47 protein-coding genes and 1 riboswitch (1 of these 48 only partly in view) are annotated in these 57,249 nt (G+C 70.6%); of the genes, 27 read left to right on the top strand and 20 right to left on the bottom strand.

The features are described 5' to 3' along the window. Positions 1-140: 140 nt before the first annotated feature. The 4 genes from ABZ721_RS15275 to ABZ721_RS15290 all read right to left on the bottom strand — a co-directional run bounded on the left by ABZ721_RS15275 (position 141) and on the right by ABZ721_RS15290 (position 3,848). Positions 141-668 carry a hypothetical protein gene (locus ABZ721_RS15275; protein ID WP_358789093.1) on the bottom strand — a complete coding sequence of 176 codons (528 nt, stop codon included), beginning with the start codon at positions 666-668 and terminating at the stop codon, positions 141-143. 48 nt (positions 669-716) lie between these two features. Continuing rightward, the gene (locus ABZ721_RS15280) at positions 717-2,006 is read right to left on the bottom strand and encodes an MFS transporter (protein ID WP_358789094.1); all 1,290 of its coding nucleotides are present in this window, start codon (positions 2,004-2,006) and stop codon (positions 717-719) included. A 91-nt stretch (positions 2,007-2,097) separates the two neighbouring features. Then, positions 2,098-3,177 carry an inositol-3-phosphate synthase gene (locus ABZ721_RS15285; RefSeq protein WP_358789095.1) on the bottom strand — a complete coding sequence of 360 codons (1,080 nt, stop codon included), beginning with the start codon at positions 3,175-3,177 and terminating at the stop codon, positions 2,098-2,100. Positions 3,178-3,197: 20 nt separating this feature from the next. Beyond that, positions 3,198-3,848: a PadR family transcriptional regulator gene (locus tag ABZ721_RS15290; protein ID WP_358789096.1), complete on the bottom strand. Its 651-nt coding sequence runs from the start codon at positions 3,846-3,848 to the stop codon at positions 3,198-3,200. A gap of 381 nt (positions 3,849-4,229) precedes the next feature. Here ABZ721_RS15290 and ABZ721_RS15295 point away from each other — a divergent pair, with 381 nt between their 5' ends. Both ABZ721_RS15295 and ABZ721_RS15300 read left to right on the top strand, forming a co-directional pair. Beyond that, positions 4,230-6,986 carry a transglycosylase domain-containing protein gene (locus tag ABZ721_RS15295; RefSeq protein ID WP_358789097.1) on the top strand — a complete coding sequence of 919 codons (2,757 nt, stop codon included), beginning with the start codon at positions 4,230-4,232 and terminating at the stop codon, positions 6,984-6,986. Positions 6,987-7,079: 93 nt separating this feature from the next. Then, a complete protein-coding gene (locus ABZ721_RS15300; protein ID WP_358789098.1) occupies positions 7,080-8,609 on the top strand; it encodes a glycosyltransferase 87 family protein in 1,530 nt (509 codons plus the stop codon). Positions 8,610-8,627: 18 nt separating this feature from the next. Here the strand turns inward: ABZ721_RS15300 and ABZ721_RS15305 are convergent, their stop codons facing one another. The 3 genes from ABZ721_RS15305 to ABZ721_RS15315 form a co-directional block, all read right to left on the bottom strand. Beyond that, the gene (locus tag ABZ721_RS15305; RefSeq protein ID WP_358789099.1) at positions 8,628-9,659 is read right to left on the bottom strand and encodes an alanine racemase; all 1,032 of its coding nucleotides are present in this window, start codon (positions 9,657-9,659) and stop codon (positions 8,628-8,630) included. A gap of 36 nt (positions 9,660-9,695) precedes the next feature. Further along, entirely contained in the window at positions 9,696-10,817 is a 1,122-nt protein-coding gene (locus ABZ721_RS15310) for a peptidoglycan bridge formation glycyltransferase FemA/FemB family protein (RefSeq protein ID WP_358789100.1), read from the bottom strand. Positions 10,818-10,914: 97 nt separating this feature from the next. Further along, on the bottom strand, positions 10,915-11,217 hold the full coding sequence (locus tag ABZ721_RS15315) for a hypothetical protein (RefSeq protein ID WP_358789101.1): 303 nt from the start codon (positions 11,215-11,217) through the stop codon (positions 10,915-10,917). A gap of 256 nt (positions 11,218-11,473) precedes the next feature. Between ABZ721_RS15315 and rpsF the strand changes: the two genes are divergently transcribed. From rpsF to ABZ721_RS15355, 8 genes are all read left to right on the top strand, one after another. After that, positions 11,474-11,764, top strand: a complete 291-nt coding sequence (gene rpsF, locus ABZ721_RS15320; RefSeq protein ID WP_138351152.1) for a 30S ribosomal protein S6 — start codon at positions 11,474-11,476, stop codon at positions 11,762-11,764. Positions 11,765-11,829: 65 nt separating this feature from the next. After that, the gene (locus ABZ721_RS15325) at positions 11,830-12,444 is read left to right on the top strand and encodes a single-stranded DNA-binding protein (protein WP_358789102.1); all 615 of its coding nucleotides are present in this window, start codon (positions 11,830-11,832) and stop codon (positions 12,442-12,444) included. Positions 12,445-12,487: 43 nt separating this feature from the next. Next, the gene (gene rpsR, locus ABZ721_RS15330; RefSeq protein ID WP_031512678.1) at positions 12,488-12,724 is read left to right on the top strand and encodes a 30S ribosomal protein S18; all 237 of its coding nucleotides are present in this window, start codon (positions 12,488-12,490) and stop codon (positions 12,722-12,724) included. Between the two features lie 17 nt (positions 12,725-12,741). Then, positions 12,742-13,188 carry a 50S ribosomal protein L9 gene (gene rplI, locus ABZ721_RS15335; RefSeq protein ID WP_138351150.1) on the top strand — a complete coding sequence of 149 codons (447 nt, stop codon included), beginning with the start codon at positions 12,742-12,744 and terminating at the stop codon, positions 13,186-13,188. A gap of 210 nt (positions 13,189-13,398) precedes the next feature. After that, complete coding sequence (locus ABZ721_RS15340) at positions 13,399-15,006, top strand: phenylacetate--CoA ligase family protein (RefSeq protein WP_358789103.1); 1,608 nt, start codon at positions 13,399-13,401, stop codon at positions 15,004-15,006. 3 nt (positions 15,007-15,009) lie between these two features. Further along, positions 15,010-15,489, top strand: coding sequence for a DUF4188 domain-containing protein (locus ABZ721_RS15345; RefSeq protein ID WP_358789104.1), 480 nt, complete (start codon positions 15,010-15,012; stop codon positions 15,487-15,489). Next, on the top strand, positions 15,486-16,601 hold the full coding sequence (locus tag ABZ721_RS15350) for a hypothetical protein (protein WP_358789105.1): 1,116 nt from the start codon (positions 15,486-15,488) through the stop codon (positions 16,599-16,601). Before ABZ721_RS15345 ends, ABZ721_RS15350 begins: the two co-directional genes overlap by 4 nt. Next, complete coding sequence (locus tag ABZ721_RS15355) at positions 16,598-17,695, top strand: hypothetical protein (RefSeq protein WP_358789106.1); 1,098 nt, start codon at positions 16,598-16,600, stop codon at positions 17,693-17,695. The genes ABZ721_RS15350 and ABZ721_RS15355 overlap by 4 nt, the downstream gene beginning before the upstream one ends. Here ABZ721_RS15355 and ABZ721_RS15360 read toward each other — a convergent pair. Next, positions 17,673-19,040 carry an MATE family efflux transporter gene (locus ABZ721_RS15360; RefSeq protein ID WP_358789107.1) on the bottom strand — a complete coding sequence of 456 codons (1,368 nt, stop codon included), beginning with the start codon at positions 19,038-19,040 and terminating at the stop codon, positions 17,673-17,675. The genes ABZ721_RS15355 and ABZ721_RS15360 overlap by 23 nt on opposite strands. Positions 19,041-19,462: 422 nt before the next feature. Between ABZ721_RS15360 and dnaB the strand changes: the two genes are divergently transcribed. Further along, positions 19,463-20,965 (top strand): replicative DNA helicase, encoded by a 1,503-nt coding sequence (dnaB, locus tag ABZ721_RS15365; protein WP_358789108.1) that lies wholly within the window; start codon positions 19,463-19,465, stop codon positions 20,963-20,965. A gap of 99 nt (positions 20,966-21,064) precedes the next feature. On the opposite strand, the gene ABZ721_RS15370 is transcribed toward dnaB, so the two are convergent. Next, positions 21,065-21,889 carry a MerR family transcriptional regulator gene (locus ABZ721_RS15370; RefSeq protein WP_358789109.1) on the bottom strand — a complete coding sequence of 275 codons (825 nt, stop codon included), beginning with the start codon at positions 21,887-21,889 and terminating at the stop codon, positions 21,065-21,067. 97 nt (positions 21,890-21,986) lie between these two features. Here ABZ721_RS15370 and ABZ721_RS15375 point away from each other — a divergent pair, with 97 nt between their 5' ends. The 5 genes from ABZ721_RS15375 to ABZ721_RS15395 all read left to right on the top strand — a co-directional run bounded on the left by ABZ721_RS15375 (position 21,987) and on the right by ABZ721_RS15395 (position 27,860). Continuing rightward, complete coding sequence (locus ABZ721_RS15375; RefSeq protein ID WP_358789110.1) at positions 21,987-23,426, top strand: serine hydrolase domain-containing protein; 1,440 nt, start codon at positions 21,987-21,989, stop codon at positions 23,424-23,426. 110 nt (positions 23,427-23,536) lie between these two features. Continuing rightward, positions 23,537-24,286, top strand: coding sequence for a DUF4097 family beta strand repeat-containing protein (locus ABZ721_RS15380; RefSeq protein ID WP_358789111.1), 750 nt, complete (start codon positions 23,537-23,539; stop codon positions 24,284-24,286). A 225-nt stretch (positions 24,287-24,511) separates the two neighbouring features. Then, the gene (locus tag ABZ721_RS15385) at positions 24,512-25,156 is read left to right on the top strand and encodes a haloacid dehalogenase-like hydrolase (RefSeq protein WP_358789112.1); all 645 of its coding nucleotides are present in this window, start codon (positions 24,512-24,514) and stop codon (positions 25,154-25,156) included. Positions 25,157-25,480: 324 nt separating this feature from the next. Beyond that, a complete protein-coding gene (locus ABZ721_RS15390; protein WP_358789113.1) occupies positions 25,481-26,941 on the top strand; it encodes a globin domain-containing protein in 1,461 nt (486 codons plus the stop codon). Positions 26,942-26,978: 37 nt separating this feature from the next. Next, positions 26,979-27,860: a pyridoxamine 5'-phosphate oxidase family protein gene (locus ABZ721_RS15395; RefSeq protein ID WP_358789114.1), complete on the top strand. Its 882-nt coding sequence runs from the start codon at positions 26,979-26,981 to the stop codon at positions 27,858-27,860. Positions 27,861-27,894: 34 nt separating this feature from the next. On the opposite strand, the gene ABZ721_RS15400 is transcribed toward ABZ721_RS15395, so the two are convergent. The 4 genes from ABZ721_RS15400 to ABZ721_RS15415 all read right to left on the bottom strand — a co-directional run bounded on the left by ABZ721_RS15400 (position 27,895) and on the right by ABZ721_RS15415 (position 31,461). Further along, the gene (locus ABZ721_RS15400) at positions 27,895-28,404 is read right to left on the bottom strand and encodes an NUDIX hydrolase (protein ID WP_358789115.1); all 510 of its coding nucleotides are present in this window, start codon (positions 28,402-28,404) and stop codon (positions 27,895-27,897) included. Positions 28,405-28,575: 171 nt separating this feature from the next. Beyond that, the gene (locus tag ABZ721_RS15405) at positions 28,576-29,475 is read right to left on the bottom strand and encodes a LysR family transcriptional regulator (protein WP_358789116.1); all 900 of its coding nucleotides are present in this window, start codon (positions 29,473-29,475) and stop codon (positions 28,576-28,578) included. 211 nt (positions 29,476-29,686) lie between these two features. Continuing rightward, positions 29,687-30,913 (bottom strand): cystathionine gamma-lyase, encoded by a 1,227-nt coding sequence (locus ABZ721_RS15410; protein WP_358789117.1) that lies wholly within the window; start codon positions 30,911-30,913, stop codon positions 29,687-29,689. A gap of 170 nt (positions 30,914-31,083) precedes the next feature. After that, the gene (locus tag ABZ721_RS15415; RefSeq protein WP_277439089.1) at positions 31,084-31,461 is read right to left on the bottom strand and encodes a phage holin family protein; all 378 of its coding nucleotides are present in this window, start codon (positions 31,459-31,461) and stop codon (positions 31,084-31,086) included. A 58-nt stretch (positions 31,462-31,519) separates the two neighbouring features. Here ABZ721_RS15415 and ABZ721_RS15420 point away from each other — a divergent pair, with 58 nt between their 5' ends. Both ABZ721_RS15420 and ABZ721_RS15425 read left to right on the top strand, forming a co-directional pair. Further along, positions 31,520-31,837 (top strand): cupin domain-containing protein, encoded by a 318-nt coding sequence (locus ABZ721_RS15420; RefSeq protein ID WP_358789118.1) that lies wholly within the window; start codon positions 31,520-31,522, stop codon positions 31,835-31,837. 255 nt (positions 31,838-32,092) lie between these two features. Beyond that, complete coding sequence (locus ABZ721_RS15425; RefSeq protein ID WP_358789119.1) at positions 32,093-32,311, top strand: DUF5326 family protein; 219 nt, start codon at positions 32,093-32,095, stop codon at positions 32,309-32,311. Between the two features lie 88 nt (positions 32,312-32,399). Here the strand turns inward: ABZ721_RS15425 and ABZ721_RS15430 are convergent, their stop codons facing one another. Continuing rightward, positions 32,400-33,794 carry a YibE/F family protein gene (locus ABZ721_RS15430; protein ID WP_358789120.1) on the bottom strand — a complete coding sequence of 465 codons (1,395 nt, stop codon included), beginning with the start codon at positions 33,792-33,794 and terminating at the stop codon, positions 32,400-32,402. Between the two features lie 190 nt (positions 33,795-33,984). Continuing rightward, a riboswitch (TPP riboswitch) is annotated at positions 33,985-34,097 on the top strand. On the opposite strand from ABZ721_RS15430, the gene thiC reads away from it, so the two are divergent. The 4 genes from thiC (at position 34,091) to ABZ721_RS15450 (ending at position 39,838) form a co-directional block, all read left to right on the top strand. Next, complete coding sequence (gene thiC, locus ABZ721_RS15435; protein ID WP_358789121.1) at positions 34,091-35,908, top strand: phosphomethylpyrimidine synthase ThiC; 1,818 nt, start codon at positions 34,091-34,093, stop codon at positions 35,906-35,908. (Overlaps the previous riboswitch by 7 nt.) 121 nt (positions 35,909-36,029) lie before the next feature. Beyond that, positions 36,030-37,298, top strand: coding sequence for a DUF4241 domain-containing protein (locus ABZ721_RS15440; protein ID WP_358789122.1), 1,269 nt, complete (start codon positions 36,030-36,032; stop codon positions 37,296-37,298). Between the two features lie 189 nt (positions 37,299-37,487). After that, positions 37,488-38,789 (top strand): hypothetical protein, encoded by a 1,302-nt coding sequence (locus ABZ721_RS15445; protein WP_358789123.1) that lies wholly within the window; start codon positions 37,488-37,490, stop codon positions 38,787-38,789. A gap of 74 nt (positions 38,790-38,863) precedes the next feature. Further along, positions 38,864-39,838, top strand: a complete 975-nt coding sequence (locus ABZ721_RS15450) for a WD40 repeat domain-containing protein (protein ID WP_358789221.1) — start codon at positions 38,864-38,866, stop codon at positions 39,836-39,838. A 91-nt stretch (positions 39,839-39,929) separates the two neighbouring features. Here the strand turns inward: ABZ721_RS15450 and ABZ721_RS15455 are convergent, their stop codons facing one another. The 5 genes from ABZ721_RS15455 to ABZ721_RS15475 form a co-directional block, all read right to left on the bottom strand. Continuing rightward, positions 39,930-41,384 carry an amino acid permease gene (locus ABZ721_RS15455; protein ID WP_358789124.1) on the bottom strand — a complete coding sequence of 485 codons (1,455 nt, stop codon included), beginning with the start codon at positions 41,382-41,384 and terminating at the stop codon, positions 39,930-39,932. Positions 41,385-41,542: 158 nt separating this feature from the next. Then, entirely contained in the window at positions 41,543-42,499 is a 957-nt protein-coding gene (locus ABZ721_RS15460) for a hypothetical protein (RefSeq protein WP_358789125.1), read from the bottom strand. A gap of 711 nt (positions 42,500-43,210) precedes the next feature. Beyond that, on the bottom strand, positions 43,211-44,110 hold the full coding sequence (locus ABZ721_RS15465; protein WP_358789126.1) for a hypothetical protein: 900 nt from the start codon (positions 44,108-44,110) through the stop codon (positions 43,211-43,213). 148 nt (positions 44,111-44,258) lie between these two features. Further along, positions 44,259-45,215 carry a metallophosphoesterase gene (locus tag ABZ721_RS15470; RefSeq protein WP_358789222.1) on the bottom strand — a complete coding sequence of 319 codons (957 nt, stop codon included), beginning with the start codon at positions 45,213-45,215 and terminating at the stop codon, positions 44,259-44,261. Between the two features lie 846 nt (positions 45,216-46,061). Next, the gene (locus ABZ721_RS15475) at positions 46,062-47,162 is read right to left on the bottom strand and encodes a LacI family DNA-binding transcriptional regulator (protein WP_358789127.1); all 1,101 of its coding nucleotides are present in this window, start codon (positions 47,160-47,162) and stop codon (positions 46,062-46,064) included. Between the two features lie 293 nt (positions 47,163-47,455). Here ABZ721_RS15475 and hisC point away from each other — a divergent pair, with 293 nt between their 5' ends. The 5 genes from hisC (at position 47,456) to ABZ721_RS15500 (ending at position 56,610) form a co-directional block, all read left to right on the top strand. Continuing rightward, a complete protein-coding gene (gene hisC, locus ABZ721_RS15480) occupies positions 47,456-48,529 on the top strand; it encodes a histidinol-phosphate transaminase (RefSeq protein WP_358789128.1) in 1,074 nt (357 codons plus the stop codon). Between the two features lie 194 nt (positions 48,530-48,723). Further along, positions 48,724-50,232 carry a cytochrome ubiquinol oxidase subunit I gene (locus ABZ721_RS15485; protein WP_358789129.1) on the top strand — a complete coding sequence of 503 codons (1,509 nt, stop codon included), beginning with the start codon at positions 48,724-48,726 and terminating at the stop codon, positions 50,230-50,232. Positions 50,233-50,248: 16 nt separating this feature from the next. After that, positions 50,249-51,250, top strand: a complete 1,002-nt coding sequence (gene cydB / locus ABZ721_RS15490) for a cytochrome d ubiquinol oxidase subunit II (protein WP_358789130.1) — start codon at positions 50,249-50,251, stop codon at positions 51,248-51,250. A gap of 128 nt (positions 51,251-51,378) precedes the next feature. Further along, a complete protein-coding gene (cydD, locus tag ABZ721_RS15495; protein ID WP_358789131.1) occupies positions 51,379-54,849 on the top strand; it encodes a thiol reductant ABC exporter subunit CydD in 3,471 nt (1,156 codons plus the stop codon). A 63-nt stretch (positions 54,850-54,912) separates the two neighbouring features. After that, on the top strand, positions 54,913-56,610 hold the full coding sequence (locus tag ABZ721_RS15500) for a GAF domain-containing protein (protein WP_358789132.1): 1,698 nt from the start codon (positions 54,913-54,915) through the stop codon (positions 56,608-56,610). A gap of 29 nt (positions 56,611-56,639) precedes the next feature. Here the strand turns inward: ABZ721_RS15500 and ABZ721_RS15505 are convergent, their stop codons facing one another. Continuing rightward, positions 56,640-57,249, bottom strand: partial view of a Cof-type HAD-IIB family hydrolase gene (locus ABZ721_RS15505; RefSeq protein WP_358789133.1) — the 3' portion only. The gene runs 257 nt beyond the window's last position; 610 of the gene's 867 nt are visible here — the last part of the coding sequence; its start codon lies off the right edge, out of view; its stop codon occupies positions 56,640-56,642.

The following is a 57,249-nucleotide window of genomic DNA, read 5'->3' on the forward strand; positions in this document are numbered from 1 at the left end:
ATAACTCCCCACACATTTCAACACTCTTTCCCTCCACGCCGCTCTTCCGATCTGTGGAACATCGCAGCGCCCGGAACGACAGCGGGGGCGATGTTCCACGTGGAACATCGCCCCCGCTGTCGTCACTGGGACTGCCCGGACTACTTGTCCTTCAGGCAGAGCAGGAAGTTGCTGCCGCTACCGGACTCGGTGTAGGCGTACTGGAAGTCCTTCGCCGCGGCCAGGCACTTCTCGCTGGCCTCCGTCTCGCCGAACTTGCCGCTGATCTTGGCCAGGACCTTGTACTGAGCCTTGGAGCTGCCGCAGTCGACGACCTCGAGGTCGGGGTTGCTGTCGCTGGAGCTCCCGCGGTGCATGCAGTCGCCCACGGCTGCCGTGTCGGCGTCGTCCTGGCTGGATATGTAGCCGCCGATCACCACGGCGAGGGCGATGCCGACGCCCACGACGATCTTGATCACCTTGAACTTCGAGCGGCGCGGCGGGGCCGGCGGCGGGAAGGAGCCCGCCGGGGGGAACGCGCCGGGCGGCGGGTAGGCGCCGCCCTGCTGCGGGCCGTACGGGTTACCGCCCTGCGGGGGCTGCTGGCCGTACGGGTTTCCCCCCTGCGGCTGCTGCTGGGCGAAGGGGTTGCCGCCCTGCTGGGGCTGCGGTGGCGGTGGAGTGGTCATGGATGTCCCCCGATTGGGATGTATGCGCGAGATAAGAACGGGCGAACACTACTGGAGAGCCCTGACACGCAGCATCGCCAGGGCCACCCCCGCGTACAGCAGGGCCAGCAGGACGACCAGGAGCGCCGACCGGCCGTCCGGCGGAAGCATCACCGCGGCGGTCGCCGCCGCGCCCACGAACGCGACGTTGAAGGCCACGTCGTACAGCGAGAAGACCCGCCCCCGGTACGCGTCGTCGATGGACGACTGGACGACCGTGTCGGTGGCGATCTTGGCGCCCTGGGTGCAGACGCCCAGGACGAACGCGGCGACCAGCATGGGCGCGGGGCTGAACGGCAGGGCCAGCGGCGGGAGCAGCACGGCGGCGGACCCGGCGCAGACCGTGATCCAGCCCGCCGTGCCGAAGCGGGTGGAGGCCCAGGGTGTGACGACGGCCGCGGCGAAGAAGCCGGCGCCCGAGACGCCCACCGCCAGCCCGAGCAGGGCCAGCCCGCCGCTGCCGTCGTCGCCCGGGCGGTCCGACCCGGTGTTCCAGGCGTAGCGGCACAGCATCAGCAGGACGACGGTGAGGGCGCCGTAGCAGAAGCGCAGGGCGGTCATGGCGGCCATGGCGCGTAGCGCCGCCGGGCGGCCCCGCAGATGGCGCAGCCCCTCCGCGAGGCCGTGCACGGTGCCGCGCAGCGCCGTGGACAGCCGCGGCTGCACGAGGCCGGGGTCGGGGCCGAGCAGGTCCCGGCCCAGGGAGAGGGCGGCCAGCCCCGCGCAGAGGTAGACGAACGCGGCGAGCAGCACCACGGTCGCGTCCGCCCCGGCGCCCTTCGTGAGGCCGAGATGGACGAGGAAGGCGAGACCGCCGCCTGCCGTCGCCGCCAGCGTTCCCGCCGTCGGTGAGAGGGAGTTGGCCATCACGAGGCGCTCCTCGTCCACGACGCGCGGCAGCGCGGCCGACAGGCCGGCCAGGACGAAGCGGTTGACGGCGGTGACGGACAGCGCCGAGAGATAGAAGAGCCAGTCCGGGACATGGGCCAGGATCAGCGCGGCCGTGCCGCAGGACAGCGCCGCGCGCAGCAGGTTGCAGTGCAGCAGCACCTGGCGCCGCCGCCAGCGGTCCAGCAGCACCCCGGTGAACGGACCCAGCAGGGAGTACGGCAGCAGCAGCACCGCCATCGCGGAGGCGATGGCGGCGGGGGACGCCTGCTTCTCGGGGGAGAAGACGACATACGTGGCGAGCGCGACCTGGAAGACGCCGTCGGAGAGTTGGGACAGCAGGCGCACCGCGAGCAGCCGGCGGAAGTCGCGCAGCCGCAGCAGCACGCGGAGATCGCGCACAACAGCCATGGGCACAGCCTCACATGACGCGTCGGGCCCCGGGTGCACCACCCGGGGCCCGACGGTTACGCGTCGTACGTGATCAGCGGTCGGACCGCGATCAGCGCTCGACCTCGCCCTTGATGAACTTCTCGACGTTGTCGCGGGCCTCGTCGTCGAAGTACTGCACCGGCGGGGACTTCATGAAGTACGAGGACGCCGAGAGGATCGGGCCACCGATGCCGCGGTCCAGAGCGATCTTCGCGGCACGAACGGCGTCGATGATGACACCGGCCGAGTTCGGGGAGTCCCAGACCTCGAGCTTGTACTCCAGGCTCAGCGGGACGTCACCGAAGGCGCGGCCCTCGAGGCGCACGAACGCCCACTTGCGGTCGTCGAGCCACGCCACGTAGTCCGACGGGCCGATGTGCACGTTGTCGGCACCCAGGTCGCGGTCGATCTGCGAGGTGACGGCCTGCGTCTTCGAGATCTTCTTCGACTCGAGGCGGTCACGCTCGAGCATGTTCTTGAAGTCCATGTTGCCGCCGACGTTCAGCTGCATGGTGCGCTCGAGGAGGACACCGCGGTCCTCGAAGAGCTTCGCCATCACGCGGTGCGTGATCGTGGCGCCGACCTGGGACTTGATGTCGTCGCCGACGATCGGCACGCCCGCCTCGGTGAACTTGTCCGCCCACTCCTTGGTGCCGGCGATGAAGACCGGAAGGGCGTTGACGAACGCGACCTTGGCGTCGATGGCGCACTGCGCGTAGAACTTCGCGGCGACCTCGGAACCGACGGGCAGGTAGCAGACGAGAACGTCGACCTGGCGGTCCTTGAGGATCTGGACGATGTCGACCGGGGCCGCGTCGGACTCCTCGATCGTCTCGCGGTAGTACTTGCCGAGACCGTCGTGGGTGTGGCCGCGCTCGACGGTGACACCGGTCTGCGGAACGTCGCAGATCTTGATCGTGTTGTTCTCGCTGGCGCCGATGGCGTCCGCGAGGTCGAGGCCGACCTTCTTCGCGTCGACATCGAAGGCGGCCACGAACTCGACGTCACGTACGTGGTAGTCGCCGAACTGCACGTGCATGAGGCCAGGCACGCGGCCGTTCGGGTCGGCGTCCTTGTAGTACTCGACACCCTGCACCAGCGACGCGGCGCAGTTGCCCACGCCAACAATGGCTACGCGAACCGAACCCACGGTTGCTCCCTGTGTAATCGTCACGCGGTTCCCCGGTCTCCGGGTTGGCCGCCATGTTCTTGAGTGTTGCGGTCTTGTGTGTTGTCGTCCTGCTCGGCGGACGGGCGCGCGGTGCGCCCGTTGCGCTCGGTCTCGATCAGCTCGTTGAGCCAGCGGACCTCGCGCTCCACCGATTCCATGCCGTGCCGCTGCAGCTCGAGCGTGTAGTCGTCGAGCCGTTCGCGGGTGCGCACCAATGACGCGCGCATCTTGTCCAGGCGTTCCTCGAGGCGGCTGCGCCGCCCCTCGAGGACGCGCATCCGGACGTCCCGCGACGTCTGGCCGAAGAAGGCGAAACGAGCCGCGAAGTGCTCGTCCTCCCACGCGTCCGGCCCGGAGTGGGCGAGGAGCTCCTCGAAGTGCTCCTTGCCCGCCGTGGTCAGCCGGTAGACGATCTTCGCCCGGCGGCCGACGAGGGGAGCGGCCAGCGGATCCACGTCCGGGACCGTCTCCTCGATCAACCACCCCTGGGCGACCAGCGTCTTCAGGCAGGGGTACAGGCTGCCGTAGCTGAACGCGCGGAACACACCGAGCGAGGTGTTGAGCCGCTTGCGCAGCTCGTAACCGTGCATCGGGGATTCGCGCAACAGGCCGAGGACGGCGAACTCGAGGATCCCGGAGCGCTTGCTCACTGTCCCCGCCTCTCCGTCCCGGCCACCGCTGAACCCGGGTCCGCCCCGGTGTGTGGTGGTGCTTGTCTCGACCCGATGTATCGAGTCGATACATCGCGACGATAGAACGGCCTGATCTATCTGGCAAGGCAGCCCGCGGTGACCGGTGTCACATCGGGAAACCTGTGAAGGCCCAGCCGCCCGTTATGTGGTGAAGGTTGGTGTCACAGGGCTTTTGAGCCTGCGTACTCTGTTCGCCATGCAGAGCACCGGGAACCCTGTGACGCGCGTGAGCGTCTTGGTCCTGGGTGCAGTGCGGCCTGACACTGCCGCGCTCAGGGGGCCCCACGGATATTCATTGCCGCCTTCAGGCGATCCCGCCTGTTCTAGGAGTAGCTGTTCATGAGCGATCACCGTCGCAAGCCGCCGCAGTCGCCCGGCGGCGGCCGCGCAGCCGCCCGGCGCGGAGCGCAGCAGCAACCGCCGCCGCCGTCCGGCGGCCGGCGTGCCGCCAACCCGCCGTCGCAGGCACCGTCCCCGGGCGGTTCCGCCGGTGACGCACGTGCTTATCCCGGCCGCGCGGCCGCGCGGCGCGCGGCGCAGGGCGGCCGCCGTCGCGCGGAGAACGCCTCCGAGGGTGCGGGCGTCGCCGAAGGCGCGGGCGCCGGCGGTTCAGGCGGCGGGCGCCGCAGGACCGGTGGCGGCGGCAGTGGCAGTGGCCCCGGCGGTCGTGGACCCGGCCGTCCTCCGAAGAAGCGCTTCATCGACTACCCGCGCTGGGGCAAGACGGGCTGGCGGCACTGGATGCCGTCCTGGAAGCAGGTCACGTCGCTGACCATCGGGTTCTTCGGGATCCTGGTGGGCATCGCGGGCATCGCGTACGCGATGGTGGAGATCCCGGACGAGAACCTCGCCGCCAAGGCGGAGAACAACGTCTACTACTGGGACGACAACACCCCGATGATCGCGACCGGCGGCGAGATCAACCGCCAGAACGTGACGATCGACCAGATCCCGCGGGCGATGCAGAACGCGGTCATCTCAGCGGAGAACAAGACCTTCGAGAGCGACAGCGGCGTCGACCCCATGGGTATCGCCCGCGCCCTCAAGAACATGGCCACCGGCGGTGAGGTGCAGGGTGGTTCGACGATCACCCAGCAATACGTCAAGAACTCCCGGCTCGACCAGTCGCAGACGGTCACCCGCAAGTTCAAGGAACTGTTCATCTCCATAAAGGTCGGCGCCAGCGTCAAGAAGCCGGTGATCATGGCCGGCTATCTGAACACCTCCTACTACGGGCGGGGTGCCTACGGCATCCAGGCAGCGGCTCGGACGTACTACGGCGTCGACGCCAAGGACCTCAACGCGAGCCAGTGCGCGTTCCTGGCGGCACTGCTCAAGGGCCCGACCTACTACGACCCGGCCGGCGCGGTGGACATCGACTCCCGGGCGACTCCCGAGGCCAACCGGGTCAACTCCGAGCAGCGCTGGAAGTGGATCCTCGACGAGGAGGTCAAGGACGGCCGCCTGTCGCCCGCGGATCGCGCGAAGTTCACCAAGTATCCCGAGCCGGGTCCGCTGAAGAAGAACGCGCAGATGGCAGGCCAGATCGGCTATCTGGTGAGCCTGGCCAAGTCCTATGTGGTCAACAGCACCGGCCTCAAGGTCACGTCGGACGACCTGGCCAAGGGCGGATACCAGATCCACACCACCTTCAACAAGAAGAAGGTGGCGGAGCTGGAGGCGTCGATCAAGACCGTCCGTGACAAGAACCTGAAGCCGGACACCCGCAAGGACACCTCGGGGAAGAACACCACCCTGGACAAGGACGGCGGGTTCGTCGACAAGTTCGTGCAGTTCGGCGGCGCCTCCGTCGATCCCAAGGACGGCAAGATCGTCGCCATCTACGGCGGCACCGACGCGGTGCAGCACTTCACGAACAACGCCAACGAGACCGGCGCCCAGGTCGGGTCGACCTTCAAGCCGTTCGTCCTGGCCGCCGCGATGACCCACGGGTCGCGCGACCCCAAGGGCGGGCCGGAGCAGGACGACAGCGAACGCACCAAGGTCTCGCCGAAGAGCGTCTTCAGCGGCAAGAACAACCTGGTGATCAACACCTACGACGGCAAGCCCTGGATCAACGGCGACACCAAGGAGCCGTGGAAGCAGCCCAACGACGACGGTGAGTCCGAGTCGAAGGTCACGCTGCGCGAGGCCATGGAGAAGTCCATGAACTCCCCCTACGTCCAGCTGGGCATGAACGTCGGCACGGACAAGGTCCATGACGCCGCGATCGCGGCGGGCCTGCTGTCCACGCCGAAGAACGGCCTGGAGGACTACAAGAACAGCGTCACGTACTCGATCGGCACCTCATCGCCCAGCGCGATCCGGATGGCCGGCGCCTACGCGACGTTCGCCGCGCACGGTACGCAGAACGACCCGTACTCCGTCACCTCCGTGGTGAAGGACGGCAAGCAGATCTACAAGCACGAGAAGAAGTCCAAGTCCGCCTTCGAGGCGAACGTCGCCGACACCGTCACCAACGTGCTGCAGGGCGTGGTCCAGAAGGGCACCGGCGAGCCGGCGAAGCTCGACGACGGCCGGGAGGCCGCTGGCAAGACCGGTACCACCGACGACAACAAGTCGGCCTGGTTCGTCGGTTACACGCCGAGCCTGTCGACCTCGATCGGCATGTGGCGCCTGGACGACAAGGCCACCGGCAAGGGCTTCCTGTCGATGTACGGCACCGCCGGCAAGGCGAAGATGCACGGTAACTCGTTCCCGGCGCAGATCTGGCACGACTACATGAGCCAGGCACTCAAGGGCACGCCGAAGCAGGAGTTCACCGAGCCGTCGAGCGACCCGGGCGAGATCGTGTACGCGCCCGGCACCAGCCCGACGCCCTCGCCGACGCAGACGACGGCGTCGCCGACGCCGAGCCAGACGACGACCAAGCCGCCGACGACGGCTCCGACGACGCCTCCGACGTCGCCGACGCCGACCACCTCGACGACGCCGCCCTGCTCGCCGTTCGACTGGAACTGCAACCACCCGACGGTCCCGCCCGGCGGCAGTACGTCGCCGTCGACGACCGGCACCCCGACCCGGCCCGGCAACGGCGGCGGCGGGGGGAACAACAACAACTCATCCGGCGACTGACGGATGAGCGGCTAGCGGTGCGGCCGGGGCCGCGGAGGGCGAATGCCCTCCGCGGCCTCCTGCCTTCGGGAACCATGCGGCAGGATGTCCGGCATGACGAGCGTGCGCGAAGAAGACCACCTGGAGGCCGTCGTGCCGCCGACCGACGAGGACCCGGTGGCCGAATCCGCCAGCGAGGTCATCGGCGGGCCCCTGGGGCGCCGGGCGGAGACCGGCGGGCACCGCTGGTGGAGCCCGCTGCGGGTCCTGGTGATCGTGGTCATCGGCATGTTCGCGCTCGGGATGGTGCAGAAGCTGCCCTGCTACAACAGCGGCTGGTTCCAGTCGGGCGACGCGCAGTACGCCCATGCCTGCTACTCCGACATCCCGCACCTCTTCGGCGGCCGCGGCTTCTCCACCGGGGTCGTGCCGTACTTCGACCGGATCCCGGAGGCGGTCTCCACCGACTTCCACTACCTGGAGTACCCGGTCCTGACCGGCCTCTTCATGGAGGCCGCGTCCTGGTTCACCCCGGACGGCGGAACCGAGCAGCACCGCGAGCAGGTCTACTGGCTGATCAACGCGGGCATGCTGATGGTCTGCGCCGTCGCCCTCGTGGTGTGCGTGGCGCGCACCCACCGGCGCCGCCCCTGGGACGCGCTGCTCGTCGCGCTCTCCCCCGCGCTGGCGCTGACCGCCACCATCAACTGGGACCTGTTCGCGGTGGCGCTCACCGCGGGAGCGATGCTGATGTGGTCCCGCAGCCGTCCGCTGGCGGCCGGCATCCTGCTCGGCCTGGCCACCGCCGCCAAGCTCTACCCGCTCCTGCTGCTGGGCGCGCTGTTCGTGCTCTGCCTGCGTGCGGGGCTGCTGAAGGCCTTCTGGACGGCCGTGGCGGGGGCGGTGGGGGCCTGGCTGGTGGTCAACCTGCCGGTGATGCTGTTCGCGCACGACGGCTGGGCGAAGTTCTACTCGTTCAGCCAGGACCGCGGGATCGACTACGGCTCCGTCTGGCTGGTGATCAGCCAGCAGACCGGCAAGCCGCTCGACGGGGTCAACGCCTTCGCGATCGCGCTGATGCTGCTGCTCTGCGCGGCCGTCGCCGGGCTCGCGCTCTACGCCCCCCGGCGGCCGCGCTTCGCACAGCTCGCCTTCCTCGTCGTGGCCGCCGTCGTGGTCTCCAACAAGGTCTACTCGCCCCAATACGTGCTGTGGCTGCTCCCCCTGGCGGTGCTCGCCAGGCCCCGCTGGCGGGACTTCCTGGTCTGGCAGGCCTCCCAGGTCCTGTACTTCGTGGGCATCTGGATGCAGCTCGCCTACGTCTCGGGCGGCAACAAGCACCACGGGCTGCCCCAGGACGGCTACCACCTGGCGATCGCCGTCCACGTCCTCGGCACGCTCTACCTGTGCGGGGTGGTGGTGCGGGACATCCTGCTGCCGGAGCGCGACGCGGTGCGCTGGGACGGCGAGGACGACCCGTCCGGCGGTGTGCTGGACGGGGCGCCCGACGTCTTCGTGCTCGGCCGGGCCCACGAACCGCGGCACGCGGCCCCCTTCACCGGGACACCGGTGCAGTGGGGCGTGGAACGGCACGAGCCGGCCGGACAGCCCTCCGCGGAGGGCGGAGCCGCTACGGGCGGCTGAGCGGCCCCCCGCGGCGGCTCAGCGGTCCAGCACGCGGTCGAACTGGGTGGTGGTGTGCCGCAGGTGCGCCACCAGCTCGTCACCGACCGCCGGCGGGGCCACGTCGTTGGGGAGGAACAGGATGGAGACCTGCATGTGCGGGGGCTCCGCGAACCACCGCTGCTTGCCGGCCCACACGAACGGCGACAGGTTGCGGTTGACGGTGGCCAGGCCGGCTCGCGCGACGCCCTTGGCGCGGGGCATCAGGCCGTGCAGCGCCTTGGGCGCCTCGAGCCCGACCCCGTGGGACGTGCCGCCCGCGACCACGATCAGGTGGCCGTCGTCGGAGGCCTTCTGCTGGCGGTACCCGTAGCGCTCGCCCTTGGCGATCCGCGTGACGTCCAGGACCGCGCCGCGGTACTCGGTGGCCTCGTGGTCGCCGAGCCACATCCGGGTGCCGATCCGGGCCCGGAACCTGGTCTGCGGGAACTGCTGCTGCAGCTGGGCCAGCTCGTGGGCCTTGAGGTGGCTGACGAACATCGTGTGCAGCGGGAGCCGGGCGGCACGCAGCCGCTCCATCCAGCCGAAGACCTCCTCCACCGCGTCGGACCCGTCGGTGCGGTCCAGCGGCAGGTGGATGGCGAAGCCCTCCAGCCGCACGTCGTCGATGGCGGCGTGCAGCTTGACCAGGTCGTCCTCGGCGACGCCATGGCGCTTCATGCTGCTCATGACCTCGATGACGACCCGGGCGCCCACCAGTCCGCGCACACCCTCGACGGAGGACACCGACCGGATCGCGCGGTCCGGCAGCGGCACCGGCTCCTCGCCCAGGCGGTACGGGGTGAGGACCAGGAGGTCACCGCCGAACCAGTCCTTGATCCTGGCGGCCTCGTAGGTTGTGCCGACGGCGAGCATGTCGCTGCCGAGCCGGGTCGCCTCGTCGGCGAGCCGCTCGTGTCCGAAGCCGTAGCCGTTGCCCTTGCAGACCGGGACTATGCCGGGGAACTGCTCGGCCACGGACTGCTGGTGCGCACGCCAGCGTGCGGTGTCGACATACAGGGTGAGCGCCATGGCCTGGTCAGGACCTTTCCTTCGTCTGCTCGCCGGTCAGCGGCGGGACATGTAGATGTCGAGTGCCTTGTGGAGCAGTTTGTTGAGGGGGAAATCCCACTCGCCCAAGTATTCGGCTGCCTGCCCGCCCGTGCCCACCTTGAACTGGATCAGGCCGAAGAGGTGGTCCGTCTCGTCCAGGGAGTCGCTGATGCCGCGCAGGTCGTACACGCTCGCCCCGAGGGCGTACGCGTCCCGGAGCATGCGCCACTGCATCGCGTTGGACGGCCGGACCTCCCGCTTGTGGTTCGCGGAGGCGCCGTAGGAGTACCAGACGTGGCCGCCGACGATCAGCATGGTGGCCGCGGCCACCGCCTCGCCCTCGTGCACGGCCAGATAGAGCCGCATGCGGTTGGGGTCCTCGCTGTTGAGCGAGGTCCACATCCGCTGGAAGTACGACAGGGGGCGGGGCCGGAAGTGGTCGCGCTCGGCGGTCACCTCGTACAGCTGCTGCCAGACCGGGAGGTCGTCGTAGCCGCCCTGCACGACCTCGACACCGGCCTTCTCGGCCTTCTTGATGTTGCGGCGCCACAGCTGGTTGAAGCCCTTGAGGATGTCGTCCAGCGACCGGTTCTCCAGCGGCACCTGGTAGACGTAGCGCGGCTGCACGTCACCGAAGCCGGCGCCGCCGTCCTCGTTCTGCTGCCAGCCCATCCGGCGCAGCCGGTCGGCCACCTCGAAGGCGCGGGGCTCGATGAACGTCGCCTCGACGTCCCGCAGCCGCTTGACGTCCGGATCGGAGATCCCGGCCTTGATGGCGGGCGCGTCCCAGCGGCGGATGACGACGGGCGGCCCCATCTTCACCGTGAAGGCGCCCTGCTGCTTGAGGTGCGCCAGCATCGGCTGCAGCCACTCGTCCAGGTTCGGGGCGTACCAGTTGATGACCGGGCCCTCGGGCAGGTACGCGAGGTACCGCTTGAGCTTGGGGATCTGCCGGTACAGCACGAGGCCGGCGCCCACCATCTGGCCGGTCCTGTCGTCGAACCAGCCGAGGTTCTCGGAGCGCCATTCGTTCTTGACATCCGCCCATGCCGGAACCTGGCAGTGACTGGCCGAGGGCAGACTCTGGATGAAAGCCAGATGCTGCTCACGGCTGATGGTCCTCAGGGTCAAGCTCATGCGGGGCGCTCCCCATCGCTGCGGCTGCGGTCTTATCTGCGCCGAAGCCTACTGCGATCGGGGAACCGCCCCGCCAGCCCTGTGGACAACTCTCCGGCTAGCCTCCGAAGAACCCTCCGTGTGCCATACCCAGGTAGAAGCCGACCGCGGCCATCCCGAGCCCGATGATCAACGCGAAGCGCTCGGCGGTGGTGACGGAGATGAACTGCCCGTACCCCCCGCTGATGATCCCGGCGAGGCCGGTCAGCGAGCTGAGCAGGTGCAGGTGGTCGAAGATCGACGAGACGATGGCGATGCCACCGAGGAGCAGAGTGACCGCGACCAGCGTGTTCTCCAGGGGATGGGCCTGGCCGTCGGTGTTGAACGTGAGGTGATGGGTCCGAGCCGCTTGCTGTGCCATGGGACACCTCCGTAACGGAGCAGTGGCGCATCGTAGCGCCGTTCATACCCGATGTGTACAGATTGAGGGCATTAGCGGGCGGATTTCAACCGGAGGCGGTTGTCCGGGTAGTCTGTACGGTCTGCACCGGTGTCTGCGCTGGTCCACAACGATCCACCGTGATTGTCAGTGGCCGGCGCTACCGTTGCGACGCAATGCAAACCCTCCTGCCACGGAACCGCCGTGGCCGCTGAGTCCAAAGGAGGTGGGTTCCACAATGCGTCACTACGAGCTCATGCTCATTCTCGACCCCGATCTCGAGGAGCGCGCTGTCTCCCCGCTGATCGAGAACTTCCTCACTGTCGTCCGCAACGGCGGCGGCAGCGTGGAGAAGGTCGACACCTGGGGCCGTCGTCGCCTCTCGTACGAGATCAAGAAGAAGGCCGAGGGTATCTACTCGGTCGTCGACCTCAAGGCTTCGCCCGAGGTCGTCAAGGAGCTCGACCGTCAGCTCAACCTGAACGAGTCGGTTCTCCGGACCAAGGTCCTCCGCCCGGAACTGCACTGAGCCTGCGGGCTTAGAGCAGTACCGGTTCCGAGAAGCAGCCAGCACACCGCCGAGAGGTCACCACCATGGCAGGCGAGACCGTCATCACGGTCGTCGGCAATCTCGTCGACGACCCCGAGCTGCGCTTCACCCCGTCCGGTGCGGCGGTCGCGAAGTTCCGTGTCGCGTCCACTCCCCGCATCTTCGACAAGCAGACCAACGAGTGGAAGGACGGCGACGGCCTCTTCCTCACGTGCTCGGTCTGGCGTCAGGCGGCGGAGAACGTAGCGGAGTCGCTCCAGCGAGGCATGCGCGTCATCGTGCAGGGCCGGCTGAAGCAGCGGTCCTACGAGGACCGCGAGGGCGTCAAGCGGACGGTCTACGAGCTGGACGTCGAGGAAGTCGGCGCCAGCCTGAAGACCGCGACCGCCAAGGTCACCAAGACGACCGGCGGCGGCCGTAGCGGCCAGCAGGGCGGTTACAGCGGTGGCGGTGGCGGCGGTGCTCAGGGCGGCCAGGGTGGCGGCAACTGGGGCGGAAGCTCCGGCGGCGGCCAGCAGGGCGGCGGCGGCAACGCTGCCGACGACCCCTGGGCGACCAGTGCTCCGGCCGGCGGTGCCCAGCAGGGCGGCGGCGGAAGCTGGGGCGGGAACTCCGGTTCCTCCTCCGGCGGCGGCTTCTCGGACGAGCCGCCCTTCTAAGGGCGTCACGACACCAACTTCTTGATCACACAGGAGAGACACCATGGCGAAGCCGCCTCCGCGCAAGCCTAAGAAGAAGGTCTGCGCGTTCTGCAAGGACAAGACCGTCTACGTGGACTACAAGGACACGAACATGCTGCGGAAGTTCATTTCCGACCGCGGCAAGATCCGTGCCCGCCGCGTGACCGGCAACTGCACGCAGCACCAGCGTGACGTCGCCACGGCCGTCAAGAACAGCCGTGAGATGGCGCTGCTGCCCTACACGTCGACCGCTCGCTAAGGAAGGGTGACCGAATCATGAAGATCATCCTCACCAACGAGGTCTCCGGCCTCGGCGCCGCAGGCGATGTCGTAGAGGTCAAGTCGGGCTACGCCCGCAACTACCTGGTCCCGCGCGGTTTCGCGATCGCCTGGACCAAGGGTGGCGAGAAGGACGTCGAGCAGATCCGCCGCGCGCGTCGGATCCGCGAGATCCACACGCTCGAGGACGCGAACGCCGTCAAGGCGAAGCTGCAGTCCGTCAAGGTCCAGCTGACCACCCGCGCGGGTGACAGCGGCCGCCTGTTCGGTTCCATCACGCCGGCCGACATCGCTGCGGCGATCAAGGCCGCCGGTGGCCCGGACGTGGACAAGCGTCGTGTCGAGGTCGGTACGCCGATCAAGACCCTCGGCGCCCACAAGATCTCGGTGCGTCTGCACCCCGAGGTCGAGGTCAAGCTCGACCTTGAGGTCGTTGCTGCCTGATCTGCCGCGCTTCGGCGCAGCGCGAAGGACCGGTACCCCGCTGGGGGTGCCGGTCCTTCGTACGTTCCGCGATGTTTCACGTGGAACATCCCCCTGGGCGACCGATGTTCCACGTGGAACATCGCCCTGACGTACTCAGGTAGGTGCGGGGCCGGGAGTGAGTAGCGCAGCCCATGCCGGGAGCGGGTCGCTGCGGCCACGATGAGCGGCATGGCAATGGGAAGCTTCGCGCGGCAGTGGCTGCTGAGAATCATCAGCTTCGGGCTCACCGCTCTGTACCGGCTCTACCGGGTGCACCCCTACGTATGGCGGGTGATGGCCCGTAACTACCGTCCGTGGATGAGTGGCTTCGCCCGGCTCCACGCGTGGATGACCTGCCAGTTCGCCGCGCTCGACGTGCCGGCGTACACGGCGCACCTGGAGCAGGGCGGCTGGCGCTTCCGCTGGTTCCGGCTCGACTCCTACCCGGCCACCGACAAGGAGACGTACGTCAAGGCGTACCCCGAGGAGGAGCGCTGCTGGAAGGGCCGGGTGGAGATCGCCGGCAGCGTGGTCGACGAGTCCTCGGGTTCGTCCGGCACCCCGTACAACTGGGTGCGCAGCCGGCGGGAGTTGAACACCGTCCACCGCAATGTCGCGGGCTACACCAGCCTGGTCTTCCCCTCGAAGCGGCTCTTCGTGATCAACGCCTACTCGATGGGCGCCTGGGCTACCGGGACCAACACCGGAATCGCGATGGCCCGGATCGCCACCGTGAAGAACACCGGGCCCGACCTGGAGAAGATCGTCGACACCCTGCGGCACTTCGGGCCGCGCTACGACTACCTCGTCACGGCCTACCCGCCGTTCCTCAAGCACCTGCGGGACCGGCTGGCCGGAGAGGCCTGGTTCGAGGGGAAGAGCTACCGGCTCGCGGCGATGGTCGGCGGCGAGGGGATGACCGAGGCGCTGCGCGACTACGTCGGCGACGTCTTCGGCAAGGTGCGCTCCGGCTACGGGGCGTCCGACCTCACCATCGGGATGGGCGGCGAGACCACCTTCAGCGTCTGGCTGCGCCGGATGATGCGCGAGGACGCCGCCGTCCGGGCGGCCTTCCTGGGGCCGGACGAGCAGCGGCTGCCGATGGTCTTCCAGTACAACCCGCTGGAGACCTACCTGGAGACCGCGGGCGACGGCCGGACGGGCGAGGTGCTCTGCACCATCAACTCGACCGCCGTCATGGCTCCCAAGCTCCGCTACAACATCGGCGACGAGGGCACCTTGATGTCGTTCCCCCAGGTCTGGGAGATCCTGCGGGAGTTGTTCGCGGACCGGCCGGTCCTGCTGCAGCGGGCGGAGGCCGCCGCGCTGCGCGAGAAGATGCGGCTGCCGCTGCTGTTCCTGTACGGGCGGGCCGACTCGACCGTCTCCTACATGGGGGCCAACATCTACCCGCAGGACGTCGAGTACGGCCTGTACGAGGGCAATCCGATGGCGGACCGCATCGAGAGCTTCTGCCTGGCCATCGAGGAGAGCGACGACCTGGAGGCGCGGCCCGTCGTCCATGTGCAGCTGCGGGCCGGGACGGTGCTGGACGCCGCCGAGACCGCGAAGCTCGCCGAGGTGTGCCGGGCGGGCGTGCTCCGCCATCTCGCGACCTGCAGCCGGGACTTCGCGCAGTCGCTGACGGAGGACTCCTCGGCCGGTGAGGTGGCGGCGCGGGTGCACCCGTACGGCGCGGGGCCGTTCAGCGGGGGCACCGGGGCCGCGGCCGGCGGCAGCGGTCAGGGCATCAAGAACAAGTACCTGCTCGGTGCGACCGCGAAGGGCGGTGCCTGAACCATGCGCAGTACCGACTTCTCGCTCACCCCGGCACCCGGGCAGGCGGGTGCGATGTTCGTCGGCGCCACCCGCTACTCGGGGCTGCGCGCGATCATCGCGCTGGGCCCCGGCTACCTGCGGATGGTCCGCGAGATGAAGCGGATGAAGGGCTACGTCTGGCACAAGGTGTACTGGCGGTTCCCCTTCACCCTCGGCACGATCGCCTTCTTCGCCGACCGCGACGAGCTGCTGAAGTTCGCCCGCGGCAAGGCCCACCACGAGCTCATGTGCTGGCTGACGGACGAGGGGAAGGGCCGGGCGACCGGCGGCTGGATCCGCATCTACACCGCGGACGCGGCCGGGTACACCAACGGCGTCTGGCGGGCCGAGGACGGGCTCCTCTCCCACGTCGACACCTTCGAGCCGCTGAGCACCGAGCTCGCCGCGGGACGCGCACCGCGCCCCGTCCGGCACGTGCGACACGAGCGGCGCACGTCATGACCGTCACCGTCACCCGGGTCAGCGGGCGGAGCGAGCTGCGGGAGTTCTGCGAGCTACCGCTGCGCATCCACCCGCGCGACCGCTACGTGCCGACCCTGGAGCCCCAGATCCGCACGTGGTACCGGGAGGGGGCCACCGAGCTCCATGTCGCCCGCGACGCGGCGGGCACGCCCGTCGGGCGGATCTGCCTGCACCGCAGGCCCGGGTTCGACAGCAGGATCGGCAAGCGCGCCCAGCTCTTCGGACTCACCGAGTTCGCCGACCCGCAGGACGTCGGGGAGGACGTGGCCGGGGAGCTCTTCGCGCTCGCGGAGCGGGCCGGCGCGGGGACGGACGTGGCGTTCGGACCGGTGAGCCTGCTGCCCAACCAGTCGGGTGGCGTCATCACCTCGGGGTTCGGCGACCGCGGGTTCATCGACTCCGCCTGGAACCCGGCCTACTACCCGGCCGCGTACGAACAGCACGGCTTCGCCCGGAGGTTCGCCGCCGACACCTGGATCTGCGCGGACCTCGACGGCCCCGGCGCCGTCGACCCGGACGAGGCGTTCCTCTTCGACGACAGCCGCGTCGCGGCCGAGGGGCTGCGCATCCACCACGGCTCGCGGCGCGAGCTGGCGCAGCAACTGCCGTTGCTGCGCTCGATGCTCAACGCCTCCTTCGCGCAACTCGGCTACTACACCCACATCTCCGCGGCCGACCTCGCCGCCCAGACGGACGGGCTGGCCCACCTGCTCGACGAGCAACTGCTGCTCTACCTGACGGCGGAGGGCGAGCCCGTGGCGTTCGTGCTCGCCGTCCCCGACATCTCGCACTTCGTCATGGCGGCACGCGGCCGGATGGGGCTCCCGCAGCAACTGCGGCTGCTCGCCACCCGCGGCCGGTACCGCGACGAGGCGGTACTGATCATCAAGGGAACGGTGCCGGGTCACCAGGGGAAGGGCTATCTGACGCTCCTCGCCCGTGAACTGCACCGGAATCTGCGCAGCGGTGGCTACCGGACGTTGCGCAGCACTTTCGTCGAGCACGGGAACGCCGCGTCGGCCGCGCAGTACCGGCGCGCCGGCGGACGCCCTCTGCACGGCTACACCTTCTACGAGAGGCCAATGCGGTGAGCAACCGGGACTCGGTCCACTGGACGGCGGTACTGCGCGAGCGTGAGGAGCTGTGCCGCCGCGCGCCGAGCGCGCACAACACCCAGCCCTGGGTGCTGCGCTACGACAACGACGCCGTCGAAGTGGGCTGGGACCCGGCCCGGGAACTGCCCGACGGCGACCCCGGCCGGCGGGACCTGTTCCTGTCCCTCGGCGCCTTCGTGGAGACCTGCCTGATCGTGGCCGCCGACGCCGGGCTCGCGATACGGGCGGAGATCACGGTGGACGAGGAGCGGCGCACGGCGGCCCGGCTGCTGCCGGCACCCGAGCTGTACGCGACGCCCTTCAGCGCGCGGACCGTCGAACTGCGCGGCTGCGCGCGGGGCGGCCACACCGGGGGACGGCTCACGGCGGCGGACCTGGACGCTGCCCAGGCCGGGCTGGAAGGGACCCGCCTGGTGGAGGTGCCCGCTCGCGAGCTCGCGGGCCTCGCGGTGCGCGCCGACCGCTGGCTCTTCGGCACCCCGCCGGTGGTGCGGGAACTGCGCACCTGGCTGCGGCTGAGCAGGAGCCACCCGCGCTACGCGGCCGACGGCCTGACGTACGAGGCCCTGGACATGTCGCGCGCCGAGGCCCTGGGGCTGCGCATGGTGCTCGCACCGGCCGTCTACGGGGTGCTGCGGCGCCTCGGGCTGGCCCGCCTGCTCGCGGGCTCCCAGAGCGGGCTGCTGCGCTACGAGGGCAGCGTGCTGGTCCTCACCACGGCTGCCGGGGCCGACACGTCCGCCACCGGTACGCCCGCCACCGGTACGACCACCACGCCCGCCGCTCTCGTCCGGGCCGGACAGGAGCTCGTGCGGGTCTGGTACGCCCTCGCGGAGCGGGGCATCGCCGTGCATCCGCTGAGCCAGCTTCTCGACTGCCCCCTGACCGAGCAGGAGCTGGCCCGGCGGCTGGGAGGGCGCGAGCGGCCGCTCGCCGTCTTCCGCGCGGGCCGTCCCACCGGTCCGTCCGTACGGTCGGCGCGGATCGCCGTCCCGGCGAAACGGTCCCGGCGCTCCGCCCCCGTGTCCCGCGCACCGAGGAGGGCGGCTACGCCCGTACCGCCCCGGTGACGACCCAGCGGCCCGAGCGGACCCGCAGTTGGAGCGCGACGAGCCGGGTCACCATCATCAGCGTCATGGCCCACCACAGGGCGGTGAGGCCGCCCCCCAGGGCCGGCACCGCGAGCGCGGCGGGGGCGAAGACGGCCAGCGTGCCGAGCATCGACCAGGCGAGGTAGGGCCCGTCGCCGGCGCCCATCAGGACACCGTCCAGGATGAAGACGATGCCGGAGACCGGCTGGCCGAGGGCGACCACCAGCAGGACCGGCATGAGGGAGTTGCGGACGGCCGGGTCGGAGGTGAAGAGCGTCGCGACCAGCGGGCGGCTCGCGACCACCAGCAGCCCCAGCAGCACGCCGGAGGCGATGCCCCACTGCACCATCCGACGGCAGGCGGCGCGGGCGCCCGCAGGGTCGTCGGCGCCCAGATAGCGGCCGATGATGGCCTGCCCGGCGATGGCGATGGCATCGAGGGCGAAGGCCAGCAGCGACCAGAGCGTGAGCGTGATCTGGTGGGCGGCGATCTCGGTGTCGCCCATGCCGGCAGCCACGGCGGTGGCGATCAGCAGGACCGCCCGCAGGCTCAGGGTGCGGATCAGCAGCGGAACGCCCGCCTGGGCGCAGGCCCGGATCCCGGCGGCGTCCGGGCGCAGCGACGCGCCGTGCCGGCGGGCCCCGCGGACGACGACGAACAGGTACACCGCGGCCATGCCGTTCTGGGCGATGACCGTGCCCCAGGCGGAGCCGGCGATGCCCAGCCCCGCGCCGTAGACCAGTGCCGCGTTGAGTCCCGCGTTGGCGGTGAAGCCGCCGATGGCCACGTAGAGCGGGGTCCTGGTGTCCTGGAGGCCGCGCAGCACGCCGGTGGCGGCGAGAACGGCGAGCATGGCGGGGATGCCGAACGCGCTGATCCGCAGGTAGGTGACGGCGTACGGTGCCGCGGTGTCGGAGGCTCCGAAGAGGTCGATGATCGCCGGGGCGGTGGGTACGACGACGGCGATCACGACCGCGCCGAGCAGCAGGGCGAGCCAGATGCCGTCCATGCCCTGGCGGATGGCGCCCGGGAGGTCGCCCGCGCCGACCCGGCGGGCCACGGCGGCGGTGGTGGCGTAGGCGAGGAAGACGAAGATGTTGACGGCGGTGGTCAGCAGGGCGGCCGCGACGCCGAGCCCGGCCAGCTGCGCGGTGCCGAGGTGGCCCACGACGGCGCTGTCGACCATGACGAAGAGCGGTTCGGCGACGAGTGCGCCGAAAGCGGGCAGGGCGAGTGCGATGATCTCCCGGTCGTGCCGCCGCCTGGTCTCCTTCGAGAGTGGGGCGGGGCGGCTGCTCTGAGGGGACTGGGAGACCGGATTCACGGCCTCAGGATAATCATCCACAAGTAATACCTGCAAGGGCCAGAGGACTATTACGGACGACTGCGCAGAGTGATCTCCTCCGCGTGGTTTGTCGCGATCTTGGCCCAACGGCGAAAGTTTTTCTTCTGCACAGCCTGAGGATGCTGAAACCGCAGGTCAGGGCGGTTCAGCTCGGCTGATTGTGTGTTTGTCCACAGCGCTTTCCCAAGGCCTGTACACAGGTTCAGGCGGCTTCTCCACAGGTTGGGTGCCTCCGTCCACAGGGCCTGTGGATAACCGTCTTGGCCAACGGTCTCCGTGGCCCTACCGTGAGCCCCCTGCCCGACGCGCCGCACGAGGCGCCGGGTGTCTCAATTGTCAGAGCCGTGGCGTAAGAAAGAGACGCATGGCATGGCGCCAGGTCGGACGGAGGAGGTGGCGGGGTGACCCAACCCGAACCCGCGGACGACCACTGGGGGGACGAACCGCCGTTCCCCCCCGACAGCGGTCCCGGCGACCGGCTGCCGGTCACGCACTTCCGCTCCGGCCAGGGCGGCGGCGGCAAGCGCAACAAGAAGGACGACGGCGACGACCGCGGCAACTGGTCCGAGGGCGGCGGCGGGTTCGAACGCGTCCCCCCGCAGGACCTCGACGCCGAGCAGTCCGTCCTCGGCGGCATGCTGCTGTCCAAGGACGCCATCGCCGATGTCGTCGAGGTGCTCAAGGGCCAGGACTTCTACCGTCCGGCGCACGAGACCATCTACACGGCCATCCTCGACCTGTACGCCCGGGGCGAGCCGGCCGACCCCATCACCACCGCCGCCGAACTCGTCAAGCGCGGCGAGATCACCCGCGTCGGCGGCGCCCCGTACCTCCACACCCTGGTCAACGCGGTCCCGACGGCGGCCAACGCCGAGTACTACGCCGAGATCGTGCACGAGCGCGCCGTGCTGCGCCGCCTCGTCGAGGCCGGCACCCGCATCACCCAGATGGGATACGCGGCCGACGGCGACGTGGACGAGATCGTCAACTCCGCCCAGGCGGAGATCTACGCGGTCACCGAGCAGCGCACGTCCGAGGACTACCTCCCGCTCTCCGACATCATGGAGGGCGCCCTCGACGAGATCGAGGCGATCGGCTCCCGCAGCGGCGGGATGTCGGGCGTCCCCACCGGGTTCACGGACCTGGACTCGCTGACGAACGGCCTGCACCCCGGCCAGATGATCGTCATCGCGGCCCGCCCCGCCATGGGTAAGTCGACCCTGGCGCTGGACTTCGCCCGCGCCTGCTCGATCGGCAGCGGCATGCCCAGCGTCGTGTTCTCCCTCGAAATGGGCCGCAACGAGATCGCGATGCGCCTGCTGTCGGCGGAGGCGCGCGTCGCGCTGCACCACATGCGCTCGGGCAGCATGACCGACGAGGACTGGACGCGGCTCGCCCGGCGGATGCCGGACGTCTCGGCGGCGCCCCTGTTCATCGACGACTCGCCGAACCTGTCGATGATGGAGATCCGCGCCAAGTGCCGCCGGCTCAAGCAGCGCAATGATCTGCGGCTGGTCGTCATCGACTACCTGCAGCTGATGCAGTCCGGCGGCTCCCGGCGCCCCGAGAGCCGCCAGCAGGAGGTGTCGGACATGTCGCGAAACCTCAAGCTGCTGGCCAAGGAGCTCGAAGTCCCCGTCATCGCGCTCTCCCAGCTGAACCGTGGTCCCGAGCAGCGCACGGACAAGAAGCCGATGGTCTCCGACCTCCGTGAGTCCGGCTCCATCGAGCAGGACGCCGACATGGTGATCCTGCTGCACCGCGAGGACGCCTACGAGAAGGAGTCCCCGCGCGCGGGCGAGGCCGACCTGATCGTCGCCAAGCACCGTAACGGCCCCACCGCGACGATCACCGTCGCCTTCCAGGGCCACTACTCGCGCTTCGTGGACATGGCGCAGACCTGAGGGCTCCCGGGGGCCTCAGGGCCGCAGGGGCCGTCCCCGGTGCCCCGGAGGGGCGGTTCGCGCCGCTCCGGGGCACCGGGTCCACCCGGTCCGGGAGGGTCAGTCCTGGGCGATGGGCTCCTGCAACTCGGTGACCCACTGGTCGTGGTCCTCCGGGCACTCGAGGTAGAGCTCACGGGCGTAGCCGGTGGAGCGGGCGCCCGCGGAGTCGATCCAACGGCCCAGTGTCTGGGCCGTCGAGACGATGTTCTCCATGGATCCGCGGTGCACGATCGTGGCGGCGCTCCCGATCTCCGGCAGGTCCACGACAGCGAAGTCGTGACCGGCCCCCGGGGCGATGGCGACGGTCAGCCCCGCGTGGACGGTGATCGCACCGTCGCCCTGGGGCGCGTCCTCGTAGTAGGCGACCCCCGGCCCGGTGACGGCCACGCCCGCGGCCTCCAGCCGGCGGCTCAGCTCGGCGTAGAGCGGAGTGATCACCGGTCCGATGTGCTCGGGCCCGAAACCGGCCGCTGTGCTGGTCAGTTCGGCCACCCGGACCGCCGGGATGCGTTTGACCACGACGTCGTCGGCAGACATACGTCCCTCACTTTCGATGGTTCGGAGCCTCGCCTCGACATGGGTCAGCCGGGCGGCGGCCGCCGCCATGGCCTCCTCCAGCTCTGCCCGGCGCAGCCGCAGCATGCCGCGCAACTGCTCGGCGCTCACCCGCTCGTCCAGGATCGACCGCACCTGTTCGAGGCTGAAGCCGAGGTCCTTGAGGGCGATGACGCGGTTGAGCCGGGACAGCTGACCGGCTTCGTAGAAGCGGTAGCCGCTGGCGGGGTCGACGCGGGCGGGCCGCAGCAGCCCGATCGCGTCGTAGTGGTGCAGCATGCGGACCGATACCCGGCCGTGCTTGGCGAAGTCTCCGATGGTGAACATGACGTCTCCCAGTGCAGGTCCTCACACAGTGTGAGAGTCAAGCGCGACCGCCGAAAACGTGCGGAGGGATCGGCGCCGCCTCTGCGAGGCTGTCCGCATGTCCGAGACTCCTGAACCGCCCGCGGCACCGTCCGAAGCCGCTGCCCCGTCCACCCCCGTGCCGGCCACCGCCGTCCCCGTCGCCGGGGAACTGCTCCCCGCCACCCGGCGCGCACTGCTGCACCGGCTCGCCCGAGCACAGTCCGAGGGCCGGACGCCGTCGATGGTGGGTGCGGTGGTGCGGGACGGGGCCACGGTCTGGACGAGCGGCCGCAGCATGATGGAGGGGCACGGCCCCGACGGGGACACCCAGTACCGGATCGGGTCGCTGACCAAGGGCTTCGTGGCGGTGCTGGTCATGCGGCTGCGGGACGAGGGCCTGCTGGACCTCACGGACCCGGTCGAACGGCACCTGCCCGGCACCGTGCCCGGCGGGGCGACGATCGCCCAACTCCTCGCGCACACCTCAGGACTGGCGGCGGAGACGCCCGGCCCGTGGTGGGAGCGCACGGCGGGCGAGCTGCGGCCGGAGCCGGCCGACGTGCTCGGCACGGCTCCGCTGAAGCATCCGGTCGGCCGCGTCCACCACTACTCCAACCCCGGGTACGCGCTGCTGGGCGCCCTGGTGGAGAAGGTGCGGGGCAGGGCCTGGGGCGACGTCCTGCGTGCCGAGGTGCTGGAGCCGCTGGGCATGGCGCGGACGTCGCTGCTGCCCCAGGCCCCGCACGCGGGCGGCTGGGCGGTGCACCCGTGGGCCGACGTGATGCAGCCGGAGCCGCTGCACGACACCGGGCTGATGGCGCCGGCCGGCCAGCTGTGGTCCACGGCGGACGACCTGTGCCGCTGGGCGGCGTTCCTGGCCGCAGGTGACGAACGGGTGCTCAGCGCGGCGTCCGTCGCCGAGATGCGCACCCCGGCCGCGGCGCCGGCGCCGGACTGGGACGCCGGCTACGGGCTGGGCGTGCAGCTGCTGCGCCGTGACGGCCGGCTGCTGGCGGGGCACACCGGGTCCATGCCGGGCTTCCTGGCGGCGCTGTGGGTGAGCGTCGAGGACGGCGTGGGCGCGGTGGTGCTGACCAACGTCACCTCCGGGCCGCAGGTCGCCACCGCGGCGGCCGACCTGGTGGCGATCGTGGCGGAGAACGAGCCGCGCTTCCCCGCCCCGTGGCGCCCCCGGTCGTCGGCGGATCCGGCCCTGCTGGCGCTCACCGGGCCCTGGTACTGGGGCACCAACCCGTTCGTGCTGCGGCTGGAGGCGGAGCGCGACATCGAGCTGGCGGCGTTGAACGGGCGGGGCCGCGGCGCCCGGTTCAGGGCGGAGCCCGACGGCACCTGGACCGGCCTCGACGGCTACTACGCGGGCGAGACGCTGCGGGTGGTGCGCGGCGACGACGGCGAGGTGCGCCATCTCGACCTGGGCTCCTTCGTGTTCACCCGGGAGCCCTACGACCCGGACGCGGACGTGCCGGGAGGCGTGGACCCCGACGGCTGGAGGTAGTGCTAGCACCCCTACCAAGAGACCTGATGTCCGGATGGGCCGGAGTGACGGCGGATCATACGTTGGCTGCGGAGCGTCGGACGAGGGTTCCGGCGATCGGGGAGACTGTGATGACAGCCAAGCGTTCCGCCGTACTGCTCGTGTCCGCCGTGGTCCTGGGAGCCGCGCTGACGGGATGCGACGGGGTGAGCTTCCACGCCGGCAGGGAGCACAAGGCCGTGGACGACGCGAAGGTCGCGGGCCAGGTCAGTGCCGTCGAGGTGGGCACCGGGAGCGGAGACGTCCGTATCCGGCCGGGCACGGGCGGCGGCGTCACCATCCACCGGACCGTGCACTACGACGGCGACACCAAGCCGACGCCCGGCCAGAAGGTCGAGAACGGCCGGCTGACGTTCACCGACGGGTGCGACGACTGCTCGATCGACTACGAGCTGACGGTGCCCGCCGGGGTGAGCGTGAAGGTGAGCACCGGCAGCGGCGACGTGGACGTGCAGGGAGTGGCGTCGGCGAACCTGAAGACGGGGTCGGGCGACCTGGACGTCGCCGGGATCCCGGGCGCGCTGACGACGGTGGCCGGTTCGGGTGATCTGACCGCCACCGGACTCGGCGGATCCGACGTCAGCGCGACCGCCTCGTCGGGCGAGATCCAGCTGACGTTCGCCAAGCCGCCGCAGAAGCTTGCGGTCAAGGCCTCGTCGGGTGACGTCGTCGTCCACGTGCCCGGCGGCCCGTACGCGACCGATGTCAGCACGGGCTCGGGTGACGAACACGTGACGGTGCCGACCGACCCGTCGGCCACCGCCCGCATCCAGGTGAAGACGGGCTCCGGCGACGTCACGCTCAGCCGGTCGGGGGCCTGACCCGGCCCTCGGCAGGGGGAGCGGTGACGGGGGCGGCGACGCGGGGCGATAACGGGGGCGACGAAGGTCCCCGCCCGCGATGTTCCACGTGGAACATCGCGGGAGCGGGTCCGCGTACGGTGGCCTGCCGCGCAAAACGGGTGGCTCGATCGATGCTCCTGGTCGCACGCTGGGAACGTACTCCCCGCAGAGGCGGGGCCGGCGAAGCACGAAGGAGACGCCCGCGTGGCACGGCTGCACCTTTTCGACATGGACGGCACGTTGATGCACGGCTCCTCGGCGAGCATGGAACTGGCCCGGGAGCTGGACATGGTCGAGGAGATCAAGGAGCTGGAGCTCGGGCTGATCCGCGGCACGCTGGACCCGCCGGGGTTCGCGGAGCGGGTGTACGCCCTGTGGGCGACGCTGACGGAGGAGCGGCTGCAGGCCGCTTTCGAGGGCGCCCCGTGGCTGGACGGCATACGCGAGGTCTGGACGGAGATCACCGATCGCGGTGAGCACTGTGCGGTGATCTCCCTGTCGCCGGACTTCTTCGTCCGCCGGCTGACGGCGTGGGGCGTCCATGAGGCGCGCTCGTCAGTCTTCCCGCCCGTGCCCTTCGCACCCGAGGCGGTGCTCGATCTGGCGGGGATCCTGGTGCCCGAGTCGAAGGTGGGCATCGCCGATGAACTCTGCGCCCAGTACGGGGTGACGCGGGCGGACTGCGTGGCTTATGGGGATTCGCTGTCGGACGCGGCGCTCTTCGGGGTGGTGCCGACGTCGGTGGCGGTAAATGGTGACCACTATGTACGGGATCTGGCTACTCATGCCTATACCGGTCGCGACTTGCGCGAGGCTTTCGAGCTGGTGAATGAATTCGACCGCGGATGACCGATTGAGGCCACCTCTGCTACCCCGATGACGTTGCGCAAACCGAATTCCGCGAATGTGTGGGAAGGGTCACGGCGTTCGGCCAACGTGCCAGGACTAATCGGCCAACTGGGGTTGCTGAACAGCGGGTTCCGGGTATGGTCGACTCCGTTCGAGCGCCTCGGACCACCGCCGTAAGCCGACGCATCCTAACCTGAATGCATCCCTGTTTCCTGTGCTTCCGGCTAATTGTCCGATGCGCCGCCCCTGCGTGACACGCTCGCACCCCACCACGCGTGACACACGTCGGGAAATCGACCGGGGAAGTTCGAGGCGAAGCTCACGATGGACGCTCTGACCACCAACTCGGCCGAGACGGATCCGAACCGGGGTTGGTTCACACCGCCGGAACGTGAACCCGAGGCCCGGGAGGAAACGGCGGAAGGCGGTGAATCCGAGATACCCAGCAGGTCCCCCGCCGCGATAAGGCCGGTCGGCAGGGCCGCAACCCGCAAGCAGCGAGCCCAGGACGAGGCGGAGGAACGGGCGGGCCGGCCGCCGGATACCGTGCCGCCGGCAGCCCCGGAGTCCACCCCCGCCTATCTGACGGATCCGGACCCGGACCCCGCGCCCGGAGCGGCGCACCCCTCCACCCAGCAGGCCGCGCAGACATCCGCGGCCTCGCCGGACGCGCTGCTGATCCGGCGGACCATGGAGGAGATCGGCCCGGTCGCCGACCGGACCACCAGCTACTTCTACGCCCTGCTGTTCATCCGGCACCCCGAGCTGCGGGAGCTCTTCCCCGCCGCCATGGACGCCCAGCGCGACCGGATCCTGAAAGCGCTGCTCACCGCGGCCGACAACATCGACAACACCGAGTACCTGGTCGAGTACCTGTCCAACCTGGGCCGCGGCCACCGCAAGTACGGCACGCGCCCCGAGCACTACCCGGCGGTCGGCGAGGCCCTGATCGGGGCGCTCACCCGGTACGCCGCGGCCGTCTGGGACCCGCTGACCGAGGCCGCGTGGGTACGCGCCTACACGGTGATCTCGCAGGTGATGATCGACGCGGCCGCCGCCGACGAGCGGCGCGCGCCGCCGTGGTGGCAGGCCGAGATCGTCTCGCACGAGCCGCGCACCCCGGACATCGCCGTGGTGACCGTACGGCCCGACCAGCCGTACCCGTTCCTCGCCGGCCAGTACACGTCGCTCGAGACGCCCTGGTGGCCCCGGGTGTGGCGGCACTACTCCTTCGCGTCGGCGCCCCGCTCTGACGGCCTGCTCTCCTTCCACGTCAAGGCGGTCCCGGCCGGCTGGGTGAGCAACGCGCTGGTGCACCGCGCGCGGCCGGGCGACGTCATCCGGCTCGGCCCGCCGGCCGGCTCGATGGTCATCGACCACACGACGGACAGCGGACTGCTGTGCGTCGGCGGCGGTACCGGCATCGCGCCGATCAAGGCGCTGGTCGAGGACGTCGTGGAGCACGGCCGCAAGCGCTCGGTCGAGGTCTTCTACGGCGCGCGCCACGACCACGACCTGTACGACCTCGACACGATGCTGCGGCTGCGGGACGAGCACCCCTGGCTCTCCGTGCGGCCGGTGGTCGCCGACACCCCGGCCGGCAGCCTGTCGGGGCCGCTGCCGGACATCGTGCGGCAGTACGGCCCGTGGGAGCGGTACGACGCCTATCTCTCGGGCCCGCCCGGAATGATCCGCAGCAGCATGGACGCACTCGTAGGCGGCGGCATGCCCTCGCACCGCATACGGCACGACGCACTGGAGGAACTTGTGGCGGCGGGTGACTAGCCAACCGGAGCGACCAGGCAGCGACGGTGAGCACCTGATGCAGACGGAACTCGGCACGGGCGCACGCGCCGACCGGTTCTACGACGACCAGGTGCGGGACCGGCTCAACTCGAGGATGCGGGAGTTCGTCGCGCAGCAGGAGTTGTTCTTCCTGTCCACGGCGGACCGGCGCGGGGAGTGCGACAGCACGTTCCGGGCGGGACCGCCCGGCTTCGTACGGGTCCTCGACGACCGGAGGCTGGCGTACCCCGAGTACCGGGGCAACGGTGTCATGGCCTCGCTCGGCAACATCCGCGAGAACCCGCACGTCGGGATCCTGCTGATCGACTTCGCGCGGGACCGGATCGGGCTGCACGTCAACGGCCGCGCGCTGCTGGTCCCGGACGAGCGGATGCGCGCGGAGCACCCGGACCTGCCGGAGGATCCGGTACCCGGGCGGCGTCCGCAGATGTGGGTCGAGGTGGAGGTCGAGGAGGCCTACATCCACTGCTCGAAGCACATTCCGCGACTGGTCGCAGCGCCTCTGCAGAAAGGTTCCGCCACGGGTGGCGGGCGCCCGTGGGGCACCGACGACGTACGCCGCAAGGGCGGCGACCACTTCGGCGCGGCCGCCGAACGCCGCCCGGAACGTCAGGGGGCGATGCGGGGCTCCGTGCCTGCGGTGCGGGGCTCCGTGCCGGACGCGCCGGTCTCCGTGCCGGACGTTCCCGCGGCGGTGCCCGTGCGGGGCGGGCCGGCTTCCGTGCCGGTGCCCGAGCCCGTTCACAGGACGGGGGCGGCGTCCGGACCGTCCGCGCAGCCCGGACGTTCCGCGCAGCCCGCACCGTCATCAGCGCAGGCCGCGCAGCACGCGCTGGAGCGGCCCGGCGCCCGGCTCGGGGGCTGGTTCCGCGGCTGGTTCCCCCGGCAGGTGAGCTGACCTCTCGGCCCAGGGCAGGGCCGGTCGGCCCAGGTCAGCCCAGGTCCGGGCCGATCAGGCCCAGCACGCCTTCGATGTTCGCGTCGAGGTAGTGCCGCAACGTCAGCGGCACCACCTCGACCGAGGCCAGCCCGACCCGGGTGAAGGGCACGCGGACGACGTCGTACGTGCCGCACGGGTCGTCCATCTCGGGGCCGTGCCGGAGGGCCAGGTCCATCGAGGAGAGCCGGCACGCGAAGAAGTACTGCACCTTCACGCCGTGGGCGCCGTCCGCGATGTGCTCGACGCTGTCGACGAAGGCCGGGACCACGTCGGTGATCTTGGCTCCCAGCTCCTCGTCCACTTCACGGTGGAGGGCGTCGACGACCGAGAGGTCGTCGTCCTCCACGCCGCCGCCCGGAGTGATCCAGTAGGGGGCGAGGCCGGGCTTGGTGCGCTTGATGAGGACCATGCAGTCGCCGTCGATCAGGATCGCCCGGGCGGTGCGCTTGACCACCGGGCGGGTGGCCGGGACTTCGGCCGGAGCTTCGTTCTCCTGGGGCATGGTTGAGATCTGCCGCGGCACAAGGATCGACAAACGCTCCGGGAGCGGTGAATCGGAGCACTCGGTTCCCGTTGCCGCGCCACGGGCGCCCGCAGCCGGCCCGCAGCCGTCCCGCCGTCGGCCCGCCATCACCCCGCCACCGCCTCGCCGGGGCCGCCTCGAAAGGCCGCGCTACCAGCCCTGCGCGGCGGTCAGCAGCCGTTCGTGGGCCCGCGCGAGGTGCGGCAGCGCGAGGGTGCCGGCCCGGGTCGCCAGGAAGTAGGTGCGCAGCGGGGGCACCGGTGGTTCGAGCAGCAGCGTGATCTCGCCGGCCGCGAGCGCGTCCGCGCACAGGTAGCGGGGCAGGACGGCCAGCCCGACGCCGCCGCGCACGCAGTCCAGGACGGCACGCAGGTCGGGGACGACGATCGCGGGGTTCCGGGTGGGCCGGGCGTCGAAGACGGCCGACCAGTACTGGGAGAGCAGCCGGCACTCCTCGTCGCAGGTCACGACGGGCAGGTCGTCGAGCAGTTGCGGGCCGTGGTCGCGCACCCCGTGCGGGCCGCCGGTCCGCTCCCGCCACCGGGGCGCGGCGACCAGGGCGTACTCCTCGTCCCACAGCGGCACGGCCGCTATCAGCCGGTCGCGGGGCTGCACGCTGACGACGGCCAGGTCGTGGTGGCCCGCGGCGAGCCCCGCCAGCGCCTCGTCGTCGCCGCTGAGCGAGACCCGCAGGTGCAGCCCGTCGGCGACCAGCGGCGCCAGAGCGGGCAGGATGCGCAGCGCGGTGAACTCGGGCGGGCCCGCCAGGTGCAGGCTGTGGGCGCCGGGGCCGTCCTCGTCGGGGGCCGCCGCGGTGATCTCCAGCAGCGCGTCGAGGTGCGGGGCGACCTTGTGGGCGAGTTCGTCGCCGACGGTGGTGGGGGCGACGCCGCGGGGCAGCCGCAGGAAGAGCGGGCGGCCGACCTGGCGTTCGAGCGTGCGGATCTGGCCGGTGACGGCGGGCTGGGACAGGCCCAGGAGCTGGGCGGCGCGGGTGAACGAGCCGGCCCGGTGGACGGTGACGAAGGTGCGCAGGAGAGCCAGGTCCACCGGGGTCTCCTCACAGCCAGAACCTGACGATACGTCAAGTATAAATTTATCGATAGGTAGTACCAAGTACTGTGATTGGACACTGACGCAGAGTCAACTAGCCTTGTTCGAGCGCATCTTCGCGCGTTGCGCCAGGGCGGTTCGAGCCACGAGGGGGGAGGCTCGAACCGCCCATTCTGCGTAGGGCTCCGTGCATATATGCGTAGAGGCCCTACTTGGCGGCGTCCAGGGCGCGGGTGACGTCGTCGACGATGTCGCCCGCGTCCTCCACGCCCACCGAGAACCGGATGAAACCGGGCGCGACCGCGTCGCCGCCCCAGCGGGCCCGGCGCTCGGCCGTGCACTGGACGCTCCCGAAGCTCGTCGCCTCGACGGTGATCCGCAGCGCGGCGAGGAAGCGCTCGGCGTGCTCCTGGTCGGGCAGCGTGAAGGAGACGACGCTGCCGAACCGGCGCATCTGGGCGGCGGCGAGTGCGTGCGCCGGGTCGGTGGACAGGCCGGGGTGGCGCAGATCGGTCACCTCCGGGCGCTCGGCGAGGGCGGTGGCCAGCGCGAGGGCGTTGGCGGCCTGCCGGTCCACGCGCAGCGAGAGGGTGGCCAGGGAGCGGTGCGCGAGCCAGGCCTCCATCGGGCCGGGGATGGCGCCGACAGTCTTGCGCCACAGCACGGTCTGCGCGGCCAGCTCCGGGTCGCGGGTCGTCACGTAGCCGAGCAGCAGGTCGCCGTGGCCGGTCAGCGCCTTGGTGCCGCTGGCGACCGAGAAGTCGGCGCCCAGGTCGAGCGGGCGCTGGCCCAGCGGGGAGGCCAGGGTGTTGTCGACGGCGACGAGGGCGCCGGCCGCGTGCGCGGCGTCGGCGAGCCGGCGGATGTCGCAGATGTCGAGGCCGGGGTTGGACGGCGTCTCCACCCACAGCAGCCGCGCGCCCTCCAGCGCCTCCAACTGCGCGTCGTCGCGGGTCGGCGCGAGCCGCACGGTGACCCCGTACGACTCCAGCCGCGCCTGGAGGCTCCGGGTCGCCTGGTAGCAGTCGGAGGGCAGGACGACGATGTCGCCCGCGCTCAGCTGCGACAGGAGCACGGCGGAGACGGCGGCCATGCCCGAGGCGAAGACGGTGGTCCTGGCCGTCGGGTCGCCGGGGGACTCCAGCTCGGAGATCGCCTGCTCCAGCAGGGTCCAGGTCGGGTTCTGGTCCCGGCCGTAGGTGTACGGGCCCGTCGCTTCGCCGGGCAGGTGGAAGTGCGAGACGAAGGCGGGGCCGGGCAGGGACGGCTCGTACGGCCGGGCGGGCGGGCGCCCGGCGTGCACGCTGCGGGTGCTCTCGCCCGCGGTGCTCTCGCCCGCGGTGCCGCCTCCCGCTGTGCCGCCTCCTGCTGTGCTGCCGCCCGCAGAGCCGCCTTCGGGGGCGTCGGCGATCTCGTCGCGGTCGTACTCGGCCATCGGTGCCTCCTGGGGGACTGGGTCGCCGCCACGTTCGCACGTGGGTCGCACGTGGGTCCTGCGGGGGGTCGCACGTGGTTCGTGCGGGTGCGCGGGTCCAGTCAACCCGATCCGGAGCGGGGGCCCGATCCTGCGGGTCCGGCCCCCGCCGGCGCGGGTAACGCCACGGCTCAGTCCTCGTCGGGCAGGAGCATGTTCAGCGCCCAGGAGACGATGCTGATGATCAGGCCGCCGAGCAGCGCCGCCCAGAAGCCCTCGACGTGGAAGTCGAGGCTGAGCTTGCCCGCCAGCCAGGAGGTCAGCAGCAGCATCAGCGCGTTCACGACCAGCGTGATCAGGCCGAGGGTGAGGATGAACAGCGGGAAGGACAGCAGCTTGACGACCGGCTTGACCAGCCAGTTCACCAGGCCGAAGACCACGGCGACCAGGATGACGGTGAGCACCTTGTGCCACGTGTCGTCGCCGGTGAGGGTGATGTTCTTGACCAGCCAGATGGCCACACCGAGGGCCCCGGCGTTGGCGAGCGTCTTGACGACGAAATTCTTCATGGTGTGATCGTGGCAGAACTGATCGTCCGAGCAAGAGATGCGACGAGGGAGAGCTGCGATGAGGGTGTTCCGGCTGGACGACCTGGAGGCGGAGCGGGCCGCCAACAACGGGGCCTATCTCAGCTTCCTGCGGGAGCGGAACATGTCGGCGGGCCTGTACGCCTTGCAGGCCGGGGAGCTCGACACGCAGGCGCCGCACCAGCAGGACGAGATCTACCTGGTGGTGAGCGGCCGGGCGGCGATCACCGTGGGGGAGGAGACGACCACGGTGGCACGGGGCAGTGTCGTGTACGTGCCGGCCGGGGTGGCGCACCGCTTCCACCACGTGACGGAGGACCTGCGGGTCATGGTGGTGTTCTCTCCGCCGGAGGCGTGAGCGCGTGAGCGCGGGAGGGCGGCTGAGCGCCGGAGGGCCGGCGGCTGGGCTCCGGCGGGCCGGCGGCTGGGCTCCGGATCGGGGAAGCCGGACCGCCTGAGCACCGGATGCGGAACCCCGAGTGAGGGTTCCGACCCCGAGGCTCCGTAGGGGAACGGTCAGGGAAGGATCGGGTCTGCCACCCCTCCGCCGACCCCCTCCCCGGCTCTAGAGTCGAAGCACGAGGTCAACGAAGGAACCTGGAGGGAAACAGTCATGGAAGAGCTGGTCAAGGGTCTGCCCTGGTGGATCAAGTGGGTGGCGATCCCGGTGATCGCTCTCGTCGTCTTCGGCGGCCTGATCATGAGCCTGATCGGCTTCGTCATCGGTCTGCTGTTCAAGGTGCTGGTCTTCGCCGCGCTGGTCGGCGGGTTGATCTTCCTGGTGAAGAAGTTCACCTCGGGGTCCTCGTCCTCCTCGCACCGTGACTGGTAGGTCCCCGGGGGGCCGGAGCCCGTACGACGCGCCCGCTGGGCGCCGGGGCGGGGGCGGTGCGGCGCGATGACGCGCCCCGCCCCCACCGCTACTTCCCCCGGCGCCGACGGCCGCCGCCACCGCTCCTCGGCGCGGGCGTCTTCCCCACTGCGGACGTTCCCGCACCCGGTGTACCGGTACTCGGTCCGCCCGCACCCGGCTTGCCCGCCCTCGCATCCTGCCGGTCGGCACTGACAACGAGCGCCGCCAGCAGGGTCGTCAGGGGGACCGACGCGACGAGGCCGATACTGCCGACGAGCGTCCGGACGATCTCCTCCGCCACCAGCTCGCTGCCGGCGACCCGCAGCACCCCGCTGCGCGCCACCGAGAACAGCAGCAGGAGCGGCAGCGCCGCACCTGCGTACGCCATCACCAGCGTGTTCACCACGGACGCGATGTGGTCCCGGCCGATCCGCATGCCGGCGCCGTAGAGCTTGCGCCAGCTCGCGCCGGGGTCGGCGTCCTTCAGCTCCCACACCGCCGCGGTCTGCGTGACCGTCACGTCGTCCAGGACGCCGAGCGAGCCGATGATGACGCCGGCCAGCAGCAGCCCCTTGATCTCGATCCCCGGGTAGAGGACGTGGACGAGCCCCGTCTCGTCCGAGGTGTTGCCCGTCAGGTGCGCCCAGGAGATGAAGACGGAGCCGAGGATCCCGATCAGGAACAGCGAGCAGAGCGTGCCGATGACGGCCACCGACGTCCGGGCGTTGAGCCCGTGGCACATGTAGAGCGCGATCAGCATGATCGCGCTGCCGCCGATGACCGCCACCAGCAGCGGATCGTGGCCGTGCAGGATCGCCGGGAGGATGAACAGCGTCAGGATCGCGAAGCTGATGACCAGTGCGACCAGGGCCATCAGACCGCGCAGCCGGCCGACGGCGATGACGGCGAGCGCGAAGATCCCGGCCAGCAGGGCCAGCGGGAACCCGCGGTCGACGTCCGTCACCGCGTACTGCAGCTCCTTCGGGGCGTTGGGGGCGTACGCCACCACGACGCCCTGGCCCACCGTGTAGCGGCGGGTCTGATCAGGGTGCACGATCTCGATGAACGTCCGGCCCTTGTCCTTGCCGGTCGTGACCTCGATGGTCGCCTTGTCGCAGCGTTCCTGCGGGTCGGGGGAGCCTGGAGAGCCGGGGGAACCGGGGGCCGGCGGTGACGGTGCTCCGGCTTCCGGGCCGCTTCCCGTGCTGCCGTTCGCCTCGGCGCAGGCGATGTCGTCGATCCGGGTGACCCGCGCCTGCTGCGTCTGCTGGTCGAACCCGACGCCGGTGTGCGCGTGCTGCGGCACCCCGCCCGGCCACAGCACGACCAGCCCGACGAGCACCGCGGCGGCGAACGGCACCAGCACCGCCGCGACGACCTTCCGCAGGTGCTTCGAGACCGGCGGCACGGGACCGTGGCCGTGCGAGTGACCGTGGGAGTGGCCGTGCGCCTGGTCATGCACCTGGCCATGCGGCTGGCCGTGCGATGGGCCGCGGGACGAGCCATGGGATGAGCCGTGGGATGAGCCGTGGGTTTGCGGGGGGCCGGGGGCGTGCGGGTGGGCGGGGGGCGGCGTCTGGGGGGTGTCCACGGATCGATCATCGCAAGACCCCCTGGTGTGCGTTCGTACGCAACCGCTACCGTGGGGGCACCTTTGCAATCGCGGGAGCTCGGAGCACCGGGCTGAGAGGGCGCTGAATCTCTGCGCCGACCGCTGAACCTGTTACCGGGTAATGCCGGCGTAGGGAGTTGGGTCTCATGACCACGCAGGATGCACGCATGCCTGTCTCCGTTCAGCCCGTTTCGGCGGACAAGCCCGTCTCGGCGGCGCGGCCCGCCGCTTCGGGGAAGCGCGAGCCCGGCTGGCACAAGGGCTACCTGACCGGCTCCAGGCCGGACATCCAGGTCCCCGTGCGCCAGGTGCACCTCACCACCGGCCGTGACGTGACGCTGTACGACACGTCGGGGCCGTACACCGATCCGAACGTCACCACCGACGTCCGCCGCGGCCTGGCGCCGCTGCGCGAGAACTGGATCATCGGGCGCGGCGACACCGAGGAGTACGCGGGCCGCCCGGTCCGCCCCGAGGACGACGGGATCAAGCACACCTCCCCCCGCGGCGGCCTGCGCAACCTCGACGCGGTCTTCCCCGGCCGCCCCCGGACGCCCCGCAGGGGGCGGGACGGGCAGGCGGTGACGCAGCTCGCGTACGCCCGCCGCGGCGACATCACCCCGGAGATGGAGTACATCGCGATCCGCGAGAACGTCTCCCCCGAGGTGGTGCGTGAGGAGATCGCGGCAGGCCGGGCCGTCATGCCGATGAACGTGAACCACCCGGAGATCGAGCCGATGATCATCGGCAAGCGGTTCCTGGTGAAGGTCAACGCCAACATCGGCAACTCCGCGGTCACCTCCTCGATCGAGGAGGAGGTGGACAAGATGACGTGGGCCACCAAGTGGGGCGCCGACACCGTCATGGACCTGTCCACCGGCCGCAACATCCACACCACCCGCGAGTGGGTGCTGCGCAACTCCCCCGTGCCCATCGGCACCGTCCCCCTCTACCAGGCGCTGGAGAAGGTCGACGGCAAGGCCGAGGAGCTGACCTGGGACGTCTACCGGGACACCGTCATCGAGCAGGCCGAGCAGGGCGTCGACTACATGACGGTGCACGCCGGCGTGCTGCTGCGGTACGTCCCGCTCACCGCCCGCCGCAAGACCGGCATCGTCTCGCGCGGCGGCTCGATCATGGCCGCGTGGTGCCTCGCGCACCACAAGGAGTCGTTCCTCTACGAGAACTTCGAGGAGCTCTGCGACATCCTCGCCTCCTACGACGTCACGTACTCGCTCGGCGACGGCCTGCGCCCCGGCTCCATCGCCGACGCCAACGACGAGGCGCAGTTCGCGGAGCTGCGCACGCTGGGCGAGCTGAACACCATCGCCAAGCGGCACAACGTGCAGACCATGATCGAGGGCCCCGGGCACGTCCCGATGCACAAGATCAAGGAGAACATCGACCTCCAGCAGGAGATCTGCGAGGAGGCGCCGTTCTACACGCTCGGCCCGCTGACCACCGACGTCGCCCCCGCCTACGACCACATCACGTCGGGCATCGGCGCCGCGATGATCGCCTGGTGGGGCACCGCGATGCTCTGCTACGTCACGCCCAAGGAGCACCTGGGCCTGCCCAACCGCGACGACGTCAAGACGGGCGTCATCACGTACAAGATCGCGGCCCACGCGGCGGACCTGGCCAAGGGCCACCCGGGGGCCCAGGACTGGGACGACGCACTGTCGGACGCCCGCTTCGAGTTCCGCTGGGAGGACCAGTTCAACCTGGCGATGGACCCGGACACCGCCCGTGACTTCCACGATGAGACCCTGCCGGCGGACGGCGCCAAGACCGCGCACTTCTGCTCCATGTGCGGCCCCAAGTTCTGCTCGATGAAGATCAGCCAGAACATCCGCAAGGAGCACGCCGGAGACCTCCTCCTGGACCCGGAGGCCGGCATGCGCCAGAAGTCCGAGGAGTTCGCGGCAAGCGGCAACCGCGTCTACCTGCCGCTGGCCGACTGACCTGCCCGACGGCGGTGCCCGTGGCTATGGCCGCGGGCACCGCCGTCGCATGTCACACCCACCCGTTACGGTTCGCTCAAAGGCCGTGGCAGGGGGCTGCCAGGTGTGAGGGGGCACGGCAGTGGGTGGCGAGGCGGGCATGGTGACGGTGTCGTACGCGGAGGGGTGGGATCTGTCCTCCGCCACCGCTATGGGGCCGCTCTCGCGGTCCGAGGCGGAGGCGCGGGATCTCGCGGGGACGCCCTATGCGCTGGTCTACCGGCTCGAGGGCCGGAAGGCGCCGGTCGAGGCGCAGTTGGTGGCCTGGGGCGACCACTACGTGGGTGGGTGGGCGTACGACGATCACGGGCGCCGGACCCGGGAGGCGGACTGGCGGTTGCTCGAACCGGAGCGTCTGTTCCTTCGTCATCTCGCCGAGTGGCGTTACGACTCCCCGGCGCAGGCCGAGTTCGCGCGGGATGTATGGCGCACCAGGACGGAGCTCTCCCCCGACAGCACCGGCCGCACCGTGTCCGAACCCCAGGGAGATCTGGGCTCGGCGCGTCATACTCCTGCCGACGTAACCGCAGCGGACCGCTGGCGCGGCAGAGCGGGTTTCGGTGTCCGCGGCGGAGGGAGCCTGCTCTTTTCGCATCCGTCGCTGGTCGATCGGGACGTCACGTACCAGGACGCCTCCGAGGCGGTGCCCGAACCGCCGCCAAGCGCTCCCGCTCCCTGGGTGCCGCCGCGCCCGGCGCAGCCGGTCCACCTGCGTGAGCTCTTCGAGCCCGGAACACGCCTCGCGACGCGGCACCAGCCCGAGATGACGGTCGGAGCGCTCCGGGACATCGCGGCACTGCGGGTCCCCAGCGGCAGGCTTGCCGTCACTGATCCCCTCACGAGGGGCCGGACGGCCTGCCGTGAGCTGTCGGAGCGGATACCGCCCGGTGTGTACCCGCTGCAGACCGCCGTGGTCGCGTACGAGGGGGAGTACGAGGACCAGCGCTTCCCGGTCGAGGAGGAGGTGGCCATCCGTCTGCTGATCGACGGGGAGCCGCCGGTCTCCTGGGAACTGGCGCTCGCCGACGGCGATGATGCCCGGCTGCTGCGCGAGGGCGAGTTCTTCGGATTCGACACCGACAGCGCCGCAGGATGCTTCGCCGACGCCTCGGAATGGGACCTGCTCGCGGGCAAGTACCGGCGCTTCCTCGTGGACGGCCACGACGACGAGGGAGAGAGCATCGGCGAGGCATACATACGCACTTCTCACGAGGCCAGTGGCACCGACCTGGTGTCGTTCTACACCAGCGGGGACGGGACGTTCCCGGTCTGGCTGGGGCGCTCGGGCTCCGGAGAGCTCGTGTCTGTGGTCGTCGTGCGCGATTTCCTTCCCGACCTGGTGGTCCTGTGAGCACCTAAGGTCCGCGGCGGAGGGGGCCCGGGCCGCTCCCGGGAGGGGCGGGCGCGGCGCTCGGAATGCCGGTGCGCCCGTATCTGACGGACTGTATAAAGATCATCTTCGAGTCGCCTCAAGGGCGCGGCTCAATTTCGTTCAACAGGGTGGGGACCAAGGATGTTGTTGAGAAGAATCTGCAGGGGGGTGACGGTTGCGACAGCGGCGGCCGCGCTCGGCCTTGGTGGGGCGGCGGTCTCGCACGCTTCCGATCAGCTGGAGGTCCGCTACGCGGGAAGCGTGCAGGGCGACTACGGGACCTTGGAGATCAGCGCGCGCTCCGGAGTCGACGTCAGGGAGATCACGGCGCATCTGACCTCGGACGTCAACCAGTCGGAGGTGGCCGACGTTCGGTTCAAGGACCTCCGGCTCTTCTCCGGTACGCCCGAGGACGGCGTCTGGCGCAGCAGGAAGCCGCTGAAACTGCGAACGATCGGCAGCTATCGCATCGACGTGGAGGTGACGGACGCTGACGGCGCTCACGTGCTGCGACAGTCGGCCGGAATCCTCTCCTACTTCGTTGTCCCCCAGGTGGGACCGCTGAGCGTCGACCGCAGCTCGATCGACCGCGACCACCGCGATGTAGAGGTGAAGGGGACGCTGTACGGACGGTGGCCCACGCGTGAGGTCAAGCCCCTGGCGGCACGCAAGGTTGACATCGAAGTCGACTATTGGCCCCAGGCCACCGTGTCCACCGATGCGCACGGCCGGTTCCGCACCTCGGTGCGACTGGACAATGCCGCCCAGATCCAGGCCGTCTTCCGCATGGATGGCGGTACCCCAACCGTGTTGTACGGATCGTCGGAGCCTGTGCAGATCGGTGTCGAGCAGACTCCCACGCGTTTCACAGCGACGGTCGACAGGACCGACGTCAACTCCGGCCAGTCCGTCAAGCTGAGCGTCGCCGTCGAGCAGAAGACTGCCGGCGGATGGGTCCCGCTCGCAGGGAAGTCCGGCGGTGTCCTCTTCGGTGCCGATGAGTACCAGACGGACGAGGTGGGCGGGTTCACCACAGCCGAGGACGGCACGTTCACCATGGAGTACACGCCGTGGCGGGCCGGGTACTTCCAGCTGGCGCTGAACACCAACGGCGACCCGTTCCTCCAGGCGTCGACGGGCACGAGCACCGTCGTGCGTGTGCACGCCGGCGCGCAGTTCACGGCCTTCACCGCAGGGCGCTCGGAGACCGGCCAGGTCCACGCCGAGGGACTCATGAACTTTCCCGACGGGTCGAACCCGAGCACGATCCTCGTCGACGTCCAGTACTCGCCCGACGGGACCGAGTGGACGACCGTCGCCACGAACGAGGCGTTCTGGGACGGCAGGGGCTACGCGTTCGCCGCGGATGTCGACCGGAGCGCGGGCGGCTCCTACCGGGCGGTATTCGCCGGAGGCGAGGTCTTCCAGTCGGCCACCTCGCAGAGCGTGTACGTCGCGGGGTCGGTGTAGCGACGGTCTGCCGCCCGCCGTCGCTGGAAAATGGGTTGGTGCGGGGTGGTGGGGCTCGTACGGTTTTGGGTGTGATGGATGTGGGGGGTGCGTCGGGCCGGCGGTTCTGGGAGGCGACGGCTGAGGTCGAGTCTCTGGTGTGGGACGGCGATGAGCTGCTCGACGTGGTCGGGGGCGGGCGCCGGTGGGGGGCCGATGGGGTGGAGCGTCCCTCCTCGTTCATTCATGACTACCCGTTCGACCGGGGGATCGTCTCCCCGTCCGGCCGCTTCACCGTCGTCTACGCCGAGCGCGGCACCGAGGCGCTGCTGCTCGAGGGCGATCAGCTGGTCCGGGAGCTGGAGCGCGATGACGAGATCGCCGAGGACTTCGACTATCCCGTGGCGCTCGGGGCGCTGCGGGACGGCCGTGAGGTTCTGGTGCACTGCCCGCGGGAGCGCGGCACCCTGGAGATCGACGACCTGGAGACGGGCAAGCGGCTCACCCACGGTGTGCGCCGGCCCCGGGACGTCTTCCACTCCCGGCTGGCGGTGAGTCCTGGTGGCAGGTACCTCATGTCGGCCGGCTGGTTGTGGCATCCGTACGGGATCGTCGAGGTGTTCGACCTGGACGACGCGCTGGCGGACTCCGCCGTGCTCGACGGCCAGGGCGTGCTGCCCGCGGACGGTGGCATCGACGACGAGGTGCGGGCGGCCTGCTGGCTCGACGGGGACCGTCTGGCCGTCTCGACGGAGGGGCGGACCCGGCAGTTGGGCGTGTGGTCGCTGTCGGCGGGCCGGTGGCTCTGCCGGAACAGCGTCGACTTCAGCCTCGGCACGCTGGTCGCCCGGGGCGAGACGGTGGTGTCGCTGCACGGGCACCCGCGGCTGGTCGAGGTCGCGACGGGGGCCGTGGTGGCGGAGTGGCCCGCCGTGGAGGTGTCCCTCAGGGAGGACAGCTTCGGGGCCACCCACATCCCGACGCCTGTCGTGGCCCTGCACCCCGACGGTTCCCGGCTGGCCGTCGCCCAGCCGGACGGCATCGCGGTCATCGATCTCCCGGGACGCTGAGCGCGCACACGCGTGAGGCCCCGGTGGGATGGAAATCCACCGGGGCCTCTGTACGGGAAGGGCAGGTGTTCGGTGATCGGGTACCGCCAGGTCAGATCAGGTCCATCGCGGCCACTTCGTCGGGACGGCCGTAGCTGACCGGTCCCTGGAAACGCTTGCGCGCGGTGGCGAACCACCAGACGGTTGCGATGATCAGCACGACACCCAGCGCGATCGGTGCGTAGTTGAACGTCGTCGAGTTGATCGGGGACGTCTGCGGCAGCATGAACAGCACGCTGCTCAGGGAGATCCAGGTCACCGCGACGATGCCGACGACCTTGCCGTAGCGGCCGAGGTTCCACGGGCCGGGCACGAACTCGTCGCCCAGGCGCAGCCGCAGGAAGATGGGCACGGCGTAGGCGAGGAACAGGCCCACCACGTTGACGCTGACGATGGCCGTGAAGGCCGTGTGCGACCACCAGCCGGGCAGGACCAGCACGATGGAGCACGCCGCCGCGAGCCATACCGCCTTGACGGGCGTACGGGTGCGCGGGGAGACCGAGTGCCACCACCGCGAGCCGGGCATCGCGCCGTCACGCGAGAACGCGAAGATCTGCCGGGTATTGCTCGTCATGTTGGCCAGGCCGCAGAACAGCATGGCGCCGATCACGATCAGCAGCAGCAGTTTGGCGGTGCCCATGCCGAGCGCGTCGATGAGAATCTGCACCGGCGGCGCGGCGGAACTGGCTTCCGCGGCGTAATCGCGGATGGCGTAGACCAGGGCGAGCATGAGAATGAGGCCGATACCCGCCGAGTAGGCGATCGACCGCATGATGCCCTTGGGCGCGTTGACCGTCGCCTGCACGGTCTCTTCCGACATGTGGAAACTGCCGTCGAAGCCGGTGAAGGTCCAGCTGGTGACGAGCAGGCCGAGCATGGCGCCGTAAATCCCGTTGGAGAAACCGGTGTTGTTCTCGAAATGCGTGATGAAGGAGGCCGACTGGTGGTGGTCGGGTATGACGGTCAGGCAGACGACGATCACGACCATGCCGATGAAGAGCCACCACACGGATATACGGTTCAGCACCGCGATCAGCTGCACGGTGTAGGTGTTGGCCAGCGCCTGCAGCAGCAGGATCAACGCCGTGATGCCCACGGTGCGCTGCGCCGTCACTTCGTAGTCGTTCCACTGCATCGCGATGAAGGCCTGGATGAACGTGGCGGCCGCGTAGCCGGTGGCGGCGGTACCGCCGACCTGGCCGACGAAGTTCAGCCAGCCGGTGTACCAGGACCAGGCGCCGCGGTGCCGCTTGGCGAGCTTGCCCGCGGAGAAGTACAGCGCGCCACTGGTCGGATAGGCGGAGGCGATCTCACCCATCGAGGCGCCGACGAACAGCACCATGATGGACACGCCTATCCAGCCGAATATGAGAATGCGCGGCCCGCCGGCCGCCATGCCGAATCCGAAGGAGGAGAAGATTCCGGCGATGATGTTGATGATCGTGAAGGAGATTGCGAAGTTGTCGAAAGCGCGGAACCGTCTGGTGAGCTTCCGCGGGTAACCCATGGCATGCAGCGTCGCGTCGTCGTCGAGGGGGGCGGCGGGCGCTGGTGGACGAAGAGGTTTCGTGTGTGAAAGAGATCTGTGCTCGGTCACAACGACAGCCTTTCTGAGGGGTAGGTGACGGAGGGGGACTTCGTCGTGCGGGGTGGAACGGAAATGGTTCAGGCGGCACTCGGTACCGGTAGTCCACAAAGTTTTCTGGCCCTGGTCAGCTGTTCCTCGGGTGCGCCGAACGCACTCCAGGGCATGCGGGACGCGTACGGTCCCGATGCCGTGAGGACTTCCCTCGCCTCGAATTCGAGTTTGCCCATGACCAGGGCGTGCGCCAGGTACCCCAGGTCGAGGACCGGGGTGAAGCGGTACTTGGCCGTCTCGGGGAACCAGTGGGTGTAGATCCCCATCGTGGTCGCCTTCCACTGCGGCTGCTCCCACGTGCGGTCCGCCAGCAGTGCGTTGGCGTCGTAGTCCTCGACGAGCGCCACGAGCGGCAGCAGCCGCAGGGGCGAGGAGGTCGGGGCGCGGTGGCTGAGGAACGAGGCGACGTCCCACCGTGCGCTCGCCGAACCGCCGTTGCGGGTGAAGAAGAAGGCCAGGAACCGGTGGTGCGCCTCGCGGTGCCAGGGGTCCAGCCGCAGGATGTGGGCGAACAGGTACCAGGGGCCGGTCGGTTCCGTCAGCAGCCCGCGCGGGGCGGGGTCGCGGGGCCGCTGGAGCCGGGTCAGCGCCAGTTGGGTCACCCAGGGGGTCGGGTCGGTGGGGAGCAGTTCCGAGGCCCGCTCGCACGCGCCCTGCGCTATGCGCAGCAGCGCGCCCTCCCGCAGATCGCCGGCGTCGGCCATCCGTAACGCGCGCAGCATCGCGACCCGCGCCCACAGCAGCGCGGACTCGGCGTTCGGTTCCTCGGCCAGCCAGCGTTCCGCGAGGTCGGAGTCTGCTGCCTCGGAGGCGAGTACGAGGGACCGGTGGGCCCGCACTTCGAAATCCCCTCGGGTCTCCTTCAGGATCTCGCTTGCGCTGAGGTACCGCCCGGCCTTCACATCCATGCACGCTCGCGCCAACTGACGATCATCGGCCGCCGGATGCCACACGTACTGCCCCTCGAACGAGCCAGCAGTCACTATCCCCCTCCAGATCCCGCAGACGACACCACTCGCACCCGCACATTCCGGTCATCTGAATTCAGCCTGACCCTATGGAATCAGCCACGTACCTTCCGTAGATCCATCCGTAGCGGGTCACACCCTACTCATCATCAACTCGTATAGAAACCAGTCGTCCGGAGTAACTGCTTCCGTGCCAATTGCCCCCTCCCGCAAAGGAGTAGGGGGTGCTCGGCGTAGCGGCACGCCGGACGTCCGAGCTGTCGGAGAATAGGATGCAACATGTGCCTCTGGCATATTCACGCCCGATGGGAATGTCGACACCGAGCACTTCCGACCGACGCGGCCCTGGCGATGGCACGCCGCTGACCTGCGTTCTTCGGGGGCACACCGCTGGGAGCGCGCCCATGCGGAACGGGCGCGAACGTGAGGGTGTCCACGGGTTGGACATTGGGTGGCGGGTGCCGCCTTGCGTTTACATTTCAACTAGTCGGAGTCGAAGTCGCGCTTTCTCGCGGTGACTTCAGAATCCTTCCGCTGTGCGCGTAGTCGTGGACGACGTCCCGGGCGGCGGCTCCGCGCCCTCGACACCGGGGTGACCCGGGCTACGACCTACCGCGTCCGACGCGCGGCGTAGCCGACGTCGTGCTCCAGGAGGGAGCGGATGCCCCCAAAACGCGCCAATGTGGCTGGACTTCAACATTCCGCCCACCCGCGCGACCCCGTGCGCTATCGCGAGGGCTCGTCAGGACCCGTGAAGTCGGGGCTCGAGAAGTCGGGGCTGGAGAAGTCCGGGCTGGAGAATCGGTGCCGGGGCGCCGGGGATTCCTCGGGGCCGGGGCTGCTGAAGTCCGGTCGCGAATAGCCGAGTCGGGGCATCCGTGAGGGCTGGGTGCCGTTGGTGCGCGGAGGCTCGAAGTCCGGGTGCGGGGCCAGGGCGGCGTTCGTCCTGGCGTCGGCGAGGAAGGGCAGGACGCCGCGCTCGCGCAGCGCGCGCCGCCACGCCTCGCGGGCGGCGGCCACCTCCGGCGGCAGGGAGTCGGAGTCGTCGTCATGGATGGCGCCCGCGCTGTCGCGCAGGGCGGTGAGGAGCAGACCGACCATCCCGACCAGGATGCCGCAGCCGGTGACGCCCGCGAAGAGCCAGCCGGCGGTGCGCAGTGGTGCCGCGATGGCGGGTTCCGGCGTCATCGCGTGCAGGACGTAGCCGATCAGCAGGAAGATGAGTGCGGCGGTGCCCGCCAGGATGGGCGTCAGCACGGCGACCACGGCGAACAGCCCGGCGCCGGAACCGGCGGAGTCGGCCACGCCCATGGCGGCGTAGCTGAACGCCCGGTTGTCGGCGGCGGACACCGGGTCCGTCCGCTGGAGGATGGCGGACTCCTCCAGGGCCTCGCGAATCCGCTCGCGGACCTTCAGGTACTGCTGGTACTCCGGGGCGGCGCATGCCGAGATGGCCTCCGCGGCGCTCAACGCCATGGTGCGGAGCTGCTCGGTGTTGAGCATGCCGTCATGCCCACCGTGCCCGTGGTGCTCTTCGTGCCCGGTGTCCGCGGTGTGCAGTGCGTCGTCGAGGACTCGTTCGAAGTCCGGGCGGTCTTCGTTGAGCAGGTGTGGAGCGCTGTTCATGTGCATCCCCCGATGCTCCGTCTCCGGTGCCTCCCCGCTCCGTGGAGCCGGTCGGCCGGTGAAGCGGAGGAGAGCGTGCCTTACGGATACAGCGATGGTAGAGCGCGGAGGTCAGGGGGTGACAGAGTGCTTCCCGGAAATCTGGTCGTCAGGAAAGCGGCGGGAGTTCGGCGACCAGTAGCCGGCCGTCCATGGTTACGCCACCGTCCATTGCCAGAGCCAAGTTCTCCGCGTAGGCCATGGGGCCATTGACGACCGGGGTGCGTTCCTCCCCGTCCGCGGTGTATTCGCCGCCGACCTCGCCGAGCAGGTACGGAATGGGGCTGTGACCGTGGACGACCTGCCGGCCGCCGTAGGTGTCGAGCAGTTCGCGGGCGGCCTGGGCGCCGTTGTCGCCGCGGAAGGCGAAGCGCTTGGTGAGCTTGCGGAACAGGTCCCAGCATTCGTCGGCGTCGCCGCGCTGGAGGATGCCGGTGATGGCGTCGTTCATCGCGTCGATGGTGGTGCCGTAGTCGAGGTACGCGGTCGTGTCGGAGTGCAGCAGCAGGTGACCGTCGGTCAGATGGGCCGCGTCCAGCCGGGACATCCACGTCAGGTGGCGGTCCTCCAGCCGGTCCATGTCGGAGGGCTGGCCGCCGTTGAGCCGCCAGGCGGCGAGGAACGAGGCCGTGCCGCCAGTGGAGTTGACGGGGGTGTCGCCGAAGCGGTGGGCGCCGAGCAGCAGCAGCTCGTGGTTGCCCATGATGGCCTTGGCGTAGCCGCCCGCGGCGGCCGCCTCGGCGGAGAGCTGCATGACGAGCTCGATGACGCCGATGCCGTCCGGGCCGCGGTCGGTGAAGTCACCGAGGAACCACAGCCGGGCGGTCCCCGCCGACCAGTGGCCTTCGGCGTCGATGAGGCCCTGGGCGTGCAGCGCCGTCCGCAGCTCGTCGATGTACCCGTGGACGTCCCCGACGACGTAGAGCGGCCCTGGCCGGTCCGCGTCGACGGGAGTTATGACCGGGAGGTCGTGGGCGGTGGGGGTGTAGTCGTCCGGCACCAGCCGGGTGTCGAGCTGCGTCGCCTGGTACCCGGCGGGGGGCGCGGCGGGCGCCTGGGTCGGCACCGGCGGCGCGGCGACCGGGGCGTCCTGACCGAAGGCCGCCTCGTGACCGAAGGCCGCGTCGGCCGCGAAGGGCGCGTCGGCGCCGAAGCCCCCACCCGCGGCGAACGCCGGGCCGGAGCCGAACACGGGATCAGTGGCGAATGCCGGATCGCTGGCGAAGGCCGGTTCGGCGGCGAACGCGGGATCGGCGGCGAACGCCGGGTCGGCGGCAAAGGCCGGTCCGGGATCGACAGTCGGTCCGGGATCGAGAGCCGGTCCGGCGTCGAAAGCCGGACCGGTGCCGAACGTGGTGTCCGCACCGAACCCGGCAGGGGCGCCGAACGCGTCGGCGGAACCGTACGTCCCGTCCGCGGGACCGTACGAACCGTCGCCGGGCGCGGTCGCTCGACCGGTCTCCCGGTCGCCTTCCGGTCCGGCCTCAGGACCCGCGTCCTCACCTGCCGGACGCCAGCTCACCGTCGCCTTGAGCACGGGCCCGTGACCTGCCCCCTGTGTCATCGACCCCTCCACCATCGTGCCGCCATCCGCCCATCATAGGAATGACGCTGTCGTGGTGTGACATACCTGGGTGCCGGGTTTTCGGCTGGTACCGACAAACACCCCCTAAATCGGCGTCCTGGGGCGGTCCGGCAGCCGATTCGGGTTCCGCTCGGGCAACTGTGCCTACTCCTGGGCCCGCTCCGTGCCGACTCCCGGACCGGCTCCGTGCCGACGTCCGCACAGCTTTCGGCACGGTTTTCGGACGGAGCCGGGCACGGAACCGGGCAGCGAGCCAGGCACGGAGCCGGGCACGGACGTCCGCGCGGGGTTCCGGTTCCGGATCCCCGCGCGGACCTCCGCGACGCCTCAGCTCCCGGACGGACCGCGCGGCGGGCTGACCGTGGTGCGGTGCGTGCGGCGTTGGGAGGAGGTGCGGACGATGAGGTCCGTCTGCATGATCTGCTGGACGGGTTGGGCGGACCCCACGCCCTCGATCGCGTCGATGAGCAGCTGGACCACAGCGGTGCCGATCTTCCCCGGTTTGAGGGACAGCGTGGTGATCGGCGGTTCCGTGCTCGCGTAGACGCTGCTCTCGCTGCAGCAGACCAGCAGCAGATCGTCCGGCACCCGCAGCCCGTACCGGCGGGCGGCGGCCAGCAGGTCGGTGCCGTTGGGGTCGAACAGGCCGTAGACGGCGTCGGGCCGGTCCGGGCGGGCGAGCAGCCGGTCGGCGGCGATGGCGCCCGCGCACGGATCGTGGGCGGGGTAGGACTCGTAGACCGGCTCCTGGCCCACCCGCTCGCACCATTGCAGGTACGCGGTGGTGGAGAGCCGGGTGTAGGTGTCGGTGCTGGTGCCGGTGAGCAGCCCGATCCGGCGGGCTCCGGCGTCGGCGAGGTGGTCGAGGATGCCGAGGACGGCCTCCTCGTGATCGTTGTCGACCCAGGCGTGGACGGGGAGGCTGCCGGCGGGCCGGCCGTCGCTGACCACCGGCACGCCCTGGCGGACGAGTTCGATGACGACGGGGTCGTGGTCGGAGGGATCGATGACCACGGTGCCGTCGAGCGCGACGTTGCTCCACACGTCATGGCGTGAGGAGGCGGGCAGAATGACCAGGGCGTAGCCCCGGGCGAGGGCGGCCGAGGTCGCGGCTCTCGCCATTTCGGCGAAGTACGCGAACTCGGTGAACGTGAAGGGTTCCTCGCCGTACGTGGTGACCGTCAGGCCGATGAGGCCCGATCGGCCGGTGCGCAGTGTGCGGGCGGCCGCCGAAGGGCGGTAACCCAGCCGTTCGGCGACCTCCCGGACATGGCGGCGGGTGGCGTCGGGCAGTCGGCCCTTGCCATTGAGTGCGTCGGAGACAGTCGTGATCGAGACACCGGCGGCAGCGGCGACATCTCTGATGCCTGCCCGCTCGAGCCGGCGTCCGATGGGCCGGCTCGCCTGGTGGTTCCCTGCTGCTGTCATGGCGACCCGATAGTAGGGCGGGGTTGGTCCGTCCGCTGAGGTCCCGAAAGAGCATTCTGACAATACGTTTCTGCAAGATCGAAACGGCATTGTGAGAAGGAAAGTGCAGCTCACAAGCGCTTTCCGGGGTTCGCCCTCGGCCTCATGAGGACGATCTTCCGTCCATTGGTTCGTATCCCTCGGAGGTATCAACTCACTCCTACGAGGGATGCGCACCACCGCGCGCGCCACCCGCGTGCGATGTGGCGCACGGCACTTTCCCACGCCCTCACGCCCCCTCGTATGGTGTGGTCATGACCCCGAAGCTGCGCGCGGAACTGGACGGCATCCCCACTTACAAGCCCGGGCGACCCCCGGCTGCGGACGAGGGTGCTCCGACCTACAAGCTGTCCTCCAACGAGAACCCCTTCCCGCCGCTGCCCGGCGTGCTGGAGGCGGCCACCGCCGCCGCGGGTTCCTTCAACCGCTACCCGGACGCGGCGTGCACCGGGCTGACCGCCGAGCTGGCGCACCGCTTCGGCGTGCCGGTGACGCACATCGCGACCGGCACGGGCTCGGTCGGCGTCGCGCAGCAGCTGCTGCAGGCGACCGCGGGCCCGGGCGACGAGGTCATCTACGCCTGGCGCTCCTTCGAGGCGTACCCGATCATCACGCGGATCAGCGGTGCGACGCCGGTGGAGGTGCCGCTCACCGACGGTGAGGAGCACGACCTGGACGCGATGGCCGCCGCCATCACCGACCGGACCCGGCTGATCTTCCTCTGCAACCCCAACAACCCCACGGGCACCGCCATCCGGCGCGCGGAGCTGGAGCGCTTCCTCGACCGGGTGCCGTCCGACGTGCTCGTCGTCCTGGACGAGGCGTACCGCGAGTTCATCCGGGACGCCGAGGTGCCGGACGGCGTCGAGATCTACCGCGACCGCCCGAACGTGGCGGTGCTCCGCACCTTCTCCAAGGCGTACGGCCTGGCCGGCCTGCGGGTGGGCTTCGCCATCGCGCACGAGCCCGTCGCCGCGGCGCTGCGCAAGACCGCGATGCCGTTCGGGGTGAGCCAGCTCGCCCAGGACGCGGCGGTCGCCTCGCTGCGCTCCGAGGAGGCCCTGCTGGAGCGGGTGGCCGGCCTGGTCACCGAGCGGGACCGGGTCGTCGGGGCGCTCGCCGCGCAGGGCTGGAACCTCGCGGAGACGCAGGCGAACTTCGTCTGGCTGCGGCTGGGGGAGCGCACCTCGGACTTCGCCGCGGCGTGCGAGCGGGTCGGCGTGACGGTCCGCCCGTTCGCGGGCGAGGGCGTGCGGATCACCATCGGCGAGCCCGAGGCCAATGACCTGCTGCTCAACACCGCCGATGAGTTCCGCAAGGAGCTGTAGCCGGGGTACGGACCGGGGGCGCCGTGCCGCCCGCCGGTCCTCTGCCATGGGCCTCTTCGCCCCCTTCCACCCCCCGGTGGGAGGGGGCGAACTGGTGTGCGCGATACTTAGCTTGTGAATGCGTTCACTTTCACAAGCGAACGTGTATGGGCGAGAAGCCCAGGTTTGGACAGGTACAGGTAAGGAGTCGTGAGGTGCAGCTCTCGCTGGAGACCGTCGACGTCGCGCGATGGCAGTTCGGCATCACCACCGTCTACCACTTCCTCTTCGTCCCGCTGACGATCAGCCTCTCCGCGCTGACCGCCGTCCTGCAGACCGCGTGGGTCCGGACCCGGAACGAGAAGTACCTCAGGGCCACCAAGTTCTGGGGCAAGCTCTTCCTGATCAACATCGCCATGGGCGTGGCCACCGGCATCGTGCAGGAGTTCCAGTTCGGGATGAACTGGTCGGACTACTCCCGGTTCGTCGGGGACATCTTCGGGGCGCCGCTCGCCTTCGAAGCGCTGATCGCGTTCTTCTTCGAGTCGACGTTCATCGGGCTGTGGATCTTCGGCTGGGACAAGCTGCCGCAGCGCATCCACCTGGCCTGCATCTGGATCGTCTCGATCGGCACGATCCTGTCGTCGTACTTCATCCTGGCCGCGAACTCCTGGATGCAGCACCCCGTCGGCTACACCTACAACAAGGTGACCGGGCGGGCCGAGCTCACCGACTTCTGGGCGGTCATCACCCAGGAGACCACCCTGGTCGTGGTCTTCCACACGATCACCGCGGCCTTCCTCACCGGCGCCGCATTCATGATCGGTATCTCCGCCTACCACCTGGCGCGCAGGAAGCACATCGCCGTGATGCGCACCTCGCTGCGGCTCGGCCTGACCGTCGCCGTCGTCGCGGGGCTGCTCACCGCGATCAGCGGGGACTCGCTGGGCAAGGTCATGTTCAAGCAGCAGCCGATGAAGATGGCCGCTGCCGAGGCGCTGTGGGACGGCGAGGGGCCGGCCCCGTTCTCGATCTTCGCCGTCGGCGACGTCGACAAGGGCCACAACCGGGTCGCCGTCGAGGTGCCCGGGATCCTCTCCTTCCTGGCCGACGGCAACTTCTCCTCGTACGTGCCCGGCATCAACGACGTCAACAAGGCCGAGCAGCAGAAGTACGGCCCCGGCGACTACCGGCCGAACATCCCCACCGCCTACTGGGGCTTCCGCTGGATGATCGGCTTCGGGATGACGTCCTTCACCGTCGGCCTGGCGGGGCTGTGGCTCACCCGGCGCAGGCTGTGGGTCGCCGAGGAGCACCGCACCGGCGAGGACGAGGCGCCGAAGCTGATGCTCACCAGGGACAGGCCGTTCGGCGACCGGTTCAGCGCCTGGTATTGGCGGATCGCGGTCTGGACGATGGTCTTCCCGCTGCTGGCCAACTCGTGGGGCTGGATCTTCACCGAGACCGGCCGCCAGCCCTGGGCCGTCTACGGGCTGCTCCGCACCTCCGACGCGGTCTCCCCCAACGTCTCGACCGGCGAGGTGTTCGCGTCGCTGATCGCCTTCACCCTGCTCTACGCGGTGCTCGCCGTCGTCGAGGTCAAGCTGCTGCTGAAGTACGCCAAGGCGGGACCGCCGGAGCTGACCGAGTCCGACCTCAACCCGCCCACGAAGATCGGCGGCGATCCCACCGACGCCGACCGGCCCATGGCCTTCTCGTACTGAGAGGAAGGAGCGCGCCATGCACCTGCACGACGTCTGGTTCGTACTCATCGCCGTCCTGTGGACCGGCTACTTCTTCCTGGAGGGCTTCGACTTCGGGATCGGGATCCTGACCAAGCTGCTGGCCCGCGACCGCCCCGAGCGCCGCGTGCTGATCAACACCATCGGACCGGTCTGGGACGGGAACGAGGTGTGGCTGCTCACGGCGGGCGGCGCGACGTTCGCGGCCTTCCCCGAGTGGTACGCCACGCTCTTCTCCGGCTTCTACCTGCCGTTGCTGATCATCCTGCTCTGCCTGATCGTCCGCGTCGTCGCCTTCGAGTACCGCTCCAAGCGCTCGGACGACCGCTGGCAGACCAGCTGGGAGCAGGTGATCTTCTGGGCCTCGCTGCTGCCGTCCGTGCTGTGGGGCGTCGCGTTCGCCAACATGGTGCGCGGGGTGAAGATCGACGTGAACAAGGAGTACGTCGGCACCTTCGGGGACCTGCTGAACGTCTACTCGATCCTCGGCGGGCTCGTCACCCTCACGCTCTTCACCTTCCACGGCGCGGTGTTCGCCGCGCTCAAGACGGTCGGCGACATCCGGACGCGGGCCCGCAGGCTTGCCTTCCGGCTGGGCATCGCGGCCGCGGTCCTCGCGGTGCTCTTCCTGGGCTGGACCCAGCAGGACAGCGGCGACGCCACGACGCTCGGCGCGCTGATCGTCGCCGTGGTGGCGCTGGTCGCCGCGGTCTGGATGATCCGGATCGGACGGGAGGGCTGGTCGTTCGTCTTCTCCGGCGTCACCATCGCGGCGTCGGTGGCGATGCTCTTCCTGGCGCTCTTCCCGAACGTCATGCCGTCCTCGCTGAACGACGCCTGGAACCTCACCGTCACCAACGCCTCCGCCACGCCCTACACGTTGAAGATCATGACGTGGTGCGCGGCGGTCGCGACGCCGGTGGTGCTGATCTACCAGGGGTGGACGTACTGGGTGTTCCGCAAGCGGATCGGCACCCAGCACATCGCGGAAACCCACTGAGTCCCCCGTCGCCCGAGTCCCCGTCGCCCGAGCCCCCAGCCACCTGAGCCCCCGGCCACCTGAGCCTCTCGCCACCTGATGCGCCCGGCACCCGATGCGCCCGGCCCGCGCCGAAGGGAATGTTCCACGTGAAACCAGTCGATCCACGTCTGCTCCGGTACGCACGCGCCAGCCGTGTCTTCCTCGTGGCGTCCGTGGCCCTCGGTCTGGCCGGGGCGGGGCTGGTCGTCGCTCAGGCGATGCTCATCGCCGAGATCGTCGTCGGCGGTTTCCAGCACGGCCTCGACGCCGGCGGGCTGCGCACACCGCTGCTGCTGCTCGCCGCCGTCGCGGCCGGCCGGGGAGTCGTCGCCTGGCTGACCGAGCTGTGCGCGCACCGCGCCAGCGCGGCCGTCAAGTCCGAGCTGCGCGGACGGCTGCTGGAGCGGGCCACCGCCCTGGGCCCGTCCTGGCTCTCCACCCAGCGCACCGGTGAACTCACCACGCTCGCCACCCGCGGGGTCGACGCGCTCGACGACTACTTCGCCCGCTACGTGCCGCAGCTCGGGCTGGCCGTCGTCGTACCGGTCGTGGTGCTCGCCCGGATCGTCACCTCGGACTGGGTCTCGGCGCTCACCATCGCGCTGACCCTCCCCCTCATCCCGCTCTTCATGGCGCTGATCGGCTGGGCCACCCAGGACCGGATGAACCGCCAGTGGCGGCTGCTCGCGGGCCTGTCCGGGCACTTCCTGGACGTGGTCGGCGGCCTGCCCACCCTGAAGGTGTTCGGCCGCGCCAAGGCGCAGGCCGACTCCATCCGCGCCATCACCGACGAGTACCGGCGCGCGACCATGCGGACGCTGCGCCTGGCGTTCCTGTCGTCCTTCGCCCTGGAACTGCTCGCGACGATCTCCGTGGCCCTGGTCGCCGTCGGTGTCGGCATGCGGCTGGTCCACGGGGACCTGGACCTCTACACGGGGCTCGTCGTCCTGGTGCTGGCGCCCGAGGCGTACCTGCCGCTGCGGCAGGTGGGCGCGCAGTACCACGCGGCGGCCGAGGGGCTGGCGGCCGCGGACGAGGTCTTCGCCGTCCTGGAGACGGAGCCGGCCGCCGCCGGGACGCTGCCCGCCCCCGACCTGCGGCACGCGACCATCACCGTGGGCCGGCTGACGGTGCACCACGACGGCCGGGAGCGGCCCTCGCTGCCGGAGGTCTCCCTCACCGTCTCCCCCGGCGAGACGGTCGCCGTCGTCGGCCCCAGCGGTGTCGGCAAGACCACGCTGCTGGCGGCGCTGCTCGGCTTCGCCCGGCCGTCCGGCGGCCGGGTCCTGGTCGACGGCACCGACCTGGCCGCGCTCGATCCCGCGAGCTGGCACCGGCAGATCGCCTGGGTCCCGCAGCGTCCGCACCTCTTCGCCGGGACCGTCGCCGAGAACGTCCGCCTGGCCCGGCCGGACGCCACCGACGAGGAGGTGCTGGCCGCCCTGCGCGACGCCGGCGCCCTCGACTTCGCCGCGCTGGAGACTCCCCTCGGCGAGGGCGGCTCCGGCATCTCCGCGGGCCAGCGGCAGCGGCTGGCCCTCGCCCGCGCCTTCCTGGCCGACCGTCCGCTGCTGCTGCTCGACGAGCCGACCGCCAACCTGGACGGGGACACCGAGGCCGCCGTGGTGGACGCCGTCCGCCGGCTGGCGGCGGGCCGCACCGTCCTGCTCGTCGTCCACCGCCCGGCCCTGCTCGCGGTCGCCGACCGCACGATCCGGCTGCGGCCCGCCCCGGCCGACGCGGGCACCGCCGTGCCCGCCGCCGAGGTGCGCCGGCCGCCGCAGGGCGCGCAGGCCGCGTCGGACGTCCCGCCTCCGCAGGACGCGCCGAGCGCCGCCGGCGGAGGACGCCCGCTGCGGCGGGTGCGCCGGATGGCGGGGCCGCTGCGGGGGCGCTTCGCCCTGGCGCTGCTGCTGGGGGCGCTGGCGCTCGGCTCCGCGGTGGGCCTGATGGCCACGTCCGGCTGGCTGATCAGCCGGGCCTCGCAGCAGCCGCCGGTGCTCTACCTGATGGTCGCGGTCACGGCGACGCGCGCGTTCGGCATCGGGCGGGCGGTGTTCCGCTACGCGGAGCGGCTGGTGTCGCACGACGCGGTCTTCCGCTCGCTCGCGGACCTGCGGGTGGCCGTCTACCGGCGGCTCGAACGGCTCGCGCCCGCCGGCCTGCGGGCCACCCGGCGCGGCGATCTGCTCTCCCGGCTGGTCGCGGATGTCGACGGGCTGCAGGACTACTTCCTGCGCTGGCTGCTGCCCGCCGGGACCGCCGTGGTGGTCTGCGGCGCGTCGGCGGCCTTCACCGGCTGGCTGCTCCCCGAGGCGGGCGTGCTGCTGGCGGTCGGCCTGCTGGTCGCGGGCGCGGGCGTGCCCGCGCTGGCCGCCGTGCTGTCGCGGCGGACCGAAGGGCGGCTCGCGCCGGCCAGGGGCGCGTTGTCGACACATGTGGTGGACCTGCTGACCGGCACCGCCGAGCTGACCGTCGCGGGCGCGCTGCCGGGCCGGCGGGAGCGCGCCGCGCGCGCCGACCGCGGCCTCACCCGGATCGCCGCCCGGTCCGCCGCGGCGAGCGCGCTGGGGGCGGGGCTGACCGCACTGGTGTGCGGTCTGACGGTGGTGGCCTGCGCGTACGCCGGGGTCCAGGCGGTGCGGGACGGCCGGCTCGACCCGGTCGCCCTCGCGGTCGTGGTGCTCACCCCGCTCGCCGCGTTCGAAGCGGTCGCGGGGATGCCGCTCGCGGCGCAGTACCGGCAGCGCAGCCGGGCGGCGGCGCTGCGGGTTCACGAGGTGCTGGACGCGCCGGAGCCGGTCCGCGAGCCGCAGCGGCCCGCGCAGCCGCCGGTGCTGCCGTTCCCGCTGGTCGTCCGCGACCTGACGGCCCGCTACCCGGGAGGGGACCGACCGGCGCTGGCCGGGTTCGACCTCGAACTGACCCGGGGCCGCCGGATCGCCGTGGTCGGCCCGTCGGGCGCGGGCAAGACGACGCTGGCGCAGGTGCTGCTGCGCTTCCTCGACGCGGAGAGCGGCTCGTACACGCTCGCCGGCACCGAGGGGGCCGCGCTGGACGGCGACGAGGTGCGCCGGCTCGTCGGCCTGTGCGCGCAGGACGCGCACGTTTTCGACAGCTCGGTCCGCGAGAACCTGCGGCTGGCGCGCCCGGCCGCAGATGACGACGCGCTGCGCGCGGCACTCGCCGCCGCCCGGCTGGACGTGGACCTGGACCTGGACACGCTGGTGGGCGAGCACGGCGCCCGGCTCTCGGGCGGGCAGCGGCAGCGCCTCGCGCTGGCCCGCGCGCTGCTCGCCGACTTCCCCGTCCTGGTGCTCGACGAGCCCGCCGAGCACCTGGACCTGGCGACCGCCGACGCGCTGACCGCGGATCTGCTCGACGCCACCCGGGGCCGGACGACCGTGCTGATCACGCACCGGCTGGCGGGCCTGGCGGGGGACGCCGTGGACGAGATCGTCGTCCTCGACCGGGGGCGCGTCGCGCAGCGCGGTACGTACGAGGAGCTGGCCGCGCTCGAAGGACCGTTCCGCCGCACCCTCGAACGCGAGCGCGCCGCGGACCTGGCCGCCGTCTGATCGCAGTGCCGGGCCCGCTGTGCTGACCGGCAGGGACAAACCAGAACAAATACGCTGAGGAGCATGGCAGACGACAGCGAGCCGTCGATCCTCAACTTCCAGGGCGTGGCCTCCCAGATCACCCTGCGCCTGCCCGAGCTGCTGGAGGCCGTCGTCTCCGTCGGCACCGGCCTGGAACTGCACACGACGCTGCGCAGGATCGTCCAGACCGCGGCCGAGCTGGCGTCCGCCCGCTACGCGGCGCTCGGGGTGCTCAACGACGACGGCACCGGCCTCGCCGACTTCGTCACCTACGGCATGTCGGATGAGGTCATCGAACGCATCGGCGCGATCCCGGACGGCCGTACGGGGCTGCTCGGTGAAGTCATCCGCCATCCGGTGCCGCTGCGGGTCGCCGACATCACGGAGGATCCGCGCTCGGCGGGGGTCCCGCCGGGCCACCCCCCGGTGCGGGCCTTCCTCGGGGTGCCGATCCGCGTCCACTCCGAGGTCTTCGGGAACCTCTACCTGACCGAGAAGCGCGGCGGCGGCGAGTTCACCGAGGAGGATCTGCAGGTGGTGCGGATCCTGGCCACCGAGGCGGGGATCGCGATCGGCAACGCGCGGCTGTACGAGGCGACCCGGCAGCGCGAACGCTGGATCAACGGTTCAGCGGCTCTCACCACCGCACTGCTGACGGGCGACACGGCGGAGGACGCGCTCGACGTCGTCGCCGAGCAGGCCCGCAAGCTGGCCGAGGCCGCCGCCGGGCTCGTCCTGCTGCCGACGGAGGAGGGCGGCCTGGAGGTCGTCGCGGTCTCCGCCGACGAACCGGCCGGGATGATCGGCACCGTCATCCAGGCGGAGAGCCCGGTCGCCCGGCTGCTGCTCGACGGGGAGCCGGTCTTCGTCGACGACTCGTCCATGGACGTGCGGATGACCACCCACCTGGCCCCCAGGTTCGGGCCCAGCATGATGCTCCCGCTCAAGAGCAACGACCGGGTGATCGGCACGCTGGCGCTGCCGCGCGAGCGCGGCGGCAAGCCGTTCACCGAGGTGGAACGCACCCTGGCCACCCAGTTCGCCGCGCAGGCCGCGCTGGCGCTGCTGCTGGTCGACGTCCAGCGCGACCGGGAGCGGCTGGCGGTCTACGAGGACCGCGACCGGATCGCCCGTGACCTGCACGACCTGGTCATCCAGCGGCTCTTCGCGACCGGGCTGATGCTCCAGGGCGCGCAGCGCCGCTCGGTGGTCCCGCAGGTGCGGGACGGTATCGGCAAGGCCGTCGACGAACTGGACGCCACCATCCAGGAGGTGCGCACCGCGATCTTCGCACTCCAGCAGACCCCCGCCGACCAGCCGGCCGGTCTGCGGACCCGGGTGCTGCGGGAGATCGGCACGGCCGCCGTCCCCCTGGGCTTCCAGCCGTCGGTGCGCTTCGTGGGGGCGGTGGACGCGCTGGTCGGCGAGTTGACCGCGAAGAACCTGATCGCCGCGCTGCGCGAGGTGCTGTCGAACGCCTTGCGGCACGCGCGGGCGAACCGCGTCGACGTGCTGATCGACGCGACGGTCACGCTGCCGCGAGCCGCCGGCGGTGCCGGCGCCGCGGTGACCGGGGTGCGGCTGACGGTCACCGACGACGGCGTGGGCATCCCGGCGGAGGGCCGCCGCAGCGGCCTGAGCAATCTGGCGCGGCGCGCGGAGGCCCTCGGCGGGTCGAGCGGCTACGGTCCGGGGCCGGACGGGACGGGCACGACGGTGGTGTGGGAGGCGCCGCTGTAGCGGCGCCCCCGTTCCGGCCGGCGCGGGGCTCAGTTGCCGCGGGTCAGCAGGATCCGCTCGATGATGCGGGCCACGCCGTCGTCCTGGTTGGCGGCGGTGCGGTGCGTGGTGGCGGCGAGGACCGCGGGGTGCGCGTTGGCGACCGCGTACGAGGTGCCCGCCCAGCTGAGCATCGCCAGGTCGTTCGGCATGTCGCCGAAGGCGACGACCTCCTCGGCCGACACCCCGCGCTCCGCGCAGCACCGGGCGAGGGTGGTGGCCTTGCTGACCCCGGGGCCGCTGATCTCCAGCAGCGCGGACGCGCTGGAACGGGTGATCTCGCCGTGCTCGCCCGCCGCGTCCAGCGCCGTGGCGAGGAACGCGTCCGGGTCGGCGTCCGGGTGCTTGGCCAGCAGCTTGAGGACCGGGGCGCCGTTGTCGGCGAGCAGCTCCTCGGCGGGCGCGATCACCGCGTCTGGCATCGGGGCGTACGGGGGGTACGCGGGCTCGTACGAGAAGCCGTTCGTCCGCTCCACGGCGAAGGTCGTGCCGGGCACGGCCGCGCGCAGCGCCTCCACGACGGCGAGCGCGTCCTTCGTGTCGAGCGGGTACGCGGCGAGCAGCCGGCCGCGGTGCAGGTCGTACACGGCGGCGCCGTTC

The sequence above is a fragment of the Streptomyces sp. NPDC006733 genome, assembly GCF_040636125.1.
GTDB lineage: Bacteria > Actinomycetota > Actinomycetes > Streptomycetales > Streptomycetaceae > Actinacidiphila.

What these genes read in the sequence shown, in the direction of transcription:
- ABZ721_RS15455 (WP_358789124.1), bottom strand. Translation starts at nt 41,384, where the DNA reads ATGGGTTACCCGCGGAAGCTCACCAGACGGTTCCGCGCTTTCGACAAC.
- ABZ721_RS15325 (WP_358789102.1), top strand. Translation starts at nt 11,830, where the DNA reads ATGGCAGGCGAGACCGTCATCACGGTCGTCGGCAATCTCGTCGACGAC.
- ABZ721_RS15420 (WP_358789118.1), top strand. Translation starts at nt 31,520, where the DNA reads ATGAGGGTGTTCCGGCTGGACGACCTGGAGGCGGAGCGGGCCGCCAAC.
- ABZ721_RS15400 (WP_358789115.1), bottom strand. Translation starts at nt 28,404, where the DNA reads ATGCCCCAGGAGAACGAAGCTCCGGCCGAAGTCCCGGCCACCCGCCCG.
- ABZ721_RS15275 (WP_358789093.1), bottom strand. Translation starts at nt 668, where the DNA reads ATGACCACTCCACCGCCACCGCAGCCCCAGCAGGGCGGCAACCCCTTC.
- ABZ721_RS15475 (WP_358789127.1), bottom strand. Translation starts at nt 47,162, where the DNA reads ATGACAGCAGCAGGGAACCACCAGGCGAGCCGGCCCATCGGACGCCGG.
- ABZ721_RS15340 (WP_358789103.1), top strand. Translation starts at nt 13,399, where the DNA reads ATGGCAATGGGAAGCTTCGCGCGGCAGTGGCTGCTGAGAATCATCAGC.
- rpsF (WP_138351152.1), top strand. Translation starts at nt 11,474, where the DNA reads ATGCGTCACTACGAGCTCATGCTCATTCTCGACCCCGATCTCGAGGAG.
- ABZ721_RS15295 (WP_358789097.1), top strand. Translation starts at nt 4,230, where the DNA reads ATGAGCGATCACCGTCGCAAGCCGCCGCAGTCGCCCGGCGGCGGCCGC.
- ABZ721_RS15380 (WP_358789111.1), top strand. Translation starts at nt 23,537, where the DNA reads ATGACAGCCAAGCGTTCCGCCGTACTGCTCGTGTCCGCCGTGGTCCTG.
- ABZ721_RS15500 (WP_358789132.1), top strand. Translation starts at nt 54,913, where the DNA reads ATGGCAGACGACAGCGAGCCGTCGATCCTCAACTTCCAGGGCGTGGCC.
- hisC (WP_358789128.1), top strand. Translation starts at nt 47,456, where the DNA reads ATGACCCCGAAGCTGCGCGCGGAACTGGACGGCATCCCCACTTACAAG.
- rpsR (WP_031512678.1), top strand. Translation starts at nt 12,488, where the DNA reads ATGGCGAAGCCGCCTCCGCGCAAGCCTAAGAAGAAGGTCTGCGCGTTC.
- thiC (WP_358789121.1), top strand. Translation starts at nt 34,091, where the DNA reads ATGACCACGCAGGATGCACGCATGCCTGTCTCCGTTCAGCCCGTTTCG.
- ABZ721_RS15315 (WP_358789101.1), bottom strand. Translation starts at nt 11,217, where the DNA reads ATGGCACAGCAAGCGGCTCGGACCCATCACCTCACGTTCAACACCGAC.
- ABZ721_RS15395 (WP_358789114.1), top strand. Translation starts at nt 26,979, where the DNA reads ATGCAGACGGAACTCGGCACGGGCGCACGCGCCGACCGGTTCTACGAC.
- ABZ721_RS15370 (WP_358789109.1), bottom strand. Translation starts at nt 21,889, where the DNA reads ATGTTCACCATCGGAGACTTCGCCAAGCACGGCCGGGTATCGGTCCGC.
- ABZ721_RS15390 (WP_358789113.1), top strand. Translation starts at nt 25,481, where the DNA reads ATGGACGCTCTGACCACCAACTCGGCCGAGACGGATCCGAACCGGGGT.
- cydB (WP_358789130.1), top strand. Translation starts at nt 50,249, where the DNA reads ATGCACCTGCACGACGTCTGGTTCGTACTCATCGCCGTCCTGTGGACC.
- ABZ721_RS15345 (WP_358789104.1), top strand. Translation starts at nt 15,010, where the DNA reads ATGCGCAGTACCGACTTCTCGCTCACCCCGGCACCCGGGCAGGCGGGT.
- ABZ721_RS15300 (WP_358789098.1), top strand. Translation starts at nt 7,080, where the DNA reads ATGACGAGCGTGCGCGAAGAAGACCACCTGGAGGCCGTCGTGCCGCCG.
- ABZ721_RS15465 (WP_358789126.1), bottom strand. Translation starts at nt 44,110, where the DNA reads ATGAACAGCGCTCCACACCTGCTCAACGAAGACCGCCCGGACTTCGAA.
- ABZ721_RS15305 (WP_358789099.1), bottom strand. Translation starts at nt 9,659, where the DNA reads ATGGCGCTCACCCTGTATGTCGACACCGCACGCTGGCGTGCGCACCAG.
- ABZ721_RS15310 (WP_358789100.1), bottom strand. Translation starts at nt 10,817, where the DNA reads ATGAGCTTGACCCTGAGGACCATCAGCCGTGAGCAGCATCTGGCTTTC.
- ABZ721_RS15450 (WP_358789221.1), top strand. Translation starts at nt 38,864, where the DNA reads ATGGATGTGGGGGGTGCGTCGGGCCGGCGGTTCTGGGAGGCGACGGCT.
- ABZ721_RS15410 (WP_358789117.1), bottom strand. Translation starts at nt 30,913, where the DNA reads ATGGCCGAGTACGACCGCGACGAGATCGCCGACGCCCCCGAAGGCGGC.
- ABZ721_RS15415 (WP_277439089.1), bottom strand. Translation starts at nt 31,461, where the DNA reads ATGAAGAATTTCGTCGTCAAGACGCTCGCCAACGCCGGGGCCCTCGGT.
- ABZ721_RS15280 (WP_358789094.1), bottom strand. Translation starts at nt 2,006, where the DNA reads ATGGCTGTTGTGCGCGATCTCCGCGTGCTGCTGCGGCTGCGCGACTTC.
- rplI (WP_138351150.1), top strand. Translation starts at nt 12,742, where the DNA reads ATGAAGATCATCCTCACCAACGAGGTCTCCGGCCTCGGCGCCGCAGGC.
- ABZ721_RS15375 (WP_358789110.1), top strand. Translation starts at nt 21,987, where the DNA reads ATGTCCGAGACTCCTGAACCGCCCGCGGCACCGTCCGAAGCCGCTGCC.
- ABZ721_RS15350 (WP_358789105.1), top strand. Translation starts at nt 15,486, where the DNA reads ATGACCGTCACCGTCACCCGGGTCAGCGGGCGGAGCGAGCTGCGGGAG.
- ABZ721_RS15425 (WP_358789119.1), top strand. Translation starts at nt 32,093, where the DNA reads ATGGAAGAGCTGGTCAAGGGTCTGCCCTGGTGGATCAAGTGGGTGGCG.